Source organism: Paenibacillus bovis (genome assembly GCF_001421015.2).
In the GTDB taxonomy this organism is placed as follows: domain Bacteria; phylum Bacillota; class Bacilli; order Paenibacillales; family Paenibacillaceae; genus Saccharibacillus; species Saccharibacillus bovis.
In genome coordinates this window covers 677501-732500 of the sequence record NZ_CP013023.1, presented here as the reverse complement: position 1 = coordinate 732500, position 55000 = coordinate 677501, and the positions used below count along the sequence as shown (strand labels likewise).

Below are 55000 nucleotides of genomic sequence, written 5' to 3'. Positions count from 1 at the left end.
ACGCTGGCGATAGCGCAGCTCTACATCTTTCATCCCATGATATTTATCCGGCAGTGGCAGCAGGGACTTGGTGAGTACTTCCAGATCTTTTACTTTGATAGATGTCTCGCCTGTTTTGGTTTTGAAGACCGTACCGGTTACACCGACGATATCTCCAAGATCCAGAATAGTGAATGCTTCGTATTTGGCTTCAGGTACAGTGTCTTTGCGAACATAAATCTGAATACGTCCGCTCAGATCCTGAATATGTGCAAAGCTTGCTTTACCCATGCCGCGCTTGGTCATGATACGACCAGCCAGACTTACTGTTACTTCTTTTTCTTCGAGCTCTTCTTTGGTCATCGTCTCGTAGGTATGCAGCAGGTCTGCTGCATTAGACGTGCGTACGAACTTTTTGCCGAATGGATCGATGCCCAGTCCGCGCAGTTCGTCCAGTTTGTCACGGCGTACCTGCAGTAGCTCGTTCAGTTCACTTTCACTTATGTGTTCCTGTTCTTCTTGACCAGGATTCAATGTTTCATCAGACATCGCTGGGTCTCAACTCCTTTGAAGGTAATAACTTGCCGGCTCTCTCATAACTATAGAAGGAAGCAGATACCTATATAGATAAAGGTTGCACTGGGTCTATCGCAGACAGATCATCCAGTCGCCTATGCGATCTGGCAGCAATCCTTTTTGGACACTGTACTTCACGCTCTACGTCATCTCGCCTGCAGCCGATCCAATACAGAACCTCTGTACAAGCCGCTATATTCAGTCAACAAGCTACATAATTATAGTGTACTTGATTTGAGGACAATCTGAAATCTCTAAAACCGATATTGACGCTTATTTCGCAAAAACCGTGCTTATTTCAAGAAAAAAGCTCCCCTAGGGAAGCTTTTTGGTCAAACCGTAAGTATACATAATAACTACAGCTCGCTGTAAAGCGCATCTGCCAGTTATTCAGGTACGTACATCTTATCTTTTGATTTCCAAGATTTTGTACTGGATGACACCAGCAGGTACGTTAACATCAACTACAGTACCTTTTTGTTTGCCCAGGATTGCTTTACCTACCGGGCTCTCATTGGAAATCTTGTTCTGGGAAGGATCGGATTCGGCTGTACCTACGATCGTGTACTCCATTGTGTCACCAAACTCCAGATCTTCAACGATAACGGTTGCACCAATGCTAACCGCATCTGTATCAATCTCATCACTGTTGATAATACGTGCATTGCGCAGCATTTTCTCCAGTGTAATTACGCGTCCTTCGATGAAAGCTTGCTCGTTTTTGGCATCTTCGTACTCAGAGTTTTCACTGATATCACCGTATCCAATGGCAACTTTGATACGTTCCGCTACCTCACGTCTTTTGACGGACTTGAGGTTTTCCAATTCATCTTCCAGCTTGCGTAGACCGTCCTGTGTTAAAATGAATTCCTTATCGCTCATCTCAACCAATTCTCCTGTCATGTGAATAATTTTCGAAAATTCGCTTTGGGGTCTCCCAGCATGATAATAGCCAGTGATTCAGAAACAGCGAAGACTCATGCAAGATGATCAAAACGATAGTGACGCAGGGAAATTCCCCAGAGGATATATGATATCTAATCATGGACTCAGGCAAATTTATACTGCAAAAGTATATGGGAATGAATGTGAAATGTCAACCAAAAGGCTGGCTCAGACGGTTGCGGGTGCAGCACATTGTACCTGTACAAACGGCGCTGCTTCATGATCCGCTGCCGAAGCGACATGATGGGGCTGATTCTCCAGGAAATCCTGAAGGATTCGTACCATTTCGTCGCGTTGGGTTTCTTCCATAATGGAATCTTTGATTTTGGCAGATCCTTTTAGACCTTTGAGGTACCAGGACAGGTGCTTGCGCATTTCCCGAACAGCTACTACTTCGCCTTTGAGGTCAATCAAACGATCCATATGCAAAATGGCAATACGGATTTTCTCCTCGGCGGATGGATCGGGCAGCAGTTCACCGGTTTTGAGATATTCTACTGTGCGATACAACATCCAAGGATTACCGAGCGCTCCGCGGCCGATCATTACGCCGTCGCAGCCTGTTGTATCCAGCATCCGTCTCGCATCCTCGGGCGTAACGACATCCCCATTACCGATCACGGGAATAGATACCGCTTCTTTGGCCTGTTTGATATAAGACCAGTCAGCCTGACCGGTGTAGAGCTGCTCGCGGGTACGTCCATGCACACTGATGGCTTTGCCACCGGCTGCTTCTACTGCCTTGGCGTTCTCGATCACATAGATATGATCATGATCCCAGCCGATACGCATTTTAACGGTTACCGGTTTGTTGACATTGGCTACGACTGCGGCAACCATTTCGTTAATTTTGTTGGGATCCAGTAGCCAGCGGGCACCGGCATCGATTTTGTTGATTTTGGGAGCAGGGCAGCCCATGTTGATATCGATAATATCCGCATTGGTATCCTGATCCACTACTTTGGCTGCTTCTACCAGGGAGGAACGGTCACCGCCGAAAATCTGCAGGCTGATTGGTTTCTCGCGCTCGTCGACAAACAGCATTTTATGAGTACGTTTGTTACCGGCCAGAATTGCTTTGTCGCTGACCATCTCTGCGCATACCAGACCGGTACCAAATTCTTTGGCAATCAGACGGAATGCCGGATTGCATACACCGGCCATCGGGGCAAGGACGACCCGATTTTTCATTTCAATATCACCAATTTTGAACATCTGAGGATTGACTCCTTTGTTACTGCTGCTCTTATCATTCGGATAAGCAAACACAGTTTATACATTAGTTGTACCATGCTGCGGAGAATGTTCTCCGGTCATGGCTGATATAGAGGCAGACTGTATACGACAAGCGGCCAAAGGCCGCTATTTATTTCAATTTTGAAGGAAACGACAAAGGACACGCACCCGCATAACGAACATCCTGCTGCTGATCGGCAACCTGCTGGAGTGCATTTTCGACAAGAGAGAATAATGCAGGCGTATCAGCAGTTACAATCTCCTGCAGCGGCACCAGTACAAAGGCCCGCTCATGCATACGCGGATGCGGCAATTCCAGCGTCTCGGAGTTCAGATAAAGATCATCCATCCAGAGCAAATCGAGATCTACAGTACGCGGCCCCCAGCGTATATCCCTTACGCGTCCAAGTTGGTTCTCAATATGGAGCAAAGTGGACAGCAGTTCATGTGGACTCTGTGTTGTATACACCTTAACTGCCATATTCAGAAAAGAAGGCTGATCCACATAACCAACCGGTGCTGTCTCATAAAAACCCGAACAGCGGATCACGGAAATATCGGCATATTCCTCCAGCATTTGTATCGCCTCGACCAATGTCTGCTCACGATTGCCCAGATTAGCGCCTAAAGCAATATAAGCCTCTGAATAGTCAGAGGGAACGGATGAATTCATAACCTGCACTCACTTTCGTGTACGCCGCAATTCAACAGTCACGCCCTGGAAATGAATATCAAAAGGCGGATGCGGCTTGGTCACTCTAACGGTCAATACATGTACCCCAGTATAAGCTTCCAGCAGGGTCGACGCAATACATTCAGCAAGAGCTTCAATCAATTTGAATGATTTTTTCTCGACAACAGCTTTGACCTGTTCATGAATCTCGGCATAATTGATAGTTTTCTCCAGATCATCGGTTTGACCTGCTTCGGACAGATCCAGCTCCAATTCCAAATCTACATAAAAACGCTGACCCAGTTTGCGTTCCTCTTCAAATACACCGTGATAACCGTAATACTCCATTCGGTTGATAATCATCTTGTCCACTGTCTATTCCTCCTCATGTCAGTTGCTGTATTTTCCCGGCGATCCGGCAGCCTGCATCATCGCATCGCACATGGTTGCCATTCGTTTGTTGGGCTTCACATCGTGTACACGGATAATCTGGCAGCCCTGGGCAATCCCGAATGCTGTCGTCGCGGTTATACCTTCGACCACATCATCGGCAGGCAGATCCAGCACTGTGCGTATAAATCGTTTGCGTGAGGTACCAAGCAGGATAGGATAGCCGAGTTCTGCCAGCTCATCCAGTCTGCTCATTAGCTCCAGATTATGATCCGCATGTTTGGCAAAGCCAATGCCAGGGTCCAGAATAAGATTATCGGGCTGAATGCCGGCTTGCAGAGCAAGTGTAATGCGCTGCTGCAGATCATTTCTCACATCCGCTACCAGCTCGGTGTAATTCATATCATGACGGTTGTGCATCAGAATATAAGGGCAATTGGCTTCGGCGGCTACAGCGAACATCCGCTCATCCGCCATGCCTCCCCAGACATCATTGATTATATGGGCACCGGCTGCCAGTGATTGTCTGGCTACTTCTGCTTTGTACGTATCAATAGAAAGTGGAATATGCGGCAGATGATAACGGAGCGCTTCGATAACCGGAAGCACTCTGCCAAGTTCCTCCTGCTCGGATACCGGATCGTGACCGGGACGTGTAGATTCTCCACCGATATCGATAATATCGGCTCCTTCATCAATCATACGCTGCGCTTGCTGCAAGGCATGTTCTATCGATGTATAGCTGCCACCATCCGAAAAGGAATCCGGCGTAATATTCAAAATGCCCATAATCAAAGTAGAGCGGCCCAGCTCCAGTGTTGCCGGACCACATGTGTAATGTCGTGTATAGTGTACAGGCTGTCTCACAAACGATAAGCCTCCTTTTCATAAGCTGCATATAAACGGGCAGTTATCATACCAACCGCTTGCTGCTGTACAGAGTACATGCGATCATCCGCCAACAGGCGGGTTACCGGCACAATTTCCTGGATAGAATTTGTAAGAAATATTTCGTCTGCGGCGAGCAGGTCCTCCCAGCTGTAGAGTCCTTCTTCCACAGGGATATCGATATGCCCGGCCAGCTCGATAATATGCGCGCGGGTAATACCAGGTAGGATACCGGTACCCAGCGAAGGCGTATGAAGACGATGATCTTTTACAAAAAATACATTGCTGACGATTCCCTCGGCGATCTCTCCTCTGGAGGTGAACATAAGCCCTTCTACACCAGCAGCCGGTTGATCCCCATACTGAAGCAGCTCCTGCTTGCCCAGTATACTGTTCATGTAGTGCAGTGACTTCAGACGAGTATCGCCCTCCGGTGTATTGCGCAGCGTATGCAATTTGCGCAGGGATTTGCTTCGGACAGACAAGTGCTGCTGCAGACTCTCCAGCTCCGCTGCCGAAGAAGGGTTCGATGAATCCGGAGAATCCAGCTGAAGTCGGCGAGGGCTATCCGGCAGTGCCTTGGCGTAAATGACAACAGTAGGCTGCTCATAGGCACCGGAAGGCAAACCCAGTATATCTATCCCGGCAGTCAGCGTGTAGCGGATATAGGCTTCCTCCAGATCAGTGGCCTGCATCAAGGAATGAATATGCAGGCGGATCTGCTTCTCATCCGCCTGCCAGCGAATAGAAAGAGATTCACAGCCAGCTTGCAGTCGCTCCAGATGACGATCCAATAAAAAAGGCTGTCCATTGTACGTACGGAAAGTCTCAAACAGTCCCATTCCATACAAGAAGCCGTGATCCATGACGGAGACCACGGCCTGATCTATAGGTGTAATCACACCATTTATACTGACGTACTGCATCATACGATCGCTTTGTCTACTTTGCGGCTCAGGAAATTACGCAGAATCGTATGCCCATGGTCCGTTACGATAGATTCCGGATGAAACTGTACACCCTCGATCGCATATTCTTTGTGACGAAGTCCCATGATCTCGCCTTCTTCGGTCTCTGCTGTAATCTCCAGGCAATCCGGCAAGCTGCTGCGCTCTACAATCAATGAATGATAACGGGTCGCTGTAAATGGAGATGGCAGACTCTCAAATACCGAACTGCTCTGATGCAAAATCGGAGAAGTCTTGCCATGCATCAGACGCTCTGCACGGATAACATTGCCACCAAATGCCTGACCGATCGCCTGATGGCCCAGACATACACCAAAAATCGGGATCTCGCCTTTGAACTGCTGAATCACATCAATCGTAATGCCGGCTTCTGTCGGTGTACACGGCCCCGGCGACAACAGAATATGATCCGGTGCGAGTTCACGAATACCGTCCATATCAATCTCGTCATTGCGACGTACAACAACCTCTTCTCCAAGTTCTCCCAGGTACTGTACCAGGTTATACGTAAACGAATCGTAGTTATCAATTACAAGAATCATGAGTAATCCTCCCTTTTCTGCAGAGCCGCATCGTACTGTTCACTCAGCAGTACAGCTCTTGCCAACGCTCTGGATTTGTTAAAACACTCTCTGTATTCGCGGTAAGGATTGGAATCGATCACGACACCGGCTCCAGCCTGCATATATGCCATATCTTCTTTGACGGTTAACGTTCGGATAATAATATTTAATTCCATATTGCCGTTATAGTCAATCCAGCCCATCGAACCGGTATACGCTCCCCGGCGTGTCTGCTCCAGCTCTTCTATAATCTCCATCGTGCGAATCTTCGGAGCACCGGTAATCGTTCCGCCCGGAAAAACAGCTGCAATCACGTCATATACATCACGGTCTGCCGCAAGTTCCGCTTCGACACCGGAGACCAGATGCATCACATGCGAATAACGCTCGATCGTCATCAGCTCCGGTACACGTACCGTTCCATAGCGGGCGATACGTCCCAGATCATTACGCTGCAGATCCACCAGCATAATATGTTCGGCTCGCTCTTTGTCATTACCCGTAAGTTCGGCTTCCATCGCCTGATCTTCCTGCTCTGTCATTCCGCGGCGGCGTGTACCTGCAATCGGCCGGGCTGAAACGGAATCGCCTATCACGGAGACGAGCAGCTCCGGTGAAGCAGATACCAGCTGGAAACCAGGCAGACGCAGCAGCCCCATATACGGTGACGGATTGGTCACTCTCAGCCATTCATAAATAGATTCCGGTGCTGTCGATATCTTGCGCTCGCTGCGCAGAGACAGGTTCACCTGGAATACATCACCCTGACGAATATATTCCTGTACAGCGAGCACAGCCTTTTCAAACTGTTCCTGCCGGAAACCGGTGGTGAAGTGGTGATGATCTTCCCTCGAATCGGTCGAAGACAGTGGATGATTGAGCAGAAATTGCTGACGATGGTGCAGAGAGTGAGTTTCTTCTCCAGCTGCTTTATACCAGCTGTTCCACTGTTCCAGCATTCGTTCTGCCTGATGTGCTGCCTGATCGTAGGCTTGCTTGATAGGGTATGATAAAGATGCCATAGCATTCTGATCTGTATACTCCAATGATGCAGACCATTCTGCTGCCGATGCTGTATGCACACAGCAGTAGAGCTTGCCCTCCTGATGATCGATCACCCAGATGTGGTCAAACTTCATCCAGACGTAATCCGGCAGATCCAGATCGTTTTGGAGCTGTTGAGGCAGCTTTTCCAAAGAACGAGCGACATCGTAACCGAGGAATCCTACACAACCTCCCGTAAAAGGTGGAAGTTCCTCTACACGCGGTGCATGGTGAGCTGACATCCATTCGCGCAGCATTTCCAGTGGTCTGCCAGTCATTTTGGAAACAGGCATCAACTGTGGTACCTGTCCCGTAGCGTTGATTGGTGCATATTCGTGAATAACTGCCTCGTTACCTTGACCGCTCAGTAGAGACATCGGTCGCAGTCCTAGATAGGTATACCGTCCGTTTTTACCATTTTCCAATACAAAAGAATGAGGATACTGCTCGTTCCATACCGACTCCCAGCTATCCGGCAGCAACTGGCCTTTTAGCGATACTTCTATCATATAAGGCAGCTGATTGAATCCCTGCTTCAGCCATTGCTGCCAATCCTGTAAGGATATACATACTCTGGTCAATCTGCTTCCTCCAACCTGATCACTATAGTTTGTCGTTAGTATACTAAAGCGGTTGGCAATTGAGAAGCACTGCTGCGAAATACGCTCTATATGTTTACACTATATCTCTGCCGAGCAGCTGGAGGTTGCAGCAAATAAGCAAAACGCCCCTGACTTCTATCCGTAGACAGAAAAAATCAGAGGCGCAGGAGCAGCTGTTAATCAATAACGGCTGCTTGGCATACATCAAGCTTCGAAATTGTACAGTGGTGTGCTCAGGTAACGTTCACCGTTACTTGGAATAATAACCACGATGCGTTTGCCTTTGCCCAGCTGCTTGGCAACCTTGAGCGCAGCATGCACAGCAGCACCGGAAGAAATGCCGGACAGCACGCCTTCTTCCTTGGCTACACGACGAGCCGTTTCAAAAGCTTCATCATTCTCTACATGAATAATCTCATCGTAGATATCCTGATTCAGAATTTCCGGTACAAAGTTCGCACCGATCCCCTGAATTTTGTGAGGACCCGGTTGTCCGCCAGCCAGAATAGGAGAAGCCGCCGGTTCTACCGCATAAATTTTGATATCCGGGAAGCGGCTTTTCAGCACTTCGCCTGCTCCGGTAATCGTACCGCCTGTACCGATACCTGCTATAAAGGCATCCAGTGTTCCACCAATCGAGTCAATCGCTTCGGCGATCTCGGGACCGGTTGTTTCACGGTGTACTTTGAGGTTAGCCTTATTGCGGAACTGATCGGCGATAAAATAATCCGGATTCTCGCTCAGGATATTCTCGGCTTTTTTGACTGCTCCGTTCATGCCTTCCGATCCTGGAGTCAGCACCAGCTCGGCACCGTAAGCACGCAGCAGATTGCGGCGTTCCAGACTCATCGTCTCTGGCATTACGATTACGCATTTGTAGCCTTTGGCTGCTGCGACCATCGCCAGACCGATACCGGTGTTACCGCTTGTCGCTTCAACAATCGTACCGCCAGGCTTGAGTACGCCCTGCTTTTCCGCTTCTTCCACGATACTCAATGCGATACGGTCCTTGACGCTGGAACCCGGATTCTGATATTCCAGCTTCAGGTAGATCTCTGCGCTATCTTCCGGTACTAGACGATTCAGACGAACGAGCGGAGTACCTCCGATCAATTCGGTCACGTTATTTACGACTTTTGCCATGCTGTTGCCCTCCTTCAGATAATGGAACGTAGCTGTGGTAAGTTCACTGCCTATCTATGTTTTCAAACTACGTTATTCCGAGTAAAATAGTTGGTATTAGTATGCTTTAATATTATCAATCCCGTCGGATAATGTCAATGTTCCCGGCCCAGAATCCTACGGTGCAGACGATAAAATACGGGCATTGTACTTACTGCGCAGCTTCTGCTCAAGTTCTGTCAGGGGCTCTGCCTGGGCAAGTGCCGCTTTGCGTTTTGCGGTCTCCCGGCTGAGCTGCAGACTGGAGGAAGACGGTGTACGAATATCTTTGACCTGTACGACAGCATAGTGACCGGTGCTGAGTGCCAGCGGACCCATCACTTCTCCTGCCTGCATCTGTGAGAGAACCTTGATCACTTCAGGCGGCTGAAAAGGATCATCCTCATCGATCCAGCCGAGCTCCCCGCCTTTGCCGGAAGAAAAGGAGTCGATCGACAGCTTCTCCGCTACTGCCGCAAAATCTTCACCATTCTCGATACGCTGCACCGCTTCTTCGGCAGCCTGCTCGGTATCGGTCTCGATCCATGCCAGATCATACTGGTGTTGCGCAGTCTCCTGTGCGTGCTGCTGCAGATAATCCTCTATCTGCGCATCACTCACTTCGATGCTTTCAGTCGCTATCTTTTCCAGCTGGATCTGATATTTGGATTCCTGCTGCAGATCTTCGGGAGTCAGACCGAACTGGGTCTGCATTTCCTTGTAAAAGGCCTGCGGTGAGGCGTATCCGCTCATTCGCTCTGCCAGATCATCCCGGATCTCTGTATCACTGACCGTAATATGACGCGCGTCGGCTTCCAATTGAACAACCCGCCGGTTTATCATCTGTGTCAGGGTCTCCTGACCATATCTTTTTTTCAACTCGCTAATCCATGCCTGTTCACTAATAGATTCATTGCCTACCACTGCCACATCCGTTTGATCCCCAGAATGCTGAACTGCCCGGATCACCCAAAAGGCTCCGAGCAGCATAATGATGACTATGAATAAGACCATGACGGCTGTCCATACCGGTGATTTAACCTTCGTCATATGTCTTGATATCCCTTAATTTCTGGCTGAAGCCAGAATGCGTTCCAGGTCCTGACGGTCAAACTGGTATTTCTCGTTACAGAAATGACATACCACTTCTGCCTGTCCGTCTTCTTCGATCAGTTGTACCAGCTCATGCTCGCCCAGGCTGACCAGTGTCTGTTCAACACGTTCACGGGAACAGGAACAGTTAAATACGATATCCATACCGTCCATAACTTCTACATCCGGCAGAATGCGTCCGAGCAGCTCTTCCAGCTCCAGCCCTTCGTTCAGCAGCGAAGTTACCGGCGGCAGGGTACCCAGTCCTTTTTCCAGCTGATCAATCTCGGCATCGGTCAGACCCGGCAGCAGCTGGATAATGAATCCGCCTGCTACGATAACCGAATTATCCGTATCTACCAGTACGCCTACGCCTACTGCAGATGGTGTCTGTTCGGACGTTGCAAAATAGTACGTGAAATCTTCGCCCAGCTCTCCCGATACGATCGGTACACTGCCGCGATAAGGATCTTTGAGTCCCAGATCCTTGATGACATAAATAAAGCCTTCGGTTCCGACTGCTCCGGCTACGTCCAGCTTGCCCATTGCATTGCTCGGCAAATGAACATGCGGGTTATCCACGTAACCGCGCACTTCACCTTTAGCATTGGCATCGGCAACAATCTGTCCGAGTGGTCCATTTCCTTTGACCTGAAGAGTCAATTTCTCTTCGCCTTTGAGCATGGCGCCCATCATGGCTGCTGCAGTCAAGGTACGTCCCATCGCTGCAGTCGCGGTTGGCCATGTATCATGACGACGGCGCAGTTCCTCTACCAGATGCGTAGAGCGGATAGCAAATGCACGTACTTTGCCACCCATTGCTATTCCACGGATCAGACGATCCGGTTGTGTATTGCCATTATGTTGTTCCATATATAAATGAACTCCTCTCGTTCTGCCTGCTTGATCGTGATGTCATACAAAGGACATATAGTCTATTATAGGGTACATTGCAGCTGAATTCGATAGCTGCTGTGCAAAAATGCGTATATTACCTATCATAAGCATCTGATTACCAACTGTACCATGTTCTATCTATTGTAATTAGACGCGATCATCACGTCAAAAGTTTTGCCGGGGAGAGAAATAGCCATTACTCTCCACTGCGTGGTGCAGGACGGGCAGTACCGAGATTGCGTTCATAAATCAGTCGAAGTCCTTCCAGGGTCAGCATGGGATTCACTTCGGTTACCGTTTCGGTTTCACTCGAAATGAGCTCCGCCAGTCCACCGGTTGCGATAACTCTGGCGGTTACGCCCATTTCAGCGCGGATTCTTTTGACAATGCCATCGACCTGACCCGCATAACCGAAAATAATACCGGATTGCATGGCATGAACCGTATTACGCCCGATGACTTTACGAGGCTTTTCCAGTTCAATATTAGGCAGCTTGGAAGCACGCTGATACAGCGCCTCCGTGGAGATGCCGATCCCTGGTACGATAGCGCCGCCCAGGTAGTTCCCCTGCTCATCAATACAGTCAAAGGTGGTTGCGGTTCCAAAATCGACGACAATCACCGGACTGCCATACAGGGAAATAGCAGCGACGGCATTTACAATCCGGTCTGCTCCCACTTCGCGCGGATTCTCGTAACGCAGATTCAGGCCGGTACGTATACCCGGTCCGATAATCATGGGAGTATGATGCAGATATTTTTCGCACATCTCTTCCAGTGTATGCATAATCGGCGGTACAACAGACGAAATAATAATTCCTTTGATATCTGCGATAGCAACGCCGGACATCTGAAACAGTTGATGAATAGTCACTCCGTATTCATCCGGTGTTGCCTGGCGATTGGTACTGATACGAAAATGATGCAGCAGCTTCTCGCCTCTATATACGCCAAACGCAATATTCGTATTTCCGATATCAATCACCAATACCAATGCGTGTCACTCCCTCTTCTTGTTTCCCAGATCCAGACTAATATCCAGATTATCAAAAGAATAGGTCAGTCGTCCAACCGAGATAATATCGATCCCTGTCTCGGCCAATCCGCGAATCGTGGTGAGCGATACATTTCCCGAAGCCTCAATACGGACATGAGGACTCTGACTGCGAATCAAAGCGACTGCTTCGCGCATCAGCTCATGATTCATATTATCCAACATGATGATATCTGCACCACTTTGCAGTGCTTCTGTGACCTGCTCTATCGTCTCGGTCTCTACTTCGATGGTCATCGTATGCGGAATCTGTGCCCGTGCAGCCTGAACAGCTGGCAAAATGCCACCGGCTGCTTTGATATGATTGTCCTTGATCATGACTGCATCATACAGACCGAATCGGTGATTGCTGCCACCACCAACGCGGACAGCATACTTTTCCAACATCCGGTGGCCGGGTGTAGTCTTGCGCGTATCGACAAGCCGTACCGGCAGCCCATCAATCATATCCACATACTGACGGGTGCGGGTAGCGATACCGGACATCCGCTGCAGCAGATTCAGCGCCAGTCTTTCTCCGGTCAGCAGCGAATGGGTGCTGCCCTCCACTCTGGCGATAATATCTCCCTGAGCCAGAGACTGTCCTTCTGTCGCAATAGCCGTGAACTGAAGAGCAGGGTCCACTGTCTGAAATACATGCTCGGCAACAGGCAATCCGGCCAGAATACCGTCCTGCTTGGCATGGATAACAGCTACACTGTGATGACCTGTTGGAACTGTAGCAGCAGTCGTAATATCACCCGATCCTACATCTTCCTGCAGCCACAGTTTGATCCAATTCGTAAGATTCTCCTGATATCCATTAAACGTCATCTCTATTCTCCTCCATAAGTCCGCGCGTAATATGCTGTAAAGTATGCTTTTGCCAATTCAAATCATTGCGTTCCGGGAAATCTTCGCGATAATGTCCACCACGGCTTTCCTGACGATACCAGGCAGCCTGCAAAATCAGAGCGGCACACAGCTGCATATTGCGCAGCTCCAGCTGTTCATAGGTACAATCCTTATCAGACAGTTCGGGTAACCGGGCGAGAAGCATTATTCCTTCCTGCAAAGTATCGCCACTGCGGCTGATGCCGGCATATCGGGTCATGATCTGCTGCAGCTGCTTCCGGATCTCATGCTCATCCATAGCAAGCATTAGATCGGATGATAAGTTTGTGAATTTATTTACATTTCTCTGGTCGGAAAAATAAGATTGTGCCATACGCGTCGCTAAGGACGAACTTATCCTGTGTATCTGCTGGTTCCCTCTGCTGCGTGATTCGCTCAGCGTATCTCTGTGATCAGCGGCTATCAGATCATATTCAGCATGTATTGTTTCTGCCAGCGGAGTACTCCAATGCGTGTAGAACGGCTCTGTGTCTGCCTTTCGGACAGACCAGGAAGAATCCATAATGCGCTCGATAATCCTTTTACCAAATACGATCGCTTCGGATAGTGAGTTGCTCGCCAGCCGATTCGCTCCATGAACGCCGGTGGACGATACTTCACCACAGGCAAATAGCCTGTGAATACTGCTTTCTCCGTATTCATCCGTACGGATGCCGCCCATCATGTAATGAGCTGCAGGTGCAACCGGTATCCAGTCGGAGGATAGATCCAGTCCATAATTCAGGCAGGTCTCATAAATGGTCGGAAATCGCCGCTGCAGCATCTCTTGCGTCTCATGTGTAATATCCAGATACACGTTCGAGCTGCCGTCCTGCCGCATCTCTTTTATGATTGCCCGGGCGACAATATCACGTGGAGCCAGATCACCCAAAGGATGATATCGCTTCATAAAAGCTTCTCCCTGCCGGTTCCGTAAAATCGCGCCTTCTCCTCGTACAGCTTCGGAGATCAGAAAACGGGGAGCCCCGGGATAACAGAGTGCTGTCGGATGAAATTGTACAAACTCCATATCCCGCAGTATAGCACCCGCCCGATAGGCTATTGCCAAGCCATCCCCGGTCGCTACATCCGGATTGGTCGTATGTTCATACAGCTGACCGCCTCCGCCTGTGCACAGAATCGTCGCTTCTGCCTCCACATACACTCTGGTACCATCCGGCCGCTGTACTATCGCACCGCTGCATTCTTCTCCTTTATGCACCAGATCTACAGTAAAATGATGCTCCCAGATTGTAATTCGATCATTTTCTGCGGCCTGTCGGGCCAATGCTCTTACAATCTCACAGCCGGTCGAGTCCCCATTGGCATGCAAAATACGGCGATGACTATGTGCTCCCTCACGTGTCAGCTCCAGCTGGCCATCAGTTGTATCAAAAGCAGTCCCCAGACGTATCAGCTCCTGTACACCTGATGGGCCTTCATGCACGAGGATATCCACCGCTTTTGCTGAACAAAGGCCTGCTCCCGCGAGCAGTGTATCCTCGCGGTGATAAGCGGGCGAGTCGTCATCGCTGATCACTGCTGCAATACCGCCCTGGGCATAACGGGTGTTGCTTTCCAGAAGGGCTTTCTTTGTGATTAATAGCACGTTCTTATGTTCACTTGCGAGGATAGCCGTGTACAAACCTGCTATTCCCGAGCCAATAATTAATATATCCGTGGTCGTCTGCACCAGATGATGATGCACTTTTTTATCCGACTGGTTATATTCCGCATTCATCCTATACGCCTGCCTTTCTATTGACCGATTCTAGGAAGAAGAGACTTCCAGCATACGCTCCAGCGAGATTCGTGCACGGTCAGCGATAGCTGGTGGTACATAGATTTGCGGCTTCATTGTTTCCAGGCAGTTTACGAGCTTTTTGAGGTTGTTTACTTTCATATTGGGACATACCAGGTATTTACTGGCAAAATGAAATGCTTTGTCCGGGCTGTCCTTGCGCAGCTGATAGCCGGTGCCATCTTCTGTACCCACAATAAATTCCTGACAGTCCGACTCCCGGCAATATTTAATAATCGCAGTCGTACTACCTACAAAGTCACCCAATGCCACTACTTCGGGACGGCATTCCGGATGAACGACAAACTGTGCATTCGGATGCTTGGCTCTCATCTCGATCACATCTTTGACAGTGAGCATATCATGGGTATTGCAGTATCCTTCCCAGATGATCATTTTCTTGTCGGTATGCTGCTGTACATAGTGACCGAGGTTTTTATCCGGCACCCAGATAATTTCGTCGGAATCGACGGATTGGATAACTTTGACCGCATTGGCGGACGTACAGCAGATATCGGTTTCTGCTTTGACATCGGCAGAGGAGTTGATATAGGTGACTACTTTGGCATTCGGATGCTTTTCCTTGAGCCGGCGCAGTCCGTCTACATTGACCATATCCGCCATCGGACAGCCTGCTCGTTCATCCGGGATAATGACGGTTTTGTTTGGTGCGAGAATTTTGGCGCTTTCTCCCATAAAATGAACCCCGCAAAATACAATCGTATCCGCATCGGTCTGTGCTGCTTTTTGAGCCAGCAAAAAAGAATCTCCCCGAAAATCAGCCACTTCTTGAATCTCGTCCCGCTGATAATAATGTGCCAGAATAATAGCATTTCGTTCCTTTTTCAGCTGCAGCAGACGCTCCCGTAATTGTGCATCACGTTCTGCCTTTTTCTCCAATGCCAGAGCTTCCATGAATTCATCTCCCTGTAATAGTTTGAGACAGTTTTCACAATCTTGAACGTTTATCGTTCATCATTGAATAGATGATCTAACCTACTTTGTGAAAAAAATCTCGTAGTCGACTGCGAAATGTGTCAAAATTGTGATCAACATCTCCAATAATGTACACAATCCTTGATAGGATTGTCAATCGGTTATTGGGCGCAAAGTTAACATTTATTTCATCAAAATACGGATCGGTTGTTTAGCGCAAGGAACTATCCATAACGAGGATTATTTATTCTTTTACCAACCTATACAAAAAAAGCCTGAAGATCTCTAAGATCTTCAGGCTTTTAATTTAAGGAAATAGTATGGAATTAGATGGTCGGCGTGCCGCCACCAGAGCCACGGTTATCATCAGAACCGTCTGTCGGATTGTTTGGAATAGTTCCGCCCGCTCCTGGAGCTGATGATGGGTTGTTGTCTTTTTCAAGACGTACCTGGGAGTCGCCAATGCTGTCAAAAGTAGGTTCGCCACCTTCGGAAGGACCGCTGTCGTTACCGCCAGTTGTACCTTCACCCAAACCTTCCAGTGATCCTGTTTCGATCAGATGTTTGATTTGTTCGAAGTCCAGTGTCTCTACTTCAAGCAATGTCTGTGCAACCAAATGCATTTCGCGAGAGTGCTTTTGCAACAGCTCACGACAACGCTCGTACGACTCGGTAATGAAGCGATTCATTTCCTGATCGATTTCGTAGGCAATCGCATCACTGTAGTTCTGCTCATGTCCGAAATCGCGTCCCAGGAATACTTGACCCTGCGAGTTACCGAACTGCATAGGACCAAGCTTCTCACTCATACCGTATTCTACGATCATGCTGCGCACGATGCTGGTCGCCTGCTGGAAGTCACTGTATGCGCCGGTACCAATCTCACCGATATACAGTTCTTCCGCTACACGTCCGCCCAGGAGACCGGTTACTTTATCCAGCAGTTCCTGTTTGGTCACGAGAGTGCGATCTTCTTTTGGCATCATGATTACATAACCGCCAGCACGTCCGCGTGGTACGATTGTTACTTTGTGTACCATATCGGCATGCTCCAGGAAGTAACCAACGATCGTATGTCCTGCTTCGTGGTAGGCTACGATGCGTTTCTCGCGGTCACTGATCACGCGGCTGCGTTTCTCTGTACCTACGATAACACGGTCAATCGCTTCGTCTACCTCGCGCATGGAAATATCACGACGGTTGCGGCGTGCTGCCAGAAGCGCTGCTTCGTTCAGCAGGTTCTCCAGATCCGCTCCGGTAAAGCCGGTTGTACGCTTCGCAATAATGTCCAGTTTGACATCCTTGGTCAGCGGTTTATTACGTGCATGGACTTTCAGTACCGCTTCACGGCCTTTGACATCCGGACGATCAACCGTAATCTGACGGTCAAAACGACCTGGACGCAGAAGCGCAGGGTCCAGAATATCCGGACGGTTGGTTGCCGCTACGATAATAATACCTTCGTTGGCTCCAAAACCATCCATCTCAACGAGCAACTGGTTGAGCGTTTGTTCACGTTCGTCGTGACCGCCGCCCAGGCCAGCACCACGCTGACGTCCTACTGCGTCAATCTCATCGATAAAGATGATACATGGCGCATTTTTCTTCGCATTCTCGAACAAGTCACGTACACGGGATGCACCGACACCGACGAACATTTCGACGAAGTCAGAACCCGAGATGCTGAAGAACGGTACTCCTGCTTCACCGGCTACAGCGCGAGCAAGGAGCGTTTTACCTGTACCCGGAGGACCAACGAGCAGTACCCCTTTAGGGATACGGGCACCAACGGTGTTGAATTTACGCGGATCTTTGAGGAAATCAACCACTTCGACGAGTTCCTGTTTCTCCTCGTCTGCACCGGCTACATCCTCGAAAGTAATCTTTTTCTTTTCTTCGTTATACAGACGAGCACGGCTTTTGCCAAAGTTCATCACTTTGCCGCCGCCACCCTGAGCCTGATTGAAGAGGAAGAAGAAGAGAATAAACATAATCACGAGCGGGATCATGGATGTAATAAAAGACAACCAGATACTGTCGCCTTCCTTAGGCTTAACGGTTACCTGCGTCCCCTTGGTTTCACTGGCAGTGTTGATTAGATCCAACGCTGCGTCGGTGGCAGGGATGTAGGATGAAAACTGCTTGGTCTTTGCACCTTCAGGCTGCTCTTTGTACATACCGGTAACCAGATAAGCATAGTTATCATATTGAATCGTTACCGATGCTACATTACCGCTGTTCAGTGCGGCTTTGAGCTGGTCATATCTTGGATTATCGGCAGCTTCACTTCCGTCACTTACGTAACGGACAATGCCCACCACGACTAAAAAAAGTATTAAATAGAACCCAGAATTCCGGATGAACCGATTCATCCCCTACCTCCTCTCAAGACACTTAAATTATTTTACCATAGCCCGTCTGACCTTCTCAATAGATGGCAGAGTGCAATAACAGATATTGTTAATAATGAGCATAATACCCATTCATTACTCTTTATCCATTATTGCCCGCAGGACCGGTAATTAGTTCGAATAAATTTCCGGTTTTAAAATCCCGATGTAGGGGAGATTCCGGTAATGCTCGGCATAGTCCAGACCATAACCAACAATAAAGGCATCCGGGATAATGAATCCTGTATAATCTGCCTCCAGCTCGACTGTTCTGCCTGTCGGCTTATCGAAAAGGGTTACTACACGCACACTCTTGGCACTGCGACCACGCAGAATCTCCATGAGGTAGCTGAGCGTAAGACCACTATCAATAATATCTTCAACAATCAGTACATCACGGCCTTCTACAGATACGTCCAGATCTTTGATAATCTTAACGACACCGGATGATTTGGTGGAAGCACCATAACTGGACACTGCCATAAAATCGATTTCCAGTGGTACTTCGATCCGTTTTACCAGATCGGACATAAATACAAATGCGCCTTTCAAGACACAGATTACAAGCGGATTGCGATCCTTGTAATCCTCACCGAGCTTCGCGCCCAGTTCCAGAATTTTCTGCTGAATTTCTTCCTCGCTGATGAGCACTTCTTTGATATCGTTGTGCAACTTGGATGAACCTCCTACATTATACTTATCAAGCTAAATCGATGGAAATCAAACATTATTTTGCAGACTTTATCCGTCTCATATAAAGACAATGAACCGAGCCCGGATGCAAAAGTGCTTCCTGTGAGCGCCGGACTCCCGGAATCCACAGTATACGGCCATGATGGTCCGTCAATAATGGCAGGCTATCACGCTGAGATAATGGTATTTTGGCATCGATAAAAAGATTTTTAACTTTCTTCGTTCCACTGCCCAGCAGCCTGATAGTATCGCCAGGACGGCGGGAACGCAAATAAAGCGGAAAATCCGTTAAATCCGCATCGAATAACGCTTCATCCGAAGAAAGCTGTAAAGCTTCGGAATCATACTCTTTCCATTCCAGCAAGCGAATCTCCATCTGATCCAAAGATCCCGGTATGGATATAACGGCATTTTCACGCTGCAGAGGAATACAAAATGGCTCTGGTTCCCCCCGGTAATCCTGCATAAACCGGATGTCTTCATACTCGCGTACGCAGATAATCCGATCTCCTATATCCAGATTCCAGCTTGTGAGATGACTGTGTACAATCTGCTGGCGGATTAATTCAATTTTGGCAAAATCAAATTGTTCAGCAGTTGATGACAGATAATTTAATATTAGTTTAATCAACCTCCGTTGTAAAGCGACATGAGCGCCTACAAAGGAAGTCACGGAAAATGAAAATGATCCTTCTTTTTCTTTAACCAATTCCGCATATAACGCCTCGGTTTGCTGCTGAATATATTCGCTTTCCGGTCCGGCAATCTCGGCAAGCCTGGCCAGTGTCGGAACCAGCTGCTTGTTGTACTGTTCCAAAAAGGGCAAAACATCCAGCCGGATGCGATTACGCGTATATTTGCGGAGCTCGTTGCTGCTGTCGTTCATGTACCGAAAATGGCACTCCTCGCAACTGCGAATGAGGTCTGCCTTGTATATACGCAGAAAAGGCCGGACAAGTTCCACATTTTTTTCGATTCGATGCATTTTGATACCGCCGATTCCATCAGGGCCGGTGCCGCGGATTATCCGCATCATGACCGTCTCTGCCTGATCATCCATATGATGGGCAAGCGCGATCGAATCCGCACTGTGTTTGGCAGCGATATTGTGCAAAAACCGGTACCTGAGTTCACGCGCGGCTTCCTGCGCGCCTTTGCCGGTCTGCTGCATATAGGCAGGCGCATCTACCTGCTCCGATTCAAACGGGATACTCAGAGCGCTGGCCTCAGCTTCGACAAAGCGGGCTTCGGCTGCCGACTCTTCCGGCCGGAAACCATGATTCATATGGGCACAGATTACGCTCCATCCGTATTCCGGCGACAGCTGATGCAGTACATGCAGCAGGGCAATAGAATCCGGACCACCGGACACAGCCGCTATAATACAGCTTCCCGGTCTCCACCATTTCTCCTGCTGGACCAGCATGCGGACATGATCAAGCAGCCTGTTCCACGTCTGCGGCTCCATATCTTTCTCCCCTAACCTTAACCTTTGATATAAATGGTAATATACAGTACGACTGCCAGCGCGATCAGTGACCAGATAAATGCCCGCTTGAGCTTTTGGGTCATCATGTCGCTGCTGCTGCGGCTGGACGGCAGCCCGGAACGGCTGATAGCTTTCCAGCTATTATATGCTTCCCTGGAATTTCTGAATTCTCCGCGTACCGCTTTTTTGAGCCAGCTGCTGTACAGAGCCAGTCCGGGAGTCTCATCAATAAGAACAACCAGATCTGCTTCACTGCGCATCTGTGGCAATCGGGTAGTTATCATTTTATGCAGAGCAGGTTCATTGAACAGCTTGATGCAGATTACTGCAAAAGCAAACAGATCATAAGCAAAATCACCTGTACGCGTACCCGCTTTCCAGTAATGACGATCATACCATTCGGTAAACTGGTGAATACTTTTGCCCTGCTGACGCGCTCCGCCGTAATCTATCAGCTCCACTTCACCTTCTTCTGTAATGATCACATGCTCTGCTTTGAGATCGCCAAATACCCAGCCGGACTCATGCAGCTCCAACAGGATCTCCAGTATTCCAAGACCGGCCATACCGATTTTATCGCTTCCACGAGAACGCAGATAGACGCTCAGCGGCTGGCCTTTTACATATTTCATAACATAAAAAGGGATCTGTCTCCCTTCGTCTTCATAATCATCAGCATCGTACAGGTAGCGATTGGAATCATTTCTTCCTGTTCGTTTCCAGTGCTTATGTAAAGAGACCAGGAGCTTGATCTCCGGCTGCAGATCATGGTTCTCCGTCGCCAGCTTGAGAGCATACGGTTGACCCTGCGGACCATCTACCAGGTATACAATTCCATTGGTTCCTTTACCCAGCGTCCGCTGAATGACATACTGCTGCCCTCTCGTTCTTCCTGTAACCGTAGTTCCTGCTGGCAATTCAGAATGATAAGACATCGACAACCGAGTCTCTCCTTCCCCTCCAAGTTGGGTCTGGTCTCAGTGTAACACAATTAAATAACCATTTTATACAAATTCAGAATCCCGATAGATCCCCTGATGAAGCTGCACAGCAGGCAGAACCTCTGGATAAGCAGCAAAAAACCGTAGATGCCGGAGCATCTACGGTCGTTATTTATATACTGTATGCCAGGTAGGGATTAACTCCGCTTGGCACCACGGCCTCCACGCTTGGATTCCGTATTTTTCTTCAATGATGAAATGCGCTCCTCGCTGTCTTTGAGGAAACGGGATACTTTATCATCGAATGTAGCTTTGGGAGCAGAAGGCTTGTTAAAGGAACGTCCTCCACGGTCACCACGGTTGAATCCACCGCCGCCACCTGGACGATCTCCTCCATCTCTTCCACCGCCGCGTGATTCAGGACGAGGTGGTCTAGAAGATGGTGCTGATGCTGCTTCTGCCGGCTTGTCTACGGCCTGCTTAATCGAAAGACCAATCTTACCATCTTTGTCGACATTGATGACTTTGACAGTAACGACATCGCCCAGTTTGAGGTGGTCGTTAACATCTTTTACATAATTGTCGGCAATTTCCGAGATGTGAACAAGACCAGTGACACCTCCCGACAGATCTACAAATGCTCCAAAGTGCGTTATTCCTGTCACTTTGCCTTCTAACTTGGTGCCCACTTCAATTGCCATAGAGTAAAATGATCCTCCCTTAAAATATACAGTAAAATCCTATAGGATTACGACCTGCGGTGATTAAATTATAACGGAAGCCGAAAATTAGGTCAACTGAGGAATAGCGTATCTTCCGACCCATTTCACAGCATTATTCAATTTTTTTCTTCGGGATCGGTAGCCCAGATTGGCTTTTCACCCGGCAAATACATGCCGTACTGCTTGCGTGCTACCTGTCCGATATATTCAGGGTCTTCCAGACGTTTGACCTCATTTTGGGATTGGGCAAGCGCAGCTTCGGCCTGAACTTTCTTGGCTTCCTGCTGGGCAAGCTCTGCCTTTTTCTCGGATAAATGAATGGATTGGACCACAAATGTATAGATTGCCCAACCAAGGAACAATACCATGACTACCATCCAAATCCGCAGCCTTCTGCGCGCTCCAGGGTTTGATGATGGAGCTGTCTGTTTTTTATGTTGCTGGCTGCCGCCTCGTATCGGCACCGGTTTTGGAATCATCAGGTCTCCTCCTTGCTCAGTCTGTCCATTTTATAATTGATTGACATAACTATACCGTCTAACTTTACATTACCACAAAATAATCAAATGTAACACTTTGTAACCAAATAAAATGACAAAAAGGCTGTTTTGTGTCCAAACGACCACAAAACAGCCTTTTCTATTAAAACGGAAAATCTTCCGATTTGGCTACCGGTTCCTCTTTGGTTAGAGTGTACATGGTTGCCGCTTCTTCTTTGCGTGTTGTATCAGCAAGTCTTTCGACGCGGACGGTCACCAGCTTCTGTCCAAACTGGACAGTGATCTCGTCGCCTACTTTTACCGTGGCGCTCGGCTTCGCTTCACGCCCGTTCAACAGGACTCTTCCCTGCTCAGACACATCTTTGGCCACGGTACGGCGCTTGATCAGTCTTGATACTTTCAGGAATTTGTCCAGACGCATTTTTAGTTAACCGCTTCTTTGAGTTTGTTACCCGCTTTGAATGCAGGAACGTTGGACTCAGGAATGTTCAGCTCTTCACCCGTTTGTGGGTTGCGTCCGGTACGTGCAGCACGTTTGCGAGTTTCGAAAGTTCCGAAGCCGATCAACTGAACTTTGTCACCGCTGGACAGTGCGCTTGTGATTTCATCAAGAAAACCGTTCAAGACAGTTTCTACGTCTCTTTTAGTCAAACCGCTATTGTTGGAAATGTTGTTAATCAGATCTGTTTTGTTCATTATTAAAAGCCTCCCAAATTTTCAAAAAAATTCAACTGGATAACATGTTCTGTCCCATGAACAGCATGTTAACATATAGCTGCTTCTCTAGTATAGTACATTCTTGCTCTCAGCCCAAATTCCTGTGTAATATTCACAGATTTTTGCCTTTTGCCTCGTCCCAGAGCCGATCCATCTCTTCCAGGCTCGCCTGGTCGATAGCGGTACCCTGAGCCTGAAGCGACTGCTCGATATACTGGAAACGCTGCTTGAACTTGCGGTTGACCAGTGCGAGCGCCTGTTCGGGATCCGTCTTGATAAAGCGGGCAATATTGACCGCGCAGAAAAGCAGATCTCCCAGTTCCAGCTGCTGATCCAGAGGATCATGACCTTCGCGAATCGCTTCCTTGAGCTCGGCCAGCTCTTCGTCCAGTTTGCCCAGTGCCCCTTCGACATCTTCCCAGTTAAAGCCCACCTTGGCTGCTTTTTTCTGGATTTTGTAAGCACTGAGCAGTGCAGGCAGATCACTGGGTACGCCGTCCAGTACAGAGACAGACGCCGTGTCTATCCCCTTGAGACGCTTTTCCTCGGCTTTCATGGCATCCCAGTTCTGCAGAGCCGCCTGGGCATCACCGGCATGCTTATCACCAAATACATGCGGATGACGGAAGATCAGCTTGCGGTTTAATCCTTCAATAACGTCATATACGTTAAATGTACCGGTTTCTTCCTCGATCTGGGCATGCAGCATAATTTGCAGCAGCACATCGCCCAGCTCCTCCTGCATATGCTCCGGATCGTCGTCGTCAATCGTCTCCAGCACTTCATAAGTCTCTTCGATAAAGTTCTGGCGCAAAGATTGATGCGTCTGCTCACGATCCCATGGACAGCCGCCAGGACTGCGCAGCGTCTCCACGATCTCATGCAGACGGGCAAAAGTACGATTACGGATCATTTCATCATCGGTACGCGGCACATAGATAAGAGACAGATTGCCATAATCCTGAACATGATCCAGCTCGTATACAGGTACAGAAGTAATGACTTCTTTGCCCTTTACACCGAGATAATGGCATACCTGAACTTGGTAATCATCCGGATACAGCTCCATCAGGCTCAGCTTCACATCGGATGCGGTAAAAGTATCATATACCTGTCCAATTACCGTATGCATCTGCGGCTGAAGCAGCTGGGCATTGAGCTGGGCAGCATCCAATAGCTGGAACCCTTCGATCGGATCAAATCCAAGACGGGTAAACGTCTCATCCAAGAAGCTTTCTCCGCCCAGCACCTGAACAGTAATACCTCTGGCTTCTCCCTGTTCGCGCAAAATCTGGACGGTACGCTCGGCAACCATGGGATGTCCCGGTACGGCGTAGATGATCTCTTCGCTATCCTGCGCCTCTGCAGCAATATTCAGCAGCCGATCAGCAATCTCTGCATACACTTCCGGAAAAGATTCTTTCGTCTCATATACATCATCAAAAGTTATAAATTCAGCAGTTACCGAATCCAGCGCAGGATGATCCTTGGTTCGTACATACAGACGACTCGCCTGCTGAAGTCTGCGGAAAATACCGACAGTCAGCTGATCCGCATCTCCTGATCCAAGCCCTACAATTGTTAATATTCCACTCATTGGCTTTCCTCCTGTCCTGATCTGTATTTAGCACCTATCTATAATCGTCTAGCCTGTAATTCGCATCGTTCTGAGCAGCTTCACCAGCTTGCCGCCAATCTTGGGCAGTGCCAATGCCTGTTCCTCGGTCATTAGCTGTGTACGGAATAGCCCGATCAGAAATACCAATCCGCCAATGACTACTCCACCCAGCGTCACTACCAGTGCTTCTATTCGCGTATGAATATGCATCATGTCCATCACCATTCCTGCTGCCCACATCCATCCAATCACACATACACCCATGACCGTCGTAACAAGCAGCGGCTTCCAGAGCAGATCGCGCCAGGACATTGAGAAACGGGTCAGGCGAACCAGCAGCAGGATGTTTAGCACAGCCCCTAGACTGTAAGCAACAATGCCTGCAATAGCAGCACCATTAATACCATACAGCGGAACCAGCAGGATATTCAGCAGTGCTTTGACCACCGTAGACAGCAGCAAATGGACAGCCGGTGCCCGCACCGAGCCCATTCCCTGCAGCATCGCTGCTGTAACAATCGACAATGTGGCTCCTATACCGGTAAAAGCGAGCCAGCGGATAGCCGCGCTGCCTGCATCATCCTGATACAGCATAATATCGACTGGTACCGCGAGCAAAGCTATGCCTACAGAGGAAGCCAGCCCCAACAGCCAGAACCAATTGACCGTTTGCTGCGTCTGGCTGCGGATCAGATCCATTCTCTGCCGCACCCTTGCTTCTGCCAGCGCCGGGATAAAGAGAACCGACATGGACGTCGCCAGCATCGCCAGCAGCTGCACCAGTGGAATACCGCGATTATAGATCCCAAACTGGATCATCGCCTCGGCTTCGCTCCAGCCTGTTCCTTTGAGCAGACGCGGAACAGTAAAGGTATCCACCAGACTAATCAGCGGCGCAGACAGCGAACCAAGGCAAACTGGCAGTGCGTAGAGCAGCAATGCCTTAAACAGCGGCCAGACCGGCTCTCGTTCGCCTGCAGGCAGCACGACTCTCTCGGCAGTCATACTGCCGGCACACCGCCGATGCAGCCACCAGTAAATCAACATTACAATCAGACCAGCAGCTCCACCGGCAGCAGAGCCAAATGTAGCACCGGCAGCAATCCAGTCATCGGATGTACCGGCTTGATTCAAAATAACGAGCAACATTACCATCGCTGTTACCCGTATCGTCTGTTCTGTCACCTGGGAGACTGCCGTAGGAACCATATCATGCAGGCCCTGAAAGTACCCTCTCAGCCCTGCCATAATCGGTACCAGCGGCAGCGCAAGAGCCGCACTGCGGATAGCCAGCTCGGTATGCTTATTGTCGATCCAGCTGGCCAGTAGTGGAGCGGATACATACATACACACTCCACAGCCGATTCCCAGCACCATCAGCAGCAGGGAAGACAAGCGCATTACCCGGCGGGCGCCAGCTGGATTGCCAGCAGCCATTTCTTCGGCGACAAACTTGGAGACCGCTGCCGGAAATCCGGCTGTCGCTACCAGAAGAACCAGCGTATAAAACGGATAGACGGCATTGTAAATGCCAAATACCCCATCGCCTCCCATATTCTGAAGAGGAATTTTCTGTATGGTCCCGATCAGCTTGGACAGTACCGCTGCTGCGATGAGTATAAAGGCTCCCTTCAGCATGCGTGATGATGGGGTCGCTGATTCTTTCATAACGAGGATCTCCTTTCCTGATCTTCCACTTATCTCCGAGTAAGAATAACAGAATTCTGCCGTATCACGCAAAAATAGCGCGGGTCTCCGCGCTATTTCGTATAACCGTGTATGGAAAAGCACTGCTGCTTTTCCGTGGCCGATTACTTGCTGCTTTCGGTTGTACTTTCTGCTGGTGCCGTCTCCGTCGATTTTGCACCACTTTCAGTCGTGCTCTTGCCTGTCGAAGCATCGCCGGCAGTTCCCGGGCTTTGTGTAGTTCCCGGTGTAGTAGCGCCGCCTGTAGCATCGCCTGCTCCTTCAGTAGCGGCAGGTGCCGGTGCTTTAGGCAGGTTTTTGCTCTTGATCATTTTTGGAACATCATTGGCCATATAGTTGCTGAAGTTCTGGGAAGCCAGTTGAGACTTGATGGTATCCTTTTCTTCGGCAGTCAGGTCTTTGAATTCTTTTTCTGTACGGGATTCTACCTTGATGACATGGTAGCCATAATCGGTTTTAACCGGTGGGCCAACAACGCCGATTTTTTGCTTCAGCACTGCATTTTTGAAGCCTTCTACCCAGTTGCCGACTTTTTGATCTTTGTACTGGCCACCCTGTTCTTTGGAGCCGGTATCGTCTGTGTACTTCTTGGCGATGGTTGCAAAGTCAGCACCTTTGTCCAGCTTGGCTTTGACTTCTTTAGCCAGTTTCAGTGCTTGGGCATCGGTACGGGTTGTTTTGCCATCTGCACTTTGCAGGCCGATCAGCACGTGACGTACTGTAGCCGTTGTGTAGTCTTTTTTGTGCTCGTTAAAGTAAGCTTCGACTTTGTCGTCGGTTACTTTCTCTTTCATTACTTCGGAAGCAGTCAGAACGCGTGTCATATAGTCCTTGATATCCTGCTCTGTCAGCTTGGACGTTTTCAGCATCTGGGTCAGCTGTTCCGGGTCAACGCTGGATTTCAGCTGAGTCAGCTGCTCTTCCGCCTGGGTTGCTCCTGCTTTTTGTGCAGCCTCGCTGGCTTTTTGTGCCAAAGACTCGTAGGCAACTTCCTGTTCCAGCAGTACTTCTCTATATTGATCCATATCGAACATTTGTGCATATTGAGGAGTCAGGAATTTTAGCATACTGACTTCTTTGTTAAATTCGTTTTCGGTGATGGTTCCACCTTCATATTCAGCAACAACCGGGCTGTTATCCTTGGCTTGCTCTGCCGCTTTGGGCTGTTGTGGAGCCGCCGCGTTATTGCCGTTGTTGCAAGCTGCCAACAGACTGATGCTCAGTACAGCTCCTGCTGTCAATACCGCTGTTTTACGAGCAGCTTTTTTAATTGGCCACATTCTGTAGTTCCCCCTTTAATTTGAATGATTCCATGACAGCCTCAAGAAACTGGCGCAGTAGCTCCAGCAGCTCGCCATCCGTCATTCCCTTGCCTTTAACCTGAATGATCATGTTGGAACCCTGATTAAATTGTACACGTCTTTCGTAGCGATTGCCAATCTCGGACAGAAGGGTCATATCAAATGCTTTTTCCTGGCCTGCATGGAATTTGAGCTGTACATTATCACCCTGACGGGAAATATGTTCAATACCGTAACGTTTGCCGTACAGCTTCAGACGGGCTACCTGCATCAACTGGATAACAGCTTCCGGCAGTTCGCCAAAGCGATCCAGCAGTTCATCTTCCAGCTCTGCAATATCATCAAAGGAAGATACAGCTGCCACTTTCTTGTAAATTTCTATTTTTTGGATACTATCATAAATATAATCGGATGGCAAATACGCATCAATGGACAGATCGATCGTTGTATTCCAGTCATTGGCTTTGAGATCTTGCTCACCTAGCATGGTCACTTTACGCTTCTGGATTTCTTCTGCCAGCATCTGCGAATACAAATCAAAACCGACCGAAGCGATAAAGCCAGACTGTTCTGCACCTAGCAGATTACCTGCTCCGCGAATCGACAGGTCACGCATAGCAATTTTGAATCCGGAACCGAGCTCTGTGAATTCCTTGATCGACTGCAGACGCTTCTCGGCAACTTCGGTCAATACTTTATCCCGCTGATACGTAAAGTACGCATAAGCGATCCGGTTGGAACGTCCTACCCGTCCACGCAGCTGATACAGCTGGGAGAGACCCATCTTGTCTGCATCATGCACAATCAGCGTATTCACGTTCGGGATATCGACGCCAGTCTCGATAATACTGGTACTGACCAATACATCGAACTCGCCATCCAGGAAGTCCAGAATGGTCTTCTCTAATTCCTGCTCAGACATTTGTCCATGTCCTACCGCTACGCGCGCATCCGGTACCAGTTCGGAGATATGGGCAGCCATCTCGTGAATACCCTGTACCTTGTTGTACAAATAGTACACCTGGCCGCCACGGTTCAGCTCACGCTCTACCGCTTCACGTACCAGTGTCGGACTATGCTCGACAACATACGTCTGTACCGGGAAACGATTTTCCGGCGGTGTCTCGATAACCGACAGATCACGTACACCCAGCATCGACATATGCAGCGTACGCGGAATTGGCGTTGCCGTCAGGGTAAGTACGTCTACATTGGTTTTGAGACGCTTGAGCTTCTCTTTGTGCGATACACCGAAGCGCTGCTCTTCATCGACGATCAGCAGACCCAGATCCTTGAACACCAGATCCTGGGACAGCAGACGATGCGTACCGATTACCACATCAATCGTACCCTGCTTGATTCCTTTGATCGTCTCGTTCTGTTCTTTGCGTGTACGGAAGCGGCTCAGTACTCCAATATTAAATGGATACTCGGCAAACCGCTCACGGAATGTCTCATAATGCTGCTGGGCGAGAATCGTCGTCGGCACCAGGATCGCTACCTGCTTGCCTTCGATTGCTGCCTTGAAGGCTGCTCGGATTGCCACTTCGGTTTTGCCGTATCCTACGTCGCCGCAGAGCAGGCGATCCATCGGACGGTTTTTCTCCATATCACCCTTGATCTCATCAATCGCACGTAGCTGGTCACGAGTCTCGTCATACGGGAATGTATTCTCGAACTCATTTTGCTCGTTAGTATCTTTTTCAAAAGCATAACCAGGCGCCGCCTGACGCTCTGCATACAGCTTGATCAGATCGTCGGCAATATCCTGTACGGAAGAACGAACTTTATTTTTGACCCGAATCCATTCATTGCCGCCCAGCTTGTACACCTTAGGCTCTTTTTCTTCGGAGCCGACATATTTTTGAATCAGATCGATCTGCTCGATCGGTACGGACAGCTTGTCTCCACCGGCATACATAATATGCATGTAGTCTTTGTGAATACCGCCTACTTCAAGCGTACCGATCCCCATGTATTTACCGATGCCATGGTTCTGGTGAACGACGTAATCGCCGACCTTCAGTTCGGTATAACTGCGGATACGTTCTGCATTATCCACGTTTTTGCTGACTTTACGCACTTTGCGCTGTTTTTTGGAGAACATTTCTCCTTCGGTAATAACCGCCAACTGAATCGAAGGCAGTTCAAAACCGGCCTGCAGATTACCATCCATCATGACAGGCGTTTCAATATCATAGTCATCCAGCACACGACGGACACGTTCCATCCGTTCTTCGCCGCTGGCTACCATCACGACATGGATGCCGGTTTTTTTCCAGCGTTCCATTTCGGACTTGAGTACATTCATCTGTCCATGGAAATCCTGCATGGTACGGCTGACAAAATTGACGATATTGCCGGGCTGTACATGCGGTACCTGACGCAGGAACACTGACATCCAGATACTCTGGAAAGGACTGCGGTACATCACATCATCCGTATGGGCAGCCAGTTCCAGTCCGGGCAGGCTCTTGCCATTTTGCAGCAGATGCATATCCCATTCACTTTCGTCGCGTTCCAGCTGACGTGCTGTTTCCTGCAGACGCGCTGGTTCTTCCATAATAACTACCGTATCTTCCGGCAGATAATCATACAGGGTAACCTGCTCTGGATAGAGCAGGGCGATATATTTGTAGATTTCCGGGAAATAGACATGCTGACGCAGCAGTTCGATTTCGCGGCCGATTTCTTCTTTCAATCGTGCTTTGGCCTGACGGTCGCTCATTTTCTCCAGTTGCATATCCAGACGCGCCGATACCAGATCAGCAGCTTTGCGCATCCGCTCTTCATCTGCAATAATCTCGCGGCATGGTGTAATGGTGACCGATTTCACTTTATCAATCGAGCGCTGATCATCCGGATCAAAAGTACGGATCGAATCAATCTCCTCATCGAACAGCTCTACCCGATACGCCAGATTCGTCGTCACCGGGTAAAAGTCGATAATGCCTCCGCGAACACTCATTTCTCCGCGGGATTCTACACGTTCTACGCGCTCATATCCCAGTTCTACCATTCGCTTGAGGAAGGCTTCCAGCTCCAGTGTCCCGCCATCCTGCAGAATAATCTCTGCACCGGCGATATTTTCGCGTGCCGGCAAATAACGGCGCACACCGGAAAATGGCACAACAACAACGCCGCGGAATCCAGCGGCACACTGCGTCAGTACATCAATACGCTGTGCCAGCGTCTCCGGGCTGGAAATCGCAGATTCTGCCGCTACCAGCTCATTCGCAGGATAAAGCAGTACCTGCTCCGGCGTTAACGCCTCCTGCAGATCTTCGGCGATTTTGTGGGCATGGAACATATTATGAGTAACGACCAGCATGGGTCTTTGCGTCTCTGCAAAAAGGCCCGCAATCAATAAATGCCGGGCCGAGCCAGACAATCCGGAAATGAGTTGATCTTTCATTCCGGACACAATACCATCGCGAACAGAACCAAAGTCATTATCTTTGGCAAATGCTTGTATCAGATTGTGTAACAAAGCGGCACCTCACTTATTCTCGGATCAGTATCAAAATATATAAACAAAGGATTATACACAAATAATACAACGGTAAAACGACAAACCGGATAAAATACCGATTTGCCTACAAACAACCGCCTTCTTAACCTGTGCATTGCGGGTCCGGAAGGCGGCATATATACGATTTAAAAGATATAATTATTAAGCTTTATTATACCATTATCCATTAAACTTAGCCATGGTCTGCTCAAACGTATGCTTCATACTAAATTCGAGCGCATCGCATGTATTCTCGATCATTTGATCCAGCAATTCCTTTTCTTTCTTGGGAAAAGGGGCCAGTACATAATCCACAATCGCATAACCAGGCTCTGGCCGTGACACACCCATGCGGATCCGGTCGAACTTCTGGGTACCGGTATGCTGGATAATGGACTTGATCCCGTTATGACCGCCTGCACTGCCCTGATAACGCAGACGGATCTTGCCGGTCTCGGTATCCATATCATCATAGACAACGATCAGGTCTTCCAGAGCGACTTTGTAATAATCCATATAGGAACGTACCGCTTCACCGGACAGATTCATATAGGTCATTGGTTTGATCAGAACGGCTTTGACTCCACCGATATGGCCTTCGCCAATCAGCGATTTGCTTTTACTTTGACTGATGGATATACCGTGTCGTTCAGCCAGTCGATCCAGCGCCATGAAGCCTACGTTATGGCGTGTTTTGGCATATTCGGGTCCAGGGTTACCCAATCCTACAATCCATTTCATTGTTTCATAATCCTCATTTCTTCGGTATATGTCGATATGCATATGTCTACGGTGCAGTAATTTTCATTTTTTGTTAAAATTGGTTTACACCAAACGGATAAGTCTAACGAGGAGGACACTCAGCATGTATACCTTTGGGCAGCAGCTGCTGAAAAACCGTCATTTCTACGATCATTTCAGACAGGAAATGCCTGTGCAGATTTACCGTCATGGTATTCCTGTGGATATTGGTCTGATTACCGCCTATGATCATCAGTTTATCGAGATGAACCATATTCTGTATCATCGACAGCGGCATACCTTTGTATCCAGACCAGGCTATTAAACGCAAAGGATACTTCGATAGATACAACGATAAGGGTTACTTGCCTCCAAGTGAGGAAGTAACCCTTTGTGTGTGTATCTGATTATTCGATTTCAAACAGCTTGCTGATCGACAGTTCTTCGTGTACACGGATGATTGCTTCACCCATCAACGGAGCAACCGACAATACTTTCAGCTTGCTCGTCGGATTCGGATGCGTGATCGGAATGGTATCCGTCACAATCACTTCTTTGAGTGGAGAGTTTTCCAGACGATCCATCGCCGGACCGGACAGCACCGGATGCGTACAGCATGCGTATACTTCTTTGACGCCGCCTTCGATCAGTGCATTCGCGCCCAGTACAATTGTACCTGCCGTATCGATAATATCATCGACCAGAATAGCAGTCTTGCCTTCGATATTACCGATAATGTTCATTACTTCGCTGACATTGGGCTCCGGACGACGCTTGTCGATGATTGCCAGCGGTGCGCTGAGCAGATCAGCCAGTTTGCGTGCACGTACTACACCACCATGGTCAGGAGATACGACAACTGGGTTCTCGATTTGCTTGGAACGGAAATATTGAGCCAGAATCGGTACGCCCAGCAGATGATCCACCGGAATATCGAAAAAGCCCTGAATCTGCATCGCATGCAAATCCATCGCAATAACACGGTGAGCGCCTGCTTTTTCGATCAGGTTGGCTACCAGTTTTGCTGTGATCGGATCACGTGAACGTGCTTTACGATCCTGACGTGCATACCCGTAATAAGGAATCACGACGTTAATGCTCTTGGCCGAAGCACGTTTCAGTGCGTCTACCATGACAAGCAGTTCCATCAGGTTATCATTTACCGGCGCGCAGGTCGATTGGATGATATACACATGACAACCGCGGACGCTTTCGGATAATTTCACCTGGATTTCGCCATCACTGAAGCTGGTCGTACGGGATTCGCCCATGGGAATACCGATATAGTCGGCAATCTGACCCGCCAACTTGGGATTGGAATTACAAGTGAAAATCTTTAGTTTGGAATCACAATAAGTCATAATGGTTAAAACCCTCCGTGGTGGTTCATTGGAATGCTCATCATCTCGTTCTTATTTCTCTCTATATGGTCGATCAGATCATTCAACAAGCATCATACACTTAACATTATATAATAATTTTCTAGCGAATAGTGGCATTATGTTAGTGCAAAAGGATAATAATTTAATCAAATTACACGATGATTCACAAATTATTACTTTTGTTCCTTGATTGCTTTGGCTTTGGCACGGATTTTGTCCGCGTATCCAGCCTTGTTTTCCTGGCGCGCACGAGCGATAGCCAGATCATTTGCATCCACATCATTTGTGATCGTGGAGCCGGCTACGACATAAGCGCCTTTGCCTACACGAACCGGAGCAATCAGATTGGAGTTGCTACCGATAAATACATCGTCTTCGATAATCGTTTTGAACTTGTTCATTCCGTCGTAGTTGGCTGTGATTGCTCCGCAGCCGATATTAACGCCGGAACCGACTTCCGCATCACCCACGTAGCTCAGGTGAGGCACTTTGGAGCCATTGCCGATTTTGGCATTTTTCAATTCGACAAAGTCGCCGACCTTGACCTGGTCGCCCAGTACAGTACCTGGACGCAGGTAAGCGAATGGTCCAATCATGCCTTCCTGGCCAACTTCCGTCTCGGACAATACAGATTGACGAATGGTTGTGCCACTCGCTACTCTGGAATCTTCGATTTCTGTATTCGGACCAATTACGCAATCCTCACCAATCACAGTGTTTCCTTTGAGAATCGTACCCGGGTGCAGTACAGTATCCGAACCGATCTGTACGTCCGCACCAATATACGTGGAATCCGGATCAATGATAGTAACGCCATTCAGCATATGATGGCGAGCAAGACGTCTGCGCATAAACTGCTCGGCTTCCGACAGGGCCACACGGTCATTGACACCGATGGATTCGGAAATGTCAGCTGTTACGTAAGCGGAGATACGTTTACCCTGTTCACGTAAAATGGTAATGCAGTCTGGCAGATAATACTCCTGCTGTGCATTGTTATTTGTTACTTTGGACAGTGCAGAGAACAGCAGAGAGTTATCAAAGCAATAGGTGCCTGTATTGATTTCCTGTACCGCCAGTTCTTCCGGTGTACCGTCCTTTTGCTCTACAATCTTGATTACACTGCCGTCGGCATCACGAATAATGCGGCCGTAGCCTGTAGGATCTTCCATTACTGCTGTCAAAATCGTAACTGCCGCGCCTTCGGATTCATGCTGGTGGATCAGATTCTCCAGCGTCTCCGGTGTAACGAGCGGCGTATCTCCACAGATCACGATCGTTGTACCCTGTTCGGCACCAATCAGCGGCTCTGCCTGACGAACCGCATGCCCTGTACCCAGCTGCTCGCTTTGCAGCGCATATTCTGCGCGATCTCCCAGGAACGATTGTACAGCTTCTGCTCCATGTCCTACCACGACTACACTACGCTCACAATTAACCTTTTGCACAGCGTCCAGTACATGACCTACCATTGGCTTGCCACATACCGGATGAAGCACTTTATACAGTTTGGATTTCATCCGTTTGCCTTTACCTGCTGCCAGTACTACTGCCATCCTTTTCAAAAAAATGCCTCCTCTATAATTAAATCCATTTATACATACAATCCCTGATTTGCCTGAAAAAAAGCCTGTTTGCGGGACTTTGTAATCTTTGTGTTCACCCATAATTATACAGCCGTCAAAAAAACTCCATACTGAATATATCTTATTCCGGACAAAAAGAAAAGGGAGCCACAGCTCTTGCTCCCTGTGACTCCCTTTTCTTTTAAACCCCAATAAGTACTTGATTATGCGCCTTCTTCGATAACTTCTTCTTCAAGACCGGCACGTTCGTATTCAGTCAGCACGGCTGTCTGAATCTTCTCGCGAGTGCTTGAAGAAATAGGATGCGCGATATCGCGGAACTCGCCATCCGGTGTCCGCTTGCTTGGCATTGCGACAAACATGCCATTGTTACCGTCGATAACGCGAATGTCGTGAACGACAAATTCGCTGTCGATTGTGATAGATGCAATGGCTTTCATTCTGCCTTCGGAGTTCACCCGGCGGAGTCGTACATCCGTTATTTCCATATGTGTTCACCACCTTTTTCCATAAAGACTTGGTTGTGTAATTCCACACATGGCAGGGAAATCCCTCTTTTTTTCTGAAAATTTATTGTGCATTTTTTTGTCTTTTTGCTTTTTTTGCCGTTTTTCGACGAATTACGAAAAGATTGATTGATAGGCATTCTCAATATGAAAATGGGTTCTATAGGTTGCAGCGCGTATTACTTTTCATTTTCAAAGTAATTACCCGGTTTCACCATGATTTTCTTACTTTTTGCATCGACTTCGGTCAGTGTAGCGAGTGATACATAATCTGCCCAGAGACGGTCTTCCGTGTCTACCGCACCTGATTCCAGCAGTACACCGACCCCGGCTACTGTAGCATTGAATTCGCCTAGCAGATCGACCATACCCTGAATCGTTCCTCCGGCTTTCATAAAATCATCGATAATCAGCACGCGTGACTTTTCTTTAAGTGCACGGCGTGACAGGGTCATCGTATGCAGACTTTTGTGAGAACCGGATACATAGTTGATACTTACTGCCGATCCTTCGGTCATCTGATGATCCCGGCGTACCAGTACAACCGGCAGATTCAGCTGCGTACCTGTCGCATGTGCCAGTGGAATCCCTTTGGTCTCTACAGTCATGATCACATCGATCGGCGTATCCGCGAATACGGAGGCAAAAATTTTACCCACCTCATTCAAAATGGACGGCTGTCCAAGCAGATCGGACATGTAGATGTAATCGCCCGGCAGCAGACGTTCCGGCTGTTCCAGTTGATTACACAGGTCACTCATAAAGGAAAAAGCTTTTTCTCTCGACAAACGCGGGATATACTTCACTCCGCCTGCCGCTCCTGCCAGTGTCAGCAGTTCTCCGACACCCTCTTCTTCAAAAACTTCCTTGATGATCGTTAAATCTTCACTGATCGATGATTTGGCCGCTCCATATCGGTCAGCAAACGTCGTTAACGGAATCAGCGTGTGTGGTCGGGATGTCAAATACTGGGTCAACTCAACCAGACGCGCACTCCTTTTTAATTTTTTCACTTTAACTCCTCACTATCTACAAAAAATTTACAATTATATACCCAAATCCGAATAATTAAAGTGAATATACCATTTTTGTACGTGTTTGTAAAAGAAAATCGCAATCTTTTTCATCCATTCTGCTTAAATTCTGCACAATGGTATGAACAAGATTGCGACCTGTATTCATTCAGGTTAACATTCTGACCGCATAGACCTCATGACAGAAGCCCCGCAGCCCATTATAAATGCGGGCTACCTTGGATTCCTTGGACACCAGCCCAAAGACCGTAGGGCCGCTTCCCGACATCAATACGCCATCTGCTCCCAGCTGAATCATAGCCTGTTTGAGCTGGCGTACTTCCGGATAATGCGACAGTGTTACATCTTCCAGTACATTGCCCAGTTCACTGCAGATCCGTTCAAACGAATGCTGCTCCAGCGCTGCACGCATATTGGCTGCTGAAGGATGATGGGCTATACGATCCGCTTGCAGACGGCCGTATACGTTCGCTGTCGATACATTGATCGGCGGCTTGGCCAGAATCACCCAGCAATCCGGCGGACTCTGCAGCGGTGTCAGGATCTCTCCGCGACCTGTAGCCAGGGCTGTACCGCCTGTAATACAGAATGGCACATCCGATCCGATCGAAGCTCCCAGCTCCATCATATCCTCATGCGGAATATGCAGGTTCCAAAGGCGGTCCAATCCACGCAGTGCAGCCGCAGCATCGCTGCTGCCTCCTGCCAATCCGGCAGCAACCGGAATCTTCTTATCGATATGAATGTGTACACCGTGACGAATATGGTACTTTTCTTTTACTTTCTTGGCTGCCTGATAAGCGAGATTTTTCTCGTCCAGCGGAATATATCCGGCCTGGCTGGATATTTTGATTGTATCTCCTGCCAGTTCCGAGATCGTAAGCCGGTCCGCCAGATCTACCATCGTCATAATCATCTCGACTTCATGGTAGCCATCCGGCCGCTTATGTAATACATCCAGCATCAGATTAATTTTAGCGGGCGCTTTTTCATATAACTTCATGAGGTTCCTCCACCTTCAACAGTCCGTCCGTTCTACATCTATATTCAGACCGGCTTTCTGCCAGTCAGCATGAATAATCCATATTATAAAAAAAATAGATTATGAAGTCCATTCACAAAACAAAACAGTCTCTACCCCGAAAGGAGATAAAGACTGTTTTATGATAAAACAGTTATTCAATTCCCTGCGTATTCGATCTGCGTCTGGGAATCTTCATCGCAGACGGTGATCTCGACAGAGTCGGTTAACACGTCAGCGTAGCTGTAAGACACTCGTTCAAAAGTTTGATGATCATCATCAAGCTTTACTGTAAAAACAGAAGGGTAGGTTTCTTCTAAAACGCCAGTCCGTTCAATGGTCTTCTTGCGACCACCATTTGCACGCAAAGTAATTTTGTGCCCAACATGAGCATCAAGATTGCGTTTAATTTCCGTAAGCGCATTGTTAGCCATGCCTACAACCACCTCTTTTCCTATTCCAGTATATCAGAAAAAGAGAGTAATGTCAAAGGAACACTAAATTATATCAGTCACAAATTTATCTTGTCAACGATTTTTTTTAGCGGATGCCGGCTTCCAAAAATACCCTGCTAAGTACCGCATATTCTTCCAGACTGAGTGTCTCGCCGCGCCGGGCAGGATCGATACCTGCACGGTTCAACAGCTGTTCCAGCTGCTCCCGGTCTCCACCGGCAAAGTAGCGTGTTTTCAGGTTGTTGGCGATCGTTTTGCGGCGCTGCACAAAGGAAGACTGCACAATATCAAAGAAATGCTGCTCATCCTCCACCTGTACCGCAGGCTGTTCACGCAGCTTGAGACGGATTACCGCTGACTCTACATTAGGCTGGGGAATAAATACCGTCTTCGGCACAATGCAGACCAGCTCCGGTTCACAGTAATACTGGACAGCAATGCTCAGACTTCCGTATTCCTTGCCTCCCGGCTTTGCAGCCATTCGCTGGGCGACTTCCTTCTGGATCATGACAACGATGTTATCGAGCGGCAGGCGCTCTTCCAGCAGCTTCATCAGGATAGGAGTCGTCACATAATAAGGCAGATTGGCTACAACGCTGACTTTGTCAACATTGCCAAAGTCTTCACGGAACAGCTCATGCAGATCCACCTTGAGGATATCACCGTGACGGACATTCACATTGGAATACTCCTGCAGCGAATCTTTCAGAATCGGGATCAGGCGCTGATCGATCTCGACGGCTGTCACTGCTTTGGCCTGCTGGGCAAGACGCTCTGTGAGCGCTCCGATCCCTGGACCAATCTCCAGAGCACCGCGTTCCGATGTAAGATCGGCTGCTTCTACAATTTTATTCAGAATATTCGCATCGATCAGAAAGTTTTGTCCCAGGCTTTTTTTGAATGAAAATCCATGCTTGCTGATAATTTCCTTGGTTCGTCTGGGTGTGGCGATATCGTGTTGATCACTCATTGATTTATTGTTCCTCCGATTCCAGTTGTGAAAGTGCTGCGGCAAATTCTTCACGGGTGATGCCGAATATACGCAGACGCTTATGAAATTGTTTGCCGTTACAGTAGCCGATTCCGAGCAGGTTGCCCATTTTCATCCGTCGTTCGGACGCATCCTTGTGCATGACGAGTCCTGTCATTAACAGATCATCCCAGTCAATCAGGGTTTCTGCGGATGGCATTTCCGTATGCACTCGTGCCAGTGCGGCACGGATCGAATCGGGCGAAGCGTTCTCGACGCCAATATCCCCTTTGCGTGTAGCTTCGTTTTCCGGGATAAAGGCATGCTTGCAGCCAGGCACCTGCTGAGCCACAATTTTGCGTATACGCTCTCCGGCATGATCGGGATCGGTCAGAATAATGACTCCTCTGCGCTCCTGTGCCAGCTTTACACGTTGGATCACTGCCGGTCCTATCGCTGATCCGCCTGTCTCGATCGTATCTGCCTCCACTGCACGCTTGATCGCTACGGTATCGTCTCTGCCTTCTACCACAATCACTTCTTTAATCACTTTTGCCGTACGCTTCCCTTCTGCGTTCATCTATGAATCTGTCTCCAGTATAACAAACAAAAAGAAGAGGATTCATCCTCTTCTTTTTGTCGGTTCTATTCACGCTCATGGTTAATAATAACTATATCATACAACAGCTGCTCTGATGCAGGCAACAGCTATCCTGGCGCGACACTAAGGTTTTACCGGTCCAATCACATACACGGTATAACCTGTCTTGCGTCCGAACGATCTGGCCTGACTCAGGCTGTCTATATACACATCGATTTTATTGCCGTTAATGGCACTGCCGGTATCTTCTGCACGGCGGTAACCGATACCTTCAATGTATACCCACCAACCCATCGGGATCACACTGGTATCTACAGCAATCGTACGTCCTTCGGTTACTCTTGTACCGGAAGCGGTAGTCGTACCCAGACCCGGTTCGCCGGAAGAATAGGCAGTAAGAGTTACATTGTTGAGGACTTTCGCATAGGAGAAGCCTTTATCCGATTTGGAAGAGCTGTCGGATGTACTTGCTGCAAGCAATTTAGGCTGTTCTTTCTTGGTACCCACCATTACAATCTTGTCCTGAACTTCGGTGGTTGTTTTTTTGTCGATCATACGCTTGGAGACGAATTCTCCATCTTCGTATACTTTCTCGATGTACTGGACCACTTTACCGGTTTGTCCGGATTGAACCAGCTTGGTTTTGCCTTCCAGCATGGTACTGCTGGTTTTCTTCACTACATCGTACGGAAGCTTGACTGTCTGCTTCGTAACGAATGAAGTTGTTCTGACTACTTTGATATCCATATCCTGCTTGACCGAAGCTTCGACTGGTGGATTCAATTTGTCTTTTTCCTTCAAATCGATTCCAGCCTGCTCCAGTGTATTGCCTACTGTCTTGGCAGTGGTATATACCTTTTTGGTATCTCCATCAGCCGTAATATTTACCGCTACCGCATGGTTGATATAGACCTTATCCCCATCCTGGATTGCGCCATTCAAAGGCATGGATACTTTATCCTGTGGTGCCAGTTGAATCTGGTGTTCTGTCAGCATGTCGGAAAGCATCAGCTTGCGCGTTTCCATCTCCTGGGCTTTACCATCAATGACAACATAAATATTTTTGCCTGCCTGATTATACAGAACAGCGAGCAGCATAACGATGACCGCAATGACCGCCAGTGCAGTTAACGAGGCAAAGCGTAGATTTTTCTGCTTCCAACTCAGCGCGTAAGACATGCTGGATGAGCGTGAACCATGGGTTTCTTCGAAAGGAGCCATTCCCACTTCTTCCGTCCTCCTTCATAGTCTCGCCGTCTAGCTGTGACGTAAATACAATGTGACGCGACTATATAAGAATTTTCGCAGGCCGTTTGTGTTGCTGTAAGATTATCCGTCCAACTCGATAATCTTTCATGATGTAATAGGTACCTGCGCCATGGTCAGTCCTAGTGGCTTCCTGATTCTGAACAGTAATATTCAGAATAATACACTCTTGCTTTCCCTTTTGGCCAAAACAAAAAGAAGCCTATGGAAAAGCGCAAGAGCAACTCTTCCTGGCTTCCGACGATTACAACATTCGGGAAACACTAGAAAATGCGAGGTTGCCTCTGCATCGCTTACGAGGTTAGCTGTCGGGTTCGGACATTTTGAACTGCTTGTATTTCATGCCCTTTGAAGAGTCCTCCGCTCATGGCGCAAGTATCCCCAATTCACCCCAAAGACCCTGTATCAGGAATCAGACATGTTGCCTTCCGTTACTACTGGTTTGAATGCTGAAGGCAGCTGTTGGTTCCCCCGTTCTCCTATGTAGGAAACTCAGCGAGACCGAATCATGGAATCTCGTTTATCAATAACAAGATTAAATCACTGATGAAATGATATCCTGAACCCAACCCCACTGTAAAGCGATAGGCAACTCCGTTTTTCTTAAAAAGTAGTTAAAATCTTGTAACATTTTAGCATTTATTCATTAAAATTCATTCATATATCCGTATAGCTCGGTTTTTCAGTGGTTTTTCTCCCTTTTTCACCGTATGCCAAATAATGTAAGGGCGTTTTTCGTCGTAATTTCACTAATTTCTTCCAGTGAGACCCCTTTTAGCTCGGCAGCTGCCTCGGCGACAAGACGCACATGAGCCGACTCATTTCGTTTCCCACGATAAGGATGAGGTGTCAAATAAGGGGAGTCCGTTTCAAGTAACAACCGGTCCATTGGTACCTGCTGAAGTACCTCTTTGGGCTGCTTTGCATTTTTGAACGTAATCGGTCCACCAAACGATAAATGGAAGCCCATATCAAGACACATTTTGGCAGTCTCCCAGCTACCTGAAAACGAGTGCATAATGCCGCCGACTTCGGATGCTTTTTCCTCTCTCAGGATACGTACAATATCCTCGTGGGCTTCACGATTATGAATAACGATTGGCATATTAATCGATCGTGCCAAACCGATTTGCTCACGCAGTACCCGATGCTGTACATCTTTTGGTGATTTATCCCAGTGATAATCCAGACCGATCTCGCCGATTGCCACCACTTTTTCATGCTTGCATAAAGATTCAATCCATTCCAGATCTCCCGGCTGCATTGTAATCGCTTCGACCGGATGCCAGCCGACAGCCGCATAGATAAAATCATAGGCTTCGACGAGTTCCATGGTAGTCGGAATCGTCTCCCGGTCAAATCCCACATTTACCATTCGGGTCACCCCTTGCGCATAAGCACGCTCGATGACTTCTTTGCGATCTTCGTCGAAATCTTTGGAATCCAGATGCGTATGTGTATCAAATAACATATGTTTAACTCTCCTTTACTTCCTAATACTCTATTTTTAATCCGTAGACTTAAATTTCGAATTCCATCTGTGCAGGGCCGAGTTTGTCTTCAAAGATATCTGCTACCTGCTTGGACAGCTGATTTTTTACCCTTTCCAGCTTTTCTTGTGGAAAGTACAGATGATAGCGACCGCGATGGATGCCGCTGATTGATCGTACTACATCAGATACCTCCGAAATTTCCTGTACCTTGTTTTGACGGTTCAGCAGCAAAATTTGTTTCTCTTTTTTGGGATCTCCCGGGCGGAATACATCATAAGGAAGATCCGTCGGGAAATCGATCTCCAGATCATAATGGGGATGAAGCCCGGCTCGCTCAAATTCGGAACGAATTTCATCGATCATATCCAGGTCGATTAATTCCGTTTCTACATATTTGTAAAGTCTGCGTTCCATGAAACGTGAGCAGACATCAGACAATATTTCATCCTCTTCCAGTGTCCACTGCATAAATGAAGTCTGCACCAGTGCTTCATCCAATAGAAGATACTCATTTACATTCAGTGTTCCATCAAATAAGGAAGGCAGCGGATGCGGCAGGAACTTGAATGTATAACCCTGGTCAAACAGTTCTTTGGCTCGCTGGAAAATATGCCGCAGCACAATATCTGAACTCCGGGTAACCGGGTGGAAGTATACCTGCCAGTACATCTGGTATCTGGACATCAGGTAATCTTCAATCGCATGCATCCCTGATTCCTTGACGACAATTCGTCCATCGTGGGGACGCAGTACCCGAATAATCCGGTCCATATCAATCGTTCCATAATTTACACCGGTAAAGTAGGCATCCCGCAGCAGGTAATCCATACGATCGGCATCCAGGGGACTGGACACCAGATTAACCACAATCGCTTTTTCATAGTCTTTGCGAATAACTGCTGCGACTTTTTCGGCGAATCCTGGCTCTACTTCTTCCAGAATCCGGTTGATCTCGGTATTACCAAGCAGAATTCGACAGGTCCACTCTTCATGATTCATATCAAAAGCTTCTTCGATTGAATGGGAGAAAGGGCCGTGTCCCAGATCATGCAGCAGCGCCGCACAGAGCGCGACCATCCGCTCTTCACTTGGCCAGTCTTCATAACCACCACGTTCGAACTGCGAAATAATGCGTCTTGTAATCTCATATACTCCCAGAGAGTGAGAGAATCGACTGTGCTCGGCACCATGAAATGTCAGATAAGATGTTCCCAGCTGACGAATCCGCCGCAACCGCTGAAATTCGGGCGTATTAATTAATGTCCAGATCAGACGATCCTGTACGTGAATATAATTGTGAACGGGATCTTTAAATACTTTTTCTTCTTCCAAAGGTTGTATAGGTTTCAATTTTAGCCCTCCTTCACCGAAACTTGATTCCAGTATTTTCTATGCGTTAAAATAGAATCATGCCTTTATTGTCGAACAGTGTCGTTATATACAATAAATCATTTTCCAAATCGACAAACACTTTTTATAATAATAATATAGCCCAAAACCTGCTTTATATAAAAAAAAATTGCATTTTTCCTCTAAAAAAGGCGTTTTTATATAATTTTTAGGTTGACTGATTTGGGAAACGTTGGTATTATGAATATCATAAAAGATAGAAATTTGTCGAACACTGACACTTAATAAAACAAAATTAAACTAATAAAACCAAAATTGAGAGGATTGATCAGTATGATGAAATCAACTGGTATTGTAAGAAAAGTAGACGAACTGGGACGCGTTGTTATTCCTATCGAATTGCGCCGTACACTGGGTATTGGTGAAAAAGACGCTCTGGAAATCTACGTAGATGGCGAGCGCATTATGCTGAAAAAATACGAGCCAGCTTGTATCTTCTGTGGCAATGCTGAAAATGTAACTTACTTCAAAGGTAAAATTGTTTGTAACGAATGTATTTCCGAAATTCCTGTTCCTGTGACAAAATAAATAAAATAGGTTATAATAGACCCATAAACTTATTAATTCTAACCTTTATATATCTCCTTGGGCCTTTACCCGGCAGTTACTGTCTGGGTAAAGGTATTTTTTTGTTTATACGCTCCTATGAATATCCTAAATTACATTATACTTTCTTTTTCTAACTACTTCCAACTTACATAGGAAAAAGGGACCTTGACGTCGTCAATATCCCTTTTTTTCGTGTTTCTACTATTATAATGTTTTTACCCATTTTACTATAAAAATGAAGTCTACAGCAGTGCCTGATACACGTCTCTTTTGGAAAGACCGCGATCTTTGGCTGCCTTTTTCATCGCATCTTTGCGAGGCAGCTGCTCCCGCTCTTCATAATGTGCCACATGCTCTTCAATCGTCATCTGCTGCCACCACTCATTCGCTTCTGCCTTGGCTTCGCTGGCAGACTGTCCTTGCAGTACAATACAGTATTCGCCGAGCGGCGGATGTTCCTCCAGCCAGAGCAGCGCTTCCTCGATTGTCCCCCGCAGCCACTCTTCATGACGCTTGGTCAATTCCCGGGCCAGTACGACCGACCGGTTACCAAGATGCTCCAGCATAGCTTTGAGCGTCTTGATCACCCGATGAGGCGATTCGTAAAATAAAAGCGTGCCTTCGGCAGCACGAGCTCCCTGCAAAATTTCTTCCTGACCTTTGGTATCACGCGGCAAAAAGCCGATAAATGTAAATCGCTCTGTAGATAGTCCAGAGGCGATCAATGCCGACAAAGCAGCATTGGCTCCTGGAATAGGCACTACACGTACTCCTTGCTCAAGAGCCAGCTGTACCAGATCCTGGCCTGGATCGGAAATCGCCGGCAGACCTGCATCACTGACCAGGGCCAGACTCTGCCCTTCACAGATCAGGCGAATCAGCTCCGGTCCACTCGCCTTTTTGTTATGTTCATGATAGCTGACCAGCTTGCGCGGCGTAATCTCAAAATGATTCAACAGTTTACGTGTCTGGCGGGTATCCTCCGCAGCCAAAATATCACATTCCTGCAGGGTTCGTACGGCCCGATATGTCATATCCTCCAGATTGCCAATCGGTGTCGCTACCAGATACAAGATACCGGGTTCTACCGCATTTTTGTTTTCTGTTTCCCCAGCAGCAAAGCTTTTTTGAATCTGTATGCTCATAATGACTCCTTTTGTCCGTAATAAATATCCATAATCTCGGGTACATATTCGTTATTTTCATTATATACAATCAGCGGCGGCAAAATACGCAGCTCCGGCTTACCCGCGCGCAGTCCCTCAACCAGTACCATATTGGCTTCCATATGAGCACGTGGGTGCACATAGCGTACCCGCTTTGGCTCTACTCCGTAGGTACGCATCAGTGACAGAATATCAACTAGACGGTGTGGACGGTGTACCATAGCCAGTTTGCCGCCTGTACGCAGCAGCTGAGAAGCTGTACGAATGACATCTTCGAGTGTACATCCAATCTCATGACGCGCCATCGCCTGATGAATATTCAGCTTAATATCACTGCCTGTAATCTGGGCATACGGTGGATTCACGGTAACAGCATCATAACTGCCATGCTCGCCTGCCAGAGGCATTTCCTTCAGATCCTGTTCACGTATGGTAATACGCTCTTCCAATTGATTCAGCGCTACGCTGCGACGTGCCATACTGGCCAGACGTTCCTGAATCTCTACGCCTTCAATCGCTGCACGGGTGCGTGTGCTCATCAGCAGTGGTACTACTCCATTGCCGGTACAGAGATCCATAATTCGTCCCTGCGGCGGTATACTGGCAAAACGGGCGAGCAACACAGCATCCATAGAGAAGCTGAATACTTCGCGGCTTTGAATAATTTTGAGATTATTAGTTAACAGATCGTCGATCCGTTCTCCCGGTTCGGTAAATTCCTGGTTCATGGTTATTCCTTTCCTTATTCCGGCTACATAAAAACCGCGGATGCACTCCGCGGCTTATAGGGTAGTTTATTCAGATTTATTCAAAAACGATAGACAGAACAGACAGTCGCCTTCTGTACGCAGATGTCCATAATAGACATTACAGATATGGAATCCTTCATGATACAGACGAGCCAGATTATCATATCCTTCTCCGACTACTTCCGGATAGGGATGACTGTGCGTGTCTTTGAAAATCTCGGCGATTTGAGGTTCTGCCACTTTCACTTCAAGCGGTACTTCTTTTTTGAGTACACGGCGCAGCTGTTCATTCTCAATAGTGAGACGCTGGTTTTCCTCCAGTAACTCTTTGACGGCGAGCTTTAATCTTCCCATATCTCCGTGCATATGGTTCATTTGTGTCTCCAGTTCATGAATATGCTCAAAAAGATTTTTCTTTTCCAAGTTTCCACCTCAAAAGCAGCCTTTGACCGGTTTACTTCACAACCACCTCATCAAACGGCAGTTCCTTGACCTTGCTGATATCGAAGATCTGGACATGCACAGTTCTGGAATTCGCATTGATGCCCACAACTTTGCCATCCCCCAAAGAGGTGACGACAAATTTTCCCACAGCAGGAAGTTCTTCTTTGATACTTTCATAATTGTCATGTTCAAACTTCAGACAACACATCAGACGACCGCACAATCCCGAGATTTTGGTCGGGTTCAGAGACAAGCTCTGATCTTTGGCCATTTTGATCGACACGGGTTCAAAATCACCCAGCCAGGAAGAACAACACAGGATTCGTCCGCAGGGACCAATCCCTCCCAGCATTTTCGCTTCATCCCGAACCCCGATTTGCCGAAGTTCGATCCGTGTACGGAAAATGCTGGCCAGATCCTTGACCAATTCCCGAAAATCCACTCTGCCTTCCGCAGTAAAATAAAAAATGATCTTGTTGCGGTCGAATGTATATTCAACGTCGACCAGCTTCATTTTGAGCTGGTGTTCTTTGATTTTCTTCAGACAGGTCGCAAATGCATTCTTCGCCGCAACCCTGTTTTCTTCAACGATCTGCGCATCTTCATTGCCGGCAATCCGAATGACTTTCTTCAAAGGAAGAACCACATCATCTTCATTGACCTGCTTGCGCCCAATCACAACCTTGCCATATTCGATCCCTCTTGCTGTCTCGACAATAACATGCTGCTCGCTATCCACTGCAAATTCAAGCGGATCAAAGTAATATATTTTACCCGCCTTTTTGAAGCGGACGCCTACTACGTTATACAAAAGATAAGCCTCCTCATTTGCCAATACCGTTCCTACTTCTTGCTGCAAAAACGATAAGAAGATCCCTTCTAGTTCTCACGGACATGGCGTGTTTTGAAAAAGTCGCTGCTCTTCCAGTAATGTGTTGCGCATGATGTGTACACTGCCCGTCCAGTTACAGAAGTTTCCTCTATACCTTAGCCACTTACCCCTATCAGAAACTGCTCCATACACAGCTGCCCATTCACATGAGAGCGAAGCATTTTCTTACTTTCGGCAGCAAGCGCCATACAGGATACCCAATGCTGCATGCTGCGGGTGTGAGCCACCTTGGAGAGAGACTCTAACTGATCTATAAAAACGATACTTTCATTTCTGCCGATCTGGATATGGATCATATCTTTGAACCATAGATGGAAAAGATCAAATATTCGCTCCAGATGATCTCCCAGTCCGCCTTTGAACAGCTTTTGCTGCGCGGTAATAAGGCTTATACTCCCTCTACCTGCGGATTCCTTCCCTAATTGTAACACTACGTTTCTAATTTCTGCAAACCAATTCTCACTTAGAAGTTCACGACATTCATCCGGATCGGAAGCGATCTGTACCGCACAACGTATAAGTGGCATCGGAAAGTTCTCATCAGCCAAAATTTGCGTCATTTGCTGCGGGTCCAGAGCGGTAAACATAACCGGCTGTGTACGTGAGCGAATAGTCGGCAGAATAGACTGTACATTTTCGGTCAGCAGAATCGCTACAGCTGGTGCAGGCGGTTCCTCCAGGAATTTGAGTAGACTGTTGGAAGCCTGAACCGTCATTTTATCGGCATCTTTGATAATATATATTTTGCGGTTGCCCGCTTCGGAACGATAGGAAAAAATCCGCTGCAACTCGCGAATTTGTTCGATTTTGATCGAATTGCCATCCGGTACCACCAGATGAAAATCCGGATGATTGCCATGCTCCATTTTGCGGCATTCGATACACTCTCCGCATCCTTCTTCCCCCTGGTGTATGCATACCAGTGCCTGGGCAAAGCTGCGGGCCATTTTCAACTGGCCGCTGCCTGCGGGTCCATTAAACAAATAGGCATGTGAGATTTTCTGGCTTCGCAGTCCGTTCTGTAATACGCGCTTTGCCATTTCCTGTCCTATAATCTCCTGAAAAGACATACTTCCTCCTTACCGTACCCGAAGCCTGCAGTCATCAACATCACCTGTACAAGTCGAATGTTGTATGGCTGCAGGCTTCCTGTCCTGCCTTGATATTACATCTATGCGTCCACAATCAGAATCCTGATTATCAACCATCGCCATTATCGGATCATAGCTTAATGATATATCTGATCCTGTTCGAACTTCTTTGTAACGTCCGCTTCTGCCATGTACTAACTGTATTCTCGTCAGCGAATATGGAAATGGATCAGTACAGGAAATTAACCAGCATGCCGCGAATTTCGCCCATTCGCTGCAGCAACTCGATTCGTCCCTGCTCACTGTTCAGCAGATCTTCTGCCATACTGATCAGTGCAGCATCCACTTCATCCAGCAGCTTGTATTTTTTGCTGCGTCCGCGACGATCGAAGCTGTGTGTTTCTTTTAACTTGATACCGCGACGAACCGTATCTTCCAGAAAGCGCTTGACCAGCATCTGGTAGGATTTCAGTTCGCGCAGTGTCATAGATTTGGCCAGACGCTCACCCTGCATCTGAATCTCTCTGAATTGGCGCTGTACCTCATCATGTGTAGCCTGCGTACCATGACTCTGCAGTACATCCGAGAAATTCTTTTGCTGAACAACTTTGTTGGGAGTATCCGATATAATAGGGTTACTCTTCATCATCGGGTAACCGGGATTAATTTTCATAAATCTCTTCCTTTCCATTGCACCTGTAATAGGAATACACTGGCTCTTAACCATCTTTATCGTAATTAGCCTGCAGCTAAATCATTGCCGGTGTGAATGGTCTGCCAAATACTGATATATATATCAGTATCGTTCAAATACAGCCATTAAAGAATAGCAAAACGGAAAAAAAAGAAATTTATATTTCATATAACGCAATTTGTACAGCACTACCCCGATTGTACATTTACGCCCATATAAAGAAGATGGACCGGTGCCAGTAACTGTCCCCGATCCTTACCTTCTATTTATTATACTATTTATTGCATGCTATGTTGCACAGGAATTACGTAAATTTACACTTTTACTGAATAATATGAAATAAAAATGGATTAGAAGTGTTCGAAACGCTCAACCGGCAGTACAAATACCGTCGCTCCGCCGACTTGAACTTCTACCGGAAGTGGCAGATACGAATCGGTCGTACCGCTCATCGGCGTAACAGGAGTAACCAGTTGTTCACGAATCTTACAGCTGTTGCGAATAACATCCATAACCGCCTCAATCTGACTATCATCTACCCCGATCAGAAACGTTGTATTTCCTGCTCGCAGAAATCCCCCGGTACTTGCCAGCTTGGTTGCACGGAAGTTTGCCTTTACCAGCTCTCCGGACAAACGGTTACTGTCTTTATCTTGTACAATCGCTATAATCAGTTTCATTATCATGGCCTCCTCGATCAGAATCTAGCATCTTTTCCTCTATTACTCATTTGACACAACCTATGCAAAATCCTTTTTTTCAATCCTGGTTCCAATATTGTAACCACTTTCTTCTATTCTAACTCACTTGCTTGTTCAGGCTGGACAGCCAGCAGCTTCTCCAATACGTGCCGAATCTCCTCAAATACTTCTTCTTCACTCTGTTCACCATTAATAATAATGAACTGTTCTGCATACTGCGTTGACAGCTTCGTATAACCCTCGTATACACGATGATGGAAATCAATCGCTTCCAGATCCAGCCGGTTGATCTCCCGATCGCTTGTTTTGGCCATGATCCGCTCCAGCCCTACTTCCGGACGAACATTAATATAAATATTCACATCTGCCCAGTATTCACGCTGATCGACCTGAATCGCCAGACGGTTAATATCCAGAACAGCCTGGCCGAGTTCACGTCCATACCCCTGATACGCAAGTGAAGACATCACATATCGGTCACAGATGACCAGCTGGCCTGACTGTACAGCCGGGATAACCTTCTGGATCAGATGCTCCCTGCGTGCGCTGGCGTAGAGCAGGCACTCTGTCAGACCGCTCATATGATTGTCTACGTTCAGAATCACATTACGTATCTGCTCCGATACCGGAATACCACCCGGTTCCCTTGTTGATAAAAAAGAAACCTTTTTCTCAGTCAGATATTGCTTGATCCGTTCCAGCTGACTTGTTTTGCCACTGCCATCCATACCTTCAATTGCAATAAACAATCCATTTTGTTTCATTGTATTCCTGCTTTCCATGTTCACCGGTCCAGATTGCAATACTGGCCTCATCTTTTGATAATATTGCAGCAGCGTATAGACTGCTATACGTTTATATACCTTTATTATATCATATGAACTTTTCGGTCATTTTGTTATCCGGATTAGATGTAGACACGAATCGTATTCAAAGAAGTATCCATAGCTCCCTGCACCTTCATATGATGGTTACGCACGAGCATTAACTGAGCATGTACTTGTTCGCCAATATATTCACCCGGATACAATATAGGGATACCAGGAGGATAAGGAATAATCATTTCCGCACTTCGTCTTCCATTCGCCTGTTCTAAAGAAATAGCCTCAATCTGCTCTTCAGACACGGGTATCATGGTAAACTCTACAGGTTCGGATATCAGAGGGATGCGGTTATTATGAAGATCCGATTCGTACCGCTTTGTATCCACAGGTTCATCCAATGTATCCGAATAGGAAAATACTGTTTCTGCGATAGCTTCGTGCCGATTGTCCTCTTGTATTTGCGTTCGAGAATCTGTTATCACAAGCTGCTCTTCAATTTGCTGCAGCGCCTGCAAAGCCTGTATAGTATCTTCCATGCGTGAACCCAGACTGAATACGAGTACCACATACCGATCATCACTCATTTCAGGAAAACACCCATGCTGTTCCAGCAGCTTTTGCAGCTCGGTTCCCGACAAAACATTCATACGATCATAGATAACGACTTTAAAAGGATCCTGTGTCCAGTGAGCTATTTTTTCCCCACTGCTCTCTGCCAATCTGCCTCTAGCCGTATCTATATCTATATCTATATCTGTATCTGTATCTGTATCTGTATTAAGGGTTATTGCTGTTTGTTTATTCTCCCTGTGTTGGGCATCAGAACAGCTTATCTTCAATACTTCAAAACGATCACTTTCCGCTATTCCCTGCACAAAGCTATCCCTTGCCTCAAGTCCCTTTTCAAACAGCTCTGTTCCATACTGATCAATCAGATACCGACTCAGATCAAGCGAAGCCATAATCGGATAAGAAGGACTGGAACTCTGTAGCATAGACAAGCGCTGCTTTGAAAGCGTACGATTTATTCGCGGTCCCTGTATATGCAGCATAGCTCCCATCGTCATAGCGGCCAGCATTTTGTGTGTAGACTGCACTACACCATCCGCTCCTGCCTTTAGTGCGCTGGACGGAAAGCGGGAATGATGGCCGTAATGGGCGCCATGCGCTTCATCTATGAATAGAGGGATATGATGAGCATGGCATTCTGCTGCAATTGCTGTCAGATCTGCACCTACACCGTAATAATTGGGAGATGTCAGCATAACCGCTTTGGCATCAGGGTATTGACGAAGCGCTTGTTGAACGCTTTGCAGATCAGGAATAACAGCCAATGTACTTTGAGGCTCCAGAACCGGCGTCAGAAAAACAGCTTTTGCACCTGCCATCATGAGTCCATGAATAATAGACTTGTGCACATTTCGCTGTACAATAACAATATCTCCGGGATGAGTACATACAGTTAATAGTAAAGCCAGATTGCCTGATGTGCTTCCACCGACTAACCAGTGCGACTCTTCTGCTCCAAAGCATGCTGCCGCCAGCTGTTGTCCTTCCAGAATCACTTCCTCGGGATGATGCAAGTCATCAGTTCCTTCAATTTCTGTCACATCAATCCGGAGTATAGCCTCCCATACATCCTGTCCAAATGTCTCCGAGATAGCAGAAGATTGATAAATAGCTCCATTTTTGTGTCCCGGCACATGAAAACTGCGCTGGCCGGAGGAAGCATATTGCAGCAGTTTTTCATACAATGGAGCAGTACTACTTTGTTTGTGATTAGTGGTACCATTCTTGCTTTCTATTTTAGATAACTGGTTTTTTTTATGATTCATAATGTCATTCCCATAAATTTATTGTACGCTATAGCGTATTCTTATTATAATCATAACAATAGGCATTGTCCTGTAATGCTGAATACGATGCCAGTGGCTTAATCACGTATCAATGGATTCCTCGTTTCTTCCCGATATCCAGGATATTTGTATAAGAATTGAGCCTAAAGTGCCGTATAGAAATAATGGCAGATAACCGATATACATATGGAATACTATCCAAACACATGCAGAAAGGTGGATTGCGCCCCTATGGCAGCAGAGCCTCAGCAAAACGCAACATTCTACCAATATAAACTTATCAAAAAATGGACAATCTCCAAGCTATGGTTCTGGAGTTACCTATCTCTGCCTATCATTGCATTGATTATAGAATTGTTCTATTTTTCCTGGGAGAGCATCGGCTTTTGGCTGTTATCATTCCCTCTGGTATTATGGGTTCAATTTGTTATATCGCGATCTGTCCTGATTATGACCGTAAATCATTTGCGTAAAAGATGGCGATTCCAATTCCAGTATCCATGGATCGGCTACCTGCCTGATCAATACATGGGATATACAATATTCCGGCGTGTACTGCTACATACCACGTGGATCGGCCTTTGCTTTACTGCCGTCTTGTTCATGTGGCTGCCGGTATCTTTCTCCGCTTCATTGGTTGTATGGCATCTCTGGCTATGTATTCCACGTCTGATGATTTTAGTGCGATTAACAAGACAGCGCAAAGACGGGATGCTCAAACTAAGCAAAGAAGATGTATCCTACTACATCAGCTAATAATCAAAAGGTAGAAGTAAAAAACAAATTTGAGCTAATGTAGATGTAGATGTAGATATAATAAAGTTTACTTTATAATATATTTCATAAAGCAAACTCTATTACATCTACCAACATATTTATATGCACTGGTATATCGGATAAAACGAATCCAGATCGCTTTTGGATTCGTTTTTAATTTTAGTTTTATCAAATATAAGAACTTCTAGTACTGCTCACAGACCCAAAATATAAAACCCAACTCCAAGATCTCTAATTTAAAGAGTACGTAAGGTAGGTTTTGTATTGAAATAAATAATGAAGCGATAAGGAATGAAATAAGTAGTGCAACAGCCTATTAAATTTAATGATTAGCAAAAGAAGATGTTGCTGTAATAAAGTTCTCGTCAGAAAAACATACCCAGGAAAACAACTATACAAAGACTCTTTCCACTTGGAAAGAGTCTTTTAAGTAGGCAAAAACGCTTCCTACGTATATTCATCTCTCCATAGGTCCATCTACAATGCAGCAAAGCAGGCTTAAAACCCAAACAAAAAAGACGCTATCCAGTGGATAACGTCTTTCTTTTTCGTCGCTTGGCAACGTCCTACTCTCCCAGGACCCTGCGGTCCAAGTACCATCGGCGCTGGAGGGCTTAACGGTCGTGTTCGGGATGGGTACGTGTGGAACCCCTCCGCCATCATCACCAAACGTCTTACCTTACAGGTTGATCACCTGAAAACTGAATCCGAAACGTAACATCGCTGCTTTAGAAAGCTTTATTGGATAAGCCCTCGACCGATTAGTATTGGTCAGCTCCATGCATTGCTGCACTTCCACCCCCAACCTATCTACCTCGTCGTCTTCAAGGGGTCTTACTAGTTGGGAAATCTCATCTTGAGGGGGGCTTCACGCTTAGATGCTTTCAGCGCTTATCCCGTCCGCACGTAGCTACCCAGCGATGCTCCTGGCGGAACAACTGGTACACCAGCGGTGCGTCCATCCCGGTCCTCTCGTACTAAGGACAGCTCCTCTCAAATTTCCTGCGCCCACGACAGATAGGGACCGAACTGTCTCACGACGTTCTGAACCCAGCTCGCGTACCGCTTTAATGGGCGAACAGCCCAACCCTTGGGACCTACTTCAGCCCCAGGATGCGATGAGCCGACATCGAGGTGCCAAACCTCCCCGTCGATGTGGACTCTTGGGGGAGATAAGCCTGTTATCCCCAGGGTAGCTTTTATCCGTTGAGCGATGGCCCTTCCATGCGGTACCACCGGATCACTAAGCCCGACTTTCGTCCCTGCTCGACTTGTAGGTCTCGCAGTCAAGCTCCCTTATGCCTTTACACTCTTCGAATGATTTCCAACCATTCTGAGGGAACCTTAGGGCGCCTCCGTTACATTTTAGGAGGCGACCGCCCCAGTCAAACTGCCCACCTGACACGGTCCCTGTACCGGATCACGGTACCAGGTTAGAACTCAGATGCGATCAGGGTGGTATCCCAACGGCGCCTCCAAGGAAGCTTGCGCTCCCTCTTCGTAGGCTCCCACCTATCCTGTACAA

At 47.5% G+C, this 55000-nt stretch carries 52 protein-coding genes, 2 rRNA genes and 1 riboswitch (2 of these 55 cut by a window edge); of the genes, 3 read left to right on the top strand and 51 right to left on the bottom strand.

Annotated elements, in window-relative coordinates; translation table 11 throughout:
• The 29 genes from lysS to pth form a co-directional block, all read right to left on the bottom strand.
• On the bottom strand, positions 1-528 hold the 5' end (the start) of the coding sequence (gene lysS, locus AR543_RS03210; protein WP_060531789.1) for a lysine--tRNA ligase. 1011 nt of this gene lie to the left of the window's left edge; 528 of the gene's 1539 nt are visible here — the first part of the coding sequence; its start codon is at positions 526-528; its stop codon lies off the left edge, out of view.
• 432 nt (positions 529-960) lie between these two features.
• The gene (greA, locus tag AR543_RS03205; protein ID WP_060531787.1) at positions 961-1437 is read right to left on the bottom strand and encodes a transcription elongation factor GreA; all 477 of its coding nucleotides are present in this window, start codon (positions 1435-1437) and stop codon (positions 961-963) included.
• Between the two features lie 231 nt (positions 1438-1668).
• Positions 1669-2715, bottom strand: coding sequence for a tRNA dihydrouridine synthase DusB (dusB, locus tag AR543_RS03200; protein WP_060531785.1), 1047 nt, complete (start codon positions 2713-2715; stop codon positions 1669-1671).
• Positions 2716-2866: 151 nt separating this feature from the next.
• Positions 2867-3409, bottom strand: coding sequence for a 2-amino-4-hydroxy-6-hydroxymethyldihydropteridine diphosphokinase (gene folK / locus AR543_RS03195; protein WP_060531782.1), 543 nt, complete (start codon positions 3407-3409; stop codon positions 2867-2869).
• Positions 3410-3418: 9 nt separating this feature from the next.
• Positions 3419-3781, bottom strand: a complete 363-nt coding sequence (gene folB / locus AR543_RS03190) for a dihydroneopterin aldolase (RefSeq protein WP_060531780.1) — start codon at positions 3779-3781, stop codon at positions 3419-3421.
• A gap of 18 nt (positions 3782-3799) precedes the next feature.
• Positions 3800-4666, bottom strand: coding sequence for a dihydropteroate synthase (folP, locus tag AR543_RS03185; protein WP_060531778.1), 867 nt, complete (start codon positions 4664-4666; stop codon positions 3800-3802).
• Positions 4663-5613, bottom strand: coding sequence for an aminotransferase class IV (locus tag AR543_RS03180; protein WP_060531776.1), 951 nt, complete (start codon positions 5611-5613; stop codon positions 4663-4665). Before AR543_RS03180 ends, folP begins: the two co-directional genes overlap by 4 nt.
• Positions 5613-6197, bottom strand: a complete 585-nt coding sequence (gene pabA / locus AR543_RS03175) for an aminodeoxychorismate/anthranilate synthase component II (protein WP_060531774.1) — start codon at positions 6195-6197, stop codon at positions 5613-5615. Before pabA ends, AR543_RS03180 begins: the two co-directional genes overlap by 1 nt.
• Positions 6194-7843: an anthranilate synthase component I family protein gene (locus AR543_RS03170; RefSeq protein ID WP_060531772.1), complete on the bottom strand. Its 1650-nt coding sequence runs from the start codon at positions 7841-7843 to the stop codon at positions 6194-6196. The genes pabA and AR543_RS03170 overlap by 4 nt, the downstream gene beginning before the upstream one ends.
• 225 nt (positions 7844-8068) lie before the next feature.
• Complete coding sequence (cysK, locus tag AR543_RS03165; RefSeq protein WP_060531770.1) at positions 8069-9007, bottom strand: cysteine synthase A; 939 nt, start codon at positions 9005-9007, stop codon at positions 8069-8071.
• 156 nt (positions 9008-9163) lie between these two features.
• Entirely contained in the window at positions 9164-10075 is a 912-nt protein-coding gene (locus AR543_RS03160; RefSeq protein WP_060531768.1) for a peptidyl-prolyl cis-trans isomerase, read from the bottom strand.
• Between the two features lie 15 nt (positions 10076-10090).
• A complete protein-coding gene (gene hslO, locus AR543_RS03155; protein WP_060531766.1) occupies positions 10091-10990 on the bottom strand; it encodes an Hsp33 family molecular chaperone HslO in 900 nt (299 codons plus the stop codon).
• A gap of 220 nt (positions 10991-11210) precedes the next feature.
• Entirely contained in the window at positions 11211-12008 is a 798-nt protein-coding gene (locus AR543_RS03150) for a type III pantothenate kinase (RefSeq protein ID WP_060531764.1), read from the bottom strand.
• A gap of 6 nt (positions 12009-12014) precedes the next feature.
• Positions 12015-12881: a carboxylating nicotinate-nucleotide diphosphorylase gene (nadC, locus tag AR543_RS03145; RefSeq protein WP_060531762.1), complete on the bottom strand. Its 867-nt coding sequence runs from the start codon at positions 12879-12881 to the stop codon at positions 12015-12017.
• Positions 12871-14682, bottom strand: a complete 1812-nt coding sequence (gene nadB / locus AR543_RS03140) for an L-aspartate oxidase (RefSeq protein WP_060531760.1) — start codon at positions 14680-14682, stop codon at positions 12871-12873. The genes nadC and nadB overlap by 11 nt, the downstream gene beginning before the upstream one ends.
• A gap of 30 nt (positions 14683-14712) precedes the next feature.
• A complete protein-coding gene (gene nadA / locus AR543_RS03135) occupies positions 14713-15657 on the bottom strand; it encodes a quinolinate synthase NadA (protein ID WP_060531758.1) in 945 nt (314 codons plus the stop codon).
• A gap of 347 nt (positions 15658-16004) precedes the next feature.
• Positions 16005-18050, bottom strand: a complete 2046-nt coding sequence (gene ftsH, locus AR543_RS03130; protein WP_060531756.1) for an ATP-dependent zinc metalloprotease FtsH — start codon at positions 18048-18050, stop codon at positions 16005-16007.
• Between the two features lie 150 nt (positions 18051-18200).
• On the bottom strand, positions 18201-18740 hold the full coding sequence (hpt, locus tag AR543_RS03125; RefSeq protein ID WP_060531754.1) for a hypoxanthine phosphoribosyltransferase: 540 nt from the start codon (positions 18738-18740) through the stop codon (positions 18201-18203).
• A gap of 55 nt (positions 18741-18795) precedes the next feature.
• Positions 18796-20229, bottom strand: coding sequence for a tRNA lysidine(34) synthetase TilS (tilS, locus tag AR543_RS03120; RefSeq protein ID WP_060531752.1), 1434 nt, complete (start codon positions 20227-20229; stop codon positions 18796-18798).
• Between the two features lie 17 nt (positions 20230-20246).
• The gene (locus AR543_RS03115; protein WP_060531750.1) at positions 20247-21185 is read right to left on the bottom strand and encodes a protein kinase domain-containing protein; all 939 of its coding nucleotides are present in this window, start codon (positions 21183-21185) and stop codon (positions 20247-20249) included.
• Between the two features lie 203 nt (positions 21186-21388).
• Positions 21389-21892, bottom strand: coding sequence for a S1 domain-containing RNA-binding protein (locus AR543_RS03110; RefSeq protein ID WP_060531748.1), 504 nt, complete (start codon positions 21890-21892; stop codon positions 21389-21391).
• Between the two features lie 137 nt (positions 21893-22029).
• Positions 22030-22392 carry an FtsB family cell division protein gene (locus AR543_RS03105; RefSeq protein WP_082472100.1) on the bottom strand — a complete coding sequence of 121 codons (363 nt, stop codon included), beginning with the start codon at positions 22390-22392 and terminating at the stop codon, positions 22030-22032.
• 163 nt (positions 22393-22555) lie between these two features.
• A complete protein-coding gene (locus tag AR543_RS03100) occupies positions 22556-22834 on the bottom strand; it encodes an RNA-binding S4 domain-containing protein (RefSeq protein WP_017815526.1) in 279 nt (92 codons plus the stop codon).
• A 2-nt stretch (positions 22835-22836) separates the two neighbouring features.
• Complete coding sequence (locus tag AR543_RS03095) at positions 22837-23109, bottom strand: HU family DNA-binding protein (RefSeq protein WP_046216557.1); 273 nt, start codon at positions 23107-23109, stop codon at positions 22837-22839.
• Between the two features lie 133 nt (positions 23110-23242).
• Positions 23243-24727 (bottom strand): bifunctional methyltransferase/pyrophosphohydrolase YabN, encoded by a 1485-nt coding sequence (gene yabN / locus AR543_RS03090; RefSeq protein WP_060531745.1) that lies wholly within the window; start codon positions 24725-24727, stop codon positions 23243-23245.
• 48 nt (positions 24728-24775) lie between these two features.
• Positions 24776-26416, bottom strand: coding sequence for a putative polysaccharide biosynthesis protein (locus AR543_RS03085; protein ID WP_060531743.1), 1641 nt, complete (start codon positions 26414-26416; stop codon positions 24776-24778).
• Positions 26417-26559: 143 nt separating this feature from the next.
• Positions 26560-27735: a peptidylprolyl isomerase gene (locus AR543_RS03080; RefSeq protein ID WP_060531741.1), complete on the bottom strand. Its 1176-nt coding sequence runs from the start codon at positions 27733-27735 to the stop codon at positions 26560-26562.
• The gene (gene mfd, locus AR543_RS03075; RefSeq protein WP_060531739.1) at positions 27722-31246 is read right to left on the bottom strand and encodes a transcription-repair coupling factor; all 3525 of its coding nucleotides are present in this window, start codon (positions 31244-31246) and stop codon (positions 27722-27724) included. The genes AR543_RS03080 and mfd overlap by 14 nt, the downstream gene beginning before the upstream one ends.
• A 201-nt stretch (positions 31247-31447) precedes the next feature.
• Positions 31448-32008 carry an aminoacyl-tRNA hydrolase gene (pth, locus tag AR543_RS03070; RefSeq protein WP_060531738.1) on the bottom strand — a complete coding sequence of 187 codons (561 nt, stop codon included), beginning with the start codon at positions 32006-32008 and terminating at the stop codon, positions 31448-31450.
• Positions 32009-32132: 124 nt separating this feature from the next.
• Between pth and AR543_RS03065 the strand changes: the two genes are divergently transcribed.
• Positions 32133-32333, top strand: coding sequence for a hypothetical protein (locus AR543_RS03065; protein WP_017815533.1), 201 nt, complete (start codon positions 32133-32135; stop codon positions 32331-32333).
• An 82-nt stretch (positions 32334-32415) separates the two neighbouring features.
• Here the strand turns inward: AR543_RS03065 and AR543_RS03060 are convergent, their stop codons facing one another.
• The 11 genes from AR543_RS03060 to AR543_RS03010 form a co-directional block, all read right to left on the bottom strand.
• Positions 32416-33369 carry a ribose-phosphate diphosphokinase gene (locus AR543_RS03060; RefSeq protein WP_017815534.1) on the bottom strand — a complete coding sequence of 318 codons (954 nt, stop codon included), beginning with the start codon at positions 33367-33369 and terminating at the stop codon, positions 32416-32418.
• Positions 33370-33563: 194 nt separating this feature from the next.
• On the bottom strand, positions 33564-34955 hold the full coding sequence (glmU, locus tag AR543_RS03055) for a bifunctional UDP-N-acetylglucosamine diphosphorylase/glucosamine-1-phosphate N-acetyltransferase GlmU (protein WP_060531736.1): 1392 nt from the start codon (positions 34953-34955) through the stop codon (positions 33564-33566).
• A gap of 224 nt (positions 34956-35179) precedes the next feature.
• Positions 35180-35464, bottom strand: a complete 285-nt coding sequence (gene spoVG, locus AR543_RS03050) for a septation regulator SpoVG (protein WP_046216567.1) — start codon at positions 35462-35464, stop codon at positions 35180-35182.
• A gap of 197 nt (positions 35465-35661) precedes the next feature.
• Positions 35662-36495, bottom strand: a complete 834-nt coding sequence (gene purR, locus AR543_RS03045) for a pur operon repressor (protein WP_060531734.1) — start codon at positions 36493-36495, stop codon at positions 35662-35664.
• A 169-nt stretch (positions 36496-36664) separates the two neighbouring features.
• Positions 36665-37519 carry a 4-(cytidine 5'-diphospho)-2-C-methyl-D-erythritol kinase gene (ispE, locus tag AR543_RS03040; protein WP_060531732.1) on the bottom strand — a complete coding sequence of 285 codons (855 nt, stop codon included), beginning with the start codon at positions 37517-37519 and terminating at the stop codon, positions 36665-36667.
• 176 nt (positions 37520-37695) lie between these two features.
• On the bottom strand, positions 37696-37971 hold the full coding sequence (gene veg / locus AR543_RS03035; protein WP_017815539.1) for a biofilm formation stimulator Veg: 276 nt from the start codon (positions 37969-37971) through the stop codon (positions 37696-37698).
• A 106-nt stretch (positions 37972-38077) separates the two neighbouring features.
• Entirely contained in the window at positions 38078-38962 is an 885-nt protein-coding gene (gene rsmA / locus AR543_RS03030) for a 16S rRNA (adenine(1518)-N(6)/adenine(1519)-N(6))-dimethyltransferase RsmA (protein WP_060531730.1), read from the bottom strand.
• A 4-nt stretch (positions 38963-38966) separates the two neighbouring features.
• A complete protein-coding gene (gene rnmV / locus AR543_RS03025) occupies positions 38967-39512 on the bottom strand; it encodes a ribonuclease M5 (RefSeq protein WP_060536613.1) in 546 nt (181 codons plus the stop codon).
• Between the two features lie 174 nt (positions 39513-39686).
• On the bottom strand, positions 39687-40790 hold the full coding sequence (locus AR543_RS03020; RefSeq protein ID WP_060531728.1) for a resuscitation-promoting factor: 1104 nt from the start codon (positions 40788-40790) through the stop codon (positions 39687-39689).
• Between the two features lie 314 nt (positions 40791-41104).
• A riboswitch (cyclic di-AMP (ydaO/yuaA leader) is annotated at positions 41105-41337 on the bottom strand.
• A gap of 195 nt (positions 41338-41532) precedes the next feature.
• Positions 41533-42300, bottom strand: coding sequence for a TatD family hydrolase (locus AR543_RS03015; RefSeq protein WP_060531726.1), 768 nt, complete (start codon positions 42298-42300; stop codon positions 41533-41535).
• A 49-nt stretch (positions 42301-42349) separates the two neighbouring features.
• Positions 42350-43672 carry an HD domain-containing protein gene (locus AR543_RS03010; protein ID WP_060531722.1) on the bottom strand — a complete coding sequence of 441 codons (1323 nt, stop codon included), beginning with the start codon at positions 43670-43672 and terminating at the stop codon, positions 42350-42352.
• A gap of 333 nt (positions 43673-44005) precedes the next feature.
• Between AR543_RS03010 and AR543_RS03005 the strand changes: the two genes are divergently transcribed.
• A complete protein-coding gene (locus AR543_RS03005; RefSeq protein WP_017815545.1) occupies positions 44006-44260 on the top strand; it encodes an AbrB/MazE/SpoVT family DNA-binding domain-containing protein in 255 nt (84 codons plus the stop codon).
• Between the two features lie 263 nt (positions 44261-44523).
• Here AR543_RS03005 and rsmI read toward each other — a convergent pair whose 3' ends face one another.
• The 9 genes from rsmI to AR543_RS02960 all read right to left on the bottom strand — a co-directional run bounded on the left by rsmI (position 44524) and on the right by AR543_RS02960 (position 52677).
• On the bottom strand, positions 44524-45426 hold the full coding sequence (gene rsmI / locus AR543_RS03000) for a 16S rRNA (cytidine(1402)-2'-O)-methyltransferase (protein ID WP_060531720.1): 903 nt from the start codon (positions 45424-45426) through the stop codon (positions 44524-44526).
• Entirely contained in the window at positions 45423-46175 is a 753-nt protein-coding gene (locus tag AR543_RS02995) for a tRNA1(Val) (adenine(37)-N6)-methyltransferase (RefSeq protein WP_060531718.1), read from the bottom strand. Before AR543_RS02995 ends, rsmI begins: the two co-directional genes overlap by 4 nt.
• A gap of 66 nt (positions 46176-46241) precedes the next feature.
• Complete coding sequence (yabA, locus tag AR543_RS02990; RefSeq protein WP_017815548.1) at positions 46242-46619, bottom strand: DNA replication initiation control protein YabA; 378 nt, start codon at positions 46617-46619, stop codon at positions 46242-46244.
• 31 nt (positions 46620-46650) lie between these two features.
• Positions 46651-47451, bottom strand: a complete 801-nt coding sequence (locus AR543_RS02985) for a PSP1 domain-containing protein (RefSeq protein ID WP_017815549.1) — start codon at positions 47449-47451, stop codon at positions 46651-46653.
• A 176-nt stretch (positions 47452-47627) separates the two neighbouring features.
• Complete coding sequence (gene holB, locus AR543_RS02980; protein WP_060531716.1) at positions 47628-48602, bottom strand: DNA polymerase III subunit delta'; 975 nt, start codon at positions 48600-48602, stop codon at positions 47628-47630.
• 250 nt (positions 48603-48852) lie between these two features.
• The gene (locus tag AR543_RS02975; protein ID WP_060531714.1) at positions 48853-49296 is read right to left on the bottom strand and encodes a YaaR family protein; all 444 of its coding nucleotides are present in this window, start codon (positions 49294-49296) and stop codon (positions 48853-48855) included.
• 371 nt (positions 49297-49667) lie between these two features.
• Positions 49668-49997: a cyclic-di-AMP receptor gene (locus tag AR543_RS02970; protein WP_017815552.1), complete on the bottom strand. Its 330-nt coding sequence runs from the start codon at positions 49995-49997 to the stop codon at positions 49668-49670.
• Positions 49998-50110: 113 nt separating this feature from the next.
• Positions 50111-50782, bottom strand: a complete 672-nt coding sequence (gene tmk, locus AR543_RS02965) for a dTMP kinase (protein WP_060531712.1) — start codon at positions 50780-50782, stop codon at positions 50111-50113.
• 143 nt (positions 50783-50925) lie between these two features.
• On the bottom strand, positions 50926-52677 hold the full coding sequence (locus AR543_RS02960; protein ID WP_060531710.1) for an aminotransferase class I/II-fold pyridoxal phosphate-dependent enzyme: 1752 nt from the start codon (positions 52675-52677) through the stop codon (positions 50926-50928).
• A 549-nt stretch (positions 52678-53226) separates the two neighbouring features.
• Here AR543_RS02960 and AR543_RS24635 point away from each other — a divergent pair.
• Positions 53227-53454 (top strand): hypothetical protein, encoded by a 228-nt coding sequence (locus tag AR543_RS24635; RefSeq protein WP_227871823.1) that lies wholly within the window; start codon positions 53227-53229, stop codon positions 53452-53454.
• A gap of 574 nt (positions 53455-54028) precedes the next feature.
• Here the strand turns inward: AR543_RS24635 and rrf are convergent.
• Together rrf and AR543_RS02945 are read right to left on the bottom strand one after the other, a co-directional pair.
• A 5S ribosomal RNA gene (gene rrf, locus AR543_RS02950) occupies positions 54029-54145 on the bottom strand.
• A 71-nt stretch (positions 54146-54216) separates the two neighbouring features.
• Positions 54217-55000, bottom strand: a 23S ribosomal RNA gene (locus AR543_RS02945); it runs 2140 nt beyond the window's last position.

Bases quoted from the DNA above. Each gene is read 5' to 3' on its own strand.
- AR543_RS02975 (WP_060531714.1), bottom strand. From the start codon at position 49,296: ATGAAAATTAATCCCGGTTACCCGATGATGAAGAGTAACCCTATTATA.
- AR543_RS03015 (WP_060531726.1), bottom strand. From the start codon at position 42,300: ATGTTATTTGATACACATACGCATCTGGATTCCAAAGATTTCGACGAA.
- pth (WP_060531738.1), bottom strand. From the start codon at position 32,008: ATGAAATGGATTGTAGGATTGGGTAACCCTGGACCCGAATATGCCAAA.
- veg (WP_017815539.1), bottom strand. From the start codon at position 37,971: ATGGCTAACAATGCGCTTACGGAAATTAAACGCAATCTTGATGCTCAT.
- AR543_RS03105 (WP_082472100.1), bottom strand. From the start codon at position 22,392: ATGATTCCAAAACCGGTGCCGATACGAGGCGGCAGCCAGCAACATAAA.
- AR543_RS03115 (WP_060531750.1), bottom strand. From the start codon at position 21,185: ATGTCTTATCATTCTGAATTGCCAGCAGGAACTACGGTTACAGGAAGA.
- folK (WP_060531782.1), bottom strand. From the start codon at position 3,409: ATGAATTCATCCGTTCCCTCTGACTATTCAGAGGCTTATATTGCTTTA.
- hslO (WP_060531766.1), bottom strand. From the start codon at position 10,990: ATGGAACAACATAATGGCAATACACAACCGGATCGTCTGATCCGTGGA.
- nadA (WP_060531758.1), bottom strand. From the start codon at position 15,657: ATGGAAGCTCTGGCATTGGAGAAAAAGGCAGAACGTGATGCACAATTA.
- rsmI (WP_060531720.1), bottom strand. From the start codon at position 45,426: ATGAGCATACAGATTCAAAAAAGCTTTGCTGCTGGGGAAACAGAAAAC.
- nadB (WP_060531760.1), bottom strand. From the start codon at position 14,682: ATGAATGCGGAATATAACCAGTCGGATAAAAAAGTGCATCATCATCTG.
- AR543_RS03065 (WP_017815533.1), top strand. From the start codon at position 32,133: ATGTATACCTTTGGGCAGCAGCTGCTGAAAAACCGTCATTTCTACGAT.
- nadC (WP_060531762.1), bottom strand. From the start codon at position 12,881: ATGACGTTTAATGGATATCAGGAGAATCTTACGAATTGGATCAAACTG.
- AR543_RS03095 (WP_046216557.1), bottom strand. From the start codon at position 23,109: ATGAACAAAACAGATCTGATTAACAACATTTCCAACAATAGCGGTTTG.
- holB (WP_060531716.1), bottom strand. From the start codon at position 48,602: ATGTCTTTTCAGGAGATTATAGGACAGGAAATGGCAAAGCGCGTATTA.
- AR543_RS03005 (WP_017815545.1), top strand. From the start codon at position 44,006: ATGATGAAATCAACTGGTATTGTAAGAAAAGTAGACGAACTGGGACGC.
- spoVG (WP_046216567.1), bottom strand. From the start codon at position 35,464: ATGGAAATAACGGATGTACGACTCCGCCGGGTGAACTCCGAAGGCAGA.
- AR543_RS03080 (WP_060531741.1), bottom strand. From the start codon at position 27,735: ATGTGGCCAATTAAAAAAGCTGCTCGTAAAACAGCGGTATTGACAGCA.
- yabN (WP_060531745.1), bottom strand. From the start codon at position 24,727: ATGAGTGGAATATTAACAATTGTAGGGCTTGGATCAGGAGATGCGGAT.
- tilS (WP_060531752.1), bottom strand. From the start codon at position 20,229: ATGGAGCCGCAGACGTGGAACAGGCTGCTTGATCATGTCCGCATGCTG.
- AR543_RS02970 (WP_017815552.1), bottom strand. From the start codon at position 49,997: ATGAAACTGATTATAGCGATTGTACAAGATAAAGACAGTAACCGTTTG.
- AR543_RS03085 (WP_060531743.1), bottom strand. From the start codon at position 26,416: ATGAAAGAATCAGCGACCCCATCATCACGCATGCTGAAGGGAGCCTTT.
- ispE (WP_060531732.1), bottom strand. From the start codon at position 37,519: ATGAAGTTATATGAAAAAGCGCCCGCTAAAATTAATCTGATGCTGGAT.
- AR543_RS03180 (WP_060531776.1), bottom strand. From the start codon at position 5,613: ATGCAGTACGTCAGTATAAATGGTGTGATTACACCTATAGATCAGGCC.
- AR543_RS03110 (WP_060531748.1), bottom strand. From the start codon at position 21,892: ATGGCAATTGAAGTGGGCACCAAGTTAGAAGGCAAAGTGACAGGAATA.
- greA (WP_060531787.1), bottom strand. From the start codon at position 1,437: ATGAGCGATAAGGAATTCATTTTAACACAGGACGGTCTACGCAAGCTG.
- AR543_RS03160 (WP_060531768.1), bottom strand. From the start codon at position 10,075: ATGACGAAGGTTAAATCACCGGTATGGACAGCCGTCATGGTCTTATTC.
- AR543_RS02960 (WP_060531710.1), bottom strand. From the start codon at position 52,677: ATGAATCATAAAAAAAACCAGTTATCTAAAATAGAAAGCAAGAATGGT.
- dusB (WP_060531785.1), bottom strand. From the start codon at position 2,715: ATGTTCAAAATTGGTGATATTGAAATGAAAAATCGGGTCGTCCTTGCC.
- cysK (WP_060531770.1), bottom strand. From the start codon at position 9,007: ATGGCAAAAGTCGTAAATAACGTGACCGAATTGATCGGAGGTACTCCG.
- ftsH (WP_060531756.1), bottom strand. From the start codon at position 18,050: ATGAATCGGTTCATCCGGAATTCTGGGTTCTATTTAATACTTTTTTTA.
- AR543_RS03100 (WP_017815526.1), bottom strand. From the start codon at position 22,834: ATGCGTCTGGACAAATTCCTGAAAGTATCAAGACTGATCAAGCGCCGT.
- pabA (WP_060531774.1), bottom strand. From the start codon at position 6,197: ATGATTCTTGTAATTGATAACTACGATTCGTTTACGTATAACCTGGTA.
- AR543_RS03060 (WP_017815534.1), bottom strand. From the start codon at position 33,369: ATGACTTATTGTGATTCCAAACTAAAGATTTTCACTTGTAATTCCAAT.
- AR543_RS02995 (WP_060531718.1), bottom strand. From the start codon at position 46,175: ATGAACCAGGAATTTACCGAACCGGGAGAACGGATCGACGATCTGTTA.
- tmk (WP_060531712.1), bottom strand. From the start codon at position 50,782: ATGAAACAAAATGGATTGTTTATTGCAATTGAAGGTATGGATGGCAGT.
- AR543_RS24635 (WP_227871823.1), top strand. From the start codon at position 53,227: ATGGGATATACAATATTCCGGCGTGTACTGCTACATACCACGTGGATC.
- rsmA (WP_060531730.1), bottom strand. From the start codon at position 38,962: ATGAGTGATCAACACGATATCGCCACACCCAGACGAACCAAGGAAATT.